Source organism: Cellulomonas sp. Root137, from assembly GCF_001426725.1.
GTDB lineage: Bacteria > Actinomycetota > Actinomycetes > Actinomycetales > Cellulomonadaceae > Cellulomonas.
The window spans coordinates 2,030,846-2,087,847 of the sequence record NZ_LMFG01000001.1 but is presented as its reverse complement, the minus strand read 5'-3'; the positions used below and the strand labels follow the sequence as shown (position 1 = coordinate 2,087,847).

Here is a 57,002-nt window from a genome sequence, read left to right as displayed (position 1 = left end):
CGGGGGTCCGCCACGTCGCCGCCTCCTCGTGCCGGGATCCTCGGCCCCGGGCGTGCGCCCGCGACGGTCCTGACCTGGATGCACCCTAGGGGTCACGGAGGTGCGCCCGCCGAGCCGAAGGTCCCGGTGGACGCTCGGCGGTGTGGCGTGGCAGTTGGTCGCCGACCTGGGGGCATGGGACCTTGGTCCCTCGCGCACCCGGTTCCGGTGCGCTTCGACTCCGGGAGGCCGTGCGTGAGCGTCGACGAGTCGAGCGGCCGCGCGCCGTCGCACAGCGAGGTCGCCCTCCTCGACGCCATCCTGGGCCTCGCGGCGGACCTGGACATCCAGAGCCTGCTCACGAGGTTCGTCGTGGCGAGCACGGAGCTCACCGGCGCTCGGTACGGCGCCATCAACATCGTCGACGAGAGCGGCACGTCGACCACGTTCGTGCAGAGCGGCGTGGACGAGGACACGGCCGCCTTCCTCGGTCACCCCCCGCACGCGTGGGGCGTGCTGGGCAGCATCCCCGACGAGGGCGTGCTGCGCCTGCACGACCTCTCGGCACACCCGGCGTTCCGGGGCCTGCCGCACGGTCACCCGCCGATGGGCTCGTTCCTGGGCGCGGCCGTCCGCGTCGGCGGGGCGAGGTTCGGGACGCTGTACCTCTCGGAGAAGACCGGCGGGTTCCACGAGCAGGACGAGTCGGTGGTCCTCGCCCTGGCCGCGGCGGCCGCCGTCGCGGTGCAGAACGCGCAGCTCTACGCCCTCGAGCGGCGCCGGCAGCAGTGGCTGACGGCCGCGCAGGTGATCACCACCATGCTGCTGGAGGACACCGGCGACGAGGACGTGCTCGTCCGCATCGCCTCGTCGGCCCGGGAGATCGACCAGGCAGACACCGCCGCACTCGTCCTTCCCGGTCGCCGCGGCGAGCTGGTGGTGGAGATCGTGTCCGGTGCCGGCGAGGACGAGCTCCTCGGTCTCGACCTGACGGACGACGAGCGCGTCCGCTCGGCGTTCGACGACGGCACCGGTCAGTTCGTCAGCAGGATGGAGGGCGCCGCCAGTCCGGCGCTCGCACGGTACGGGCCGGCCCTGTTCGCGCCGCTGCGCGCTGCCGGCCAGGGCGTCGGCGTCATGCTGCTGCTGCGGCGCGCGGGCGCGGAGCCCTTCACCGACAGCGACCTCGCGCTCTCCCGGACGTTCGCGTCGCAGGCCGCGCTGGCGTTCGTCCTCGCCGAGGCCCGACGGGCCCAGGGGCGGGCGGTGCTCGACGACGAACGCACCCGCATCGCCCGCGACCTGCACGACCTCGCCATCCAGCAGCTCTTCGCCGCAGGGATGCAGCTGGAGAGTGCCCGGACGAGCACCGACGAGCCCCTCCCGCCCGCGCTCGCCCGCACGCTGGACTCCGCGCTGGGCCTCGTCGACGCCGGGATCCAGCAGATCCGCGTGGTCGTGCGCACCCTGGACGACGGTGGGGTCGGCACCCCGTTGGTGGAGCGTGTCGCCGCGGAGGTGGAGCTCGCCCGGACCTCCCTGGGCTTTGCCCCGTCGCTGCTGATCAGCGTCGACGGCGACTCGCTGGCCGACGGCGCCCCGTGGTCGCCCGCGCCGTCCCTCCTCGACGACGTCGTGGCGCCCGGGCGGGCGAACAACGTCGTGGCGGTGGTCCGAGAGGCGCTGTCGAACACCGCGCGGCACGCCCACTCCAACTCGGTCGCGGTCCGCCTCATGCTCACGTCGCCGCCCCAGGGCTCCATCGTCGTGGAGGTCGAGGACGACGGCGTCGGCGTCCCGGCGGCGCCCACCCGCGCCTCCGGGACGAAGAACCTCGCGATCCGGGCCCGCCAGTCCGGCGGCACCTTCTCGCTGCAGAGGCCGCCGTCAGGCCGTGGAGCGCTGCTGCGCTGGACGGCGCCGCTGGACTGACCGGGGCGGGTGACGACTTCGGTCGATCCGCGCCTATCTGGTCCCCGTCGCCGGCCCAGGGCCGGGCTGGTCCTCGAGCGGCCGGTCGAGGCGCTGCACGGCTCCGGCGAACAGCTGCTCGGCCGCGGACCCGGTCGGGACCACCAGCCGCACCTCCGCGGCACCCGTGCTGACCCTCACGAGCGTGGCGCGCTCGTAGTCCGGGTGGGGTGCGACGGTGAGGTGCTCGGGCGCGCTCCACGGGATCACAGTGCGCGAAGCCGAGTGGACCGGGCTGCGGCCGCGCAGCACCCAGTCGTGACGCCCCAGCACCTCGAGGGCCGTCGCGTCACCCGCGAGGACCGCTCCGTGCAGCGTCGCCGGCGAGAGGGCGTTCCGCGCGCGGGCGAGCGCTCCGCCTCGCGTGGGTGTCAGGGCCGTCCTGCCGTGCAGGGTCCAGGCGGTCACGTCCGGGTGGCGGCGGAGGACCTCGCGCAGGTCGCTGACCAGGGCGAGGTCGTCCTTGCCGACGCCGTACGGCGGGACCGGGGCCGGGAGCGCCGTGGTCGCGTCCCTCAGCGCCGCTCCCACGGGGCTCGCCGGACGATCGGCTGCGGCGCCGCGCAGCTCACCGACCAGTCGTGCGACGGTCGCCCGGGCGGAGCCGTTGTAGCGGACCGACAGCAGGTCGCCGGCCGGGGTGCTCACCGTGAGCCGGCCGTCGAGCATCGTCACCACGTCCCGCACGGCGACGATCTGTCCCAGCGGCACGCGGACCCGGTCGTAGCCTCCGAGGGTGTCCGGCGATCCGCCCCGCCGGCTGAGCACGGTGAGCGCGTCCGCCTCGAGGACGAGCAGGTGGTCGTACAGGTCCATGTCCGGAGTCGCGTCGCGCCGGGCGATGTTGCGCGGGACCTTGAGGACCAGGCGCGCGCCGGCGACGTCGACGGGGTCGTCGCGGAACAGCCGAGGCACGTCGTCCCGCGTGCGCACCTCGTCGATCCACGGACCGAACCGGTCGTACTCGCTGGTCCCCGCGGTGGTCGCCGGCACGGCCCGTCCTCTCCTCAGTCGTCCTGGCTCAGGACGGACACGATCGCTGTCGCCTCGCGCAGGTCCACGCCCTGCAGCTTGTCGAAGACGCGCCGACGCGCGCTGGCCACCTGGGCCGGCTGGACGGCGTCCAACCGGCGACGACCCGACTCCGTCAGCACCGCCTCATGGCCGCGGCCGTCGGCGGGCGTTCGCCTGCGTTCCACGAGCCCCTTGCGTTCGAGCAGCTTGACCACTCGCGTGACCCCACCGAGGCTCAGCGCGCTCCGGGCGGCGAGATCGCCCATGCGCAGGCCACCGGACGGCGACTCCGACAGGTACATGAGCGCGAAGTACTCGCTCATCGACAACCCGTGCTCGCGGCCGAGGTCCGCCTCCAGGGCACGCGGCACGAACACGAGCGCCCGAGCGAGCGCGCGCAGGAACGCCAGCTCCTGCTCGCTCAGCGGCGCGCCGTCTCCCTCGAGGTCCACGCGGACTACTTTACAGGTGAAGCACCGGCGCCGGAGACGCGGCGCGGAGGGGTGGCCGGACGCAGGGGGGTACCGACAGGCCCTCCCGGCCGTCCGCGAAGCCAGGTTCCATGGGTTCCATGCGAGGAGCCATCATCTACGGACCGAACGACGTGCGCTTCGAGGAGCGCCCCGACCCGACCATCGTCGAGCCCACCGACGCGGTCATCCGCACGGTCGCCGCGTGCGTGTGCGGCTCGGACCTGTGGCGGTACCGCGGGCTGGCCGAGGTGGCCACGCCCGTGCCGATCGGTCACGAGTACGTCGGGATCGTCGAGCAGGTCGGCGACGCCGTCACCACCGTGAAGCCCGGCGACTTCGTCGTCGGCGGGTTCCTGCACAGTGACAACACCTGCCCCGTGTGCCGCAAGGGCATGCACTCCGCCTGCCAGCACGGCGGCGGGTTCGACGGCTGCCAGGCCGAGAAGATCCGCATCCCGAACGCCGACGGCACCCTGATCGCCACGCCCGGTCAGCCCGACGCCGACCTCGTCCCGAGCCTGCTGGCCCTGTCCGACGTGATGGCCACCGGCTGGCACGCCGCGGTGTCCGCCGGGGTGGGTCCGGGCACGAGCGTGGTGGTCGTCGGCGACGGCGCCGTCGGGCTGAGCGGCGTTCTGGCCGCAGCGCAGCTCGGGGCGACGACGATCATCGCGATGAGCCGGCACGCCGACCGCCAGAAGGTCGCCACCGAGTTCGGTGCCACGCACATCGTCGCCGAGCGCGGGGAGGACGGGCTCGCCCAGGTCCGCGCGCTGACCGAGGGCATCGGCGCGGACGCCGTGCTGGAGTGCGTCGGCACCGAGGAGGCACGCCTGCAGGCCGTCGAGTGCGCCCGACCCGGCGGCATGATCGGCCTGGTCGGTGTCCCGCACGGTGACCTGCCGACCGAGCAGATCTTCTGGTCCAACAAGGGCAGCCGGGGTGGCCCAGCGCCCGTCCGTGCGTACCTCCCCCACCTCATCGACCTGGTGTGGTCCCGGCAGATCGACCCCGGGAAGGTCTTCGACCTGACGCTCCCCCTGTCCGAGGTGGCCGAGGCCTACCGCGCGATGGACGAGCGACGAGCGATCAAGGTCCTGCTGCAGCCCTGAGGGCGCAGGGACGACGAACAGAGAATGAGGTCGACATGGAGCTCACTCCCCTGCCCCCGACGCAGAAGGGTCCCGACGCCTGGTTCACCGGTGACGTCTGGTTCGACGTCCTCGGGGCGCCGCCCGAGCCCGCCCGGCTGCGCGTGAACGCCGTGCGGTTCGCGCCCGGCGCGCACACGTTCTGGCACCGTCACGTGCGCGGCCAGACCTTGCACGTCACCGAGGGCATCGCCCGGGTGGGCACCCGGGACGGTCGCGTCATCGAGCTGCGACCGGGCCAGACGGCCTGGACACCACCGGGCGAGTGGCACTGGCACGGTGCCGCACCCGACCGCTTCATGACCCATCTGGCCATGTGGGAGATCGGCGACGGCTCGGCCGGCCCGGACACCGAGTGGGCCGACGAGGTCACCCCCGAACAGTACGAAGGGACGGGCGCATGAGCGGCTGGACAGCGGACGAGCTCAGCACGATCGCGAGGGTGGACGAGCTCGAGGTGGCCTCCCGACGCCCGGACGGGAGCCTGCGGCCGTTCGTGACGATCTGGTTCACCGTCTCCGGCGACGACCTCTACATCCGCTCGGCGCACGGACCGCAGAACGGCTGGTTCCGTCGGGCCACCGAGTCCGGGACCGGCCGGGTGCGCATCCGCTCCGTCGAGAAGGACGTCGTGTTCGAGGACGGAGCCGACGCGCCCCACGCCGCCCTCGACGCGGCGCTGCACGCCAAGTACGACCGCTACGGCCCCGGACCGGTCGGCGCGATCGTCGGCCCGGACGCCGCCGAGGTCACCCTGCGCGTGGTCCCGACCCACTGATCGCCCTAGCCGCGCGCACCCGCAGCGGTGCGGCCGCACGAGTGCTCGTGCGGCCGCACCGTCCTTCGGTCGGCCTCGTCAGGGCGCGGCCGGGACGGGCACCCAGCCCGACCAGGTCGTGCCGAGCACGTTGGTCGCACCCACCCGGACGGACCACGCCTGGATGGCCAGGTTCCCGGTGATGAACGCGGTCGCGTCCGCCGGCCGGTTCGTCGAGCCGGTCACCGTGGAGCCGTCGGAGCTCCACTGCACGGTGTACCCGGTCTCGCTCGCCACGTCGGTCCACGTCACCGTGATCCGCTCACGGGTGTTGCTGACGCGGGCCGCGCTCGCGGTCGGTGCCGGCGCAGCAGGCGCGCTGACCGTGACATCGAGCGTGGGGCTCAGGGCGGTACCCGCGATGTTCACGGCCCCCACCCGATAGGAGTACGCGGACCCGAGCGTCACCGCCGTGTCCGAGTAGCTCCTCGCACCCGCGGGGAGCGCCGCGATCTGCGACCAGGCTCCCCCGTTCGTCGACCGCTGCACGACGTACCCGGACTCGTTGGTCGCCGCGTCGCTCCACGCCAGCGCCACCCGCGGCCCGGCCTGGAGCGTCGCCGCGAACCCGGTCGGGGCCCTCGGTGCGTTCACGGCCGCCGACGCGGACGTGCTCTGCACGGTCAGGCTCGGGAACTGCCCGCCGTAGCCGACCGCGTTGCGGGCGACCACCCGGTACAGCGCAGGCGCTGTCGCCGACGACGTCGGATCGGTGGCCGTGCGCACGCCGTGGGTATTGCCCACGAGCGGCTGGGACACGGTGGTGACGGCCGTCCAGGTCGTCCCGTCCGTGCTGCGCTGGATCTGGAAGTCGGTCTCGGTGATCGAGTTGTCGGCCCAGGTCAGCACCAGCCGCCGGTTGCTCCCGTTGCCCGTGGTGGTGAACGTCGGCACGTCCGGTGCGATCGGTGGGAGCGCGAGGCTGACCGGTCGCATCATGTCCATCTCCTCGTGGCTGAGGATGTGGCAGTGGTAGACGTACTCCCACCCGAAGTTCACCAGCCTGTTCGCGATCGGCGTCGTCGGGTTGCCCTGGACGTCGACGTTGTTGAACATCGCGGTGGACCCTGTCGGCATCATCGGGTTGAGCGCCCGCACCGAGTTCGGCACCTCGAACGGCACCTTCGGGATGATCGGCCGCAGCGCGACGATCGTGTCCTCGAGCGGCGCGATCCGGACGGTGTCCTTCCACCCCAGCTCGTTCGGATCAGGCGGGATGATGATGTTGTCCCACGTCACCCTGTTGAGCACCTGCACGTCGTACAGGTGGAAGTGGATCGGGTGGGTGTCGACGCCGTTGTGCGTGAACCGCCAGATCTGCATCCCGTCCGACGTCGACGACACCGGTGTGACCTTCACGTCCGCGCTCGGGAGCGCGGTGCCGTCGATGATCTCGGTCGCCGGGTTGACGTACGGATACAGGGTGACGTTCTGCGCCCCCGGAGTCGGTGGCTGCGCCTCGACGCCGAGGTTGGCCTGCATGCGGCCGAACTCGTCGAACGTGGTCGCGTTCATCTCGTCGTGGATGGCCTTCGGCTGGAGCGTGACCGACGACTTCGTCGCCTGCGCGCGCAGCGTGTTGAACCCGAAGGTCGTCGTGTCGTTGATGCGGACCAGACCGTCGCACCTCTGCAGCGGCGAGCCCTTGGCGTTGCAGTTGCTGCTCGCGGCGAACGACGACCCGTACGCGCTGTTGTACGCGGCCTGGCCGACGATCACCGGGTGCTGGCCGGACTCGAACACGCCGGTGCCCTGGGCGTTGTGCTTAAACGCCGCCTGGAGCTTGGCGAGGTCGAAGGCCGGAGCGGGCGCGGTCGCAGCGATCTTCACCTGCATGACCGTGCGCGTGTTCGGCCCGTACCCGGGCAGGATCTCCGGAGCGCCGACCGGGCTGAGGTCCGGTGCTCCCGTGTAGTAGTCGTACGACGGGACACGTGCCGGGAAGGCGGCGGGAGCGTCGTTGTACAGGATGAGCGTCTGACCCGCGAACTTCGAGAAGTCCACGATCACGTCCGCCCGCTCGGCAGGTGCGAGGAGCAGCGAGTGCTTGTCCACGTTCCCGACGTCGAAGCGCGTGGGGTCGGTGATCCAGGTCGTCGGCTGCTGCCCGTCGATCACCGTCGGGGCCGGCAGGAAGCCGCCCTCGCTGGCGATCTGCACCCAGTCCGGCCCCGCGGCGCTGTTCCGGGCGTCCACGGGCGTCGGGAACACCGTCGGGTCCGTCTGCGCCGCCGCGAGCAGCGCCGGATCGAGGGCGACCTCGGTCGTCCCGTCACCCTGCCCCCCGTCGGCCCGGTACCACTGGAAGTTGAAGAACCGGTCGTTCGCCGCGTTGAGGACGCGCATCCGGTAAGTCTTCGGGTCCAGCGTGACCGTCGGGTACGCCACGCCGTTGACCAGCGGCGTGTCGTTGAACTGCTCCATGCCCACCGAGATGTTCGGCGTGCCGGGGATCAGCTCCGGCTCGCAGAACGGGTCCGTGTCGTACTGCCACGTCGACGGGACGTCCAGGTTGCACGTGGCGTCGTAGTACGGGTTCGCGATCGGTCCGTACGTCGTGTCCGCGGCCGGTGGCCAGAACCACGGGCCGTACATCCAGCGGCCGTAGGCGCTCATGCCCGACGGGTCGCCGGGGTTCTGCGCCGGCATGTAGACGTGGTGGTACCAGAAGCTGCCCTTGGTGCCCCACCGGTCGGTGTCCCACGTCGGATCCTGTGCCGCGAGCTGCTCGGCACCGGGTACGAACGTCTTGTCCTGGACGATGAGCGGGAGCGTGTCACCGGCACCGGGGATCGTCCCCGCGTCGACCAGCGCGCGCTCGGTCGGGTCGGTGATCATGTACCCCGCAGCCTCGCCGGCGTACACGTTGAGGCGGGTGATGCCCCACGCGTGGTCGTGGTAGAACATCAGCCGAGCACTCTGCTGGTTGGTGTAGTAGAAGGTCTGGCAGCCGTCGTCGGCGGCGGAGCAGCCGGCCCCGGCCATGTCGGGCACGTCGCTGACGCTCACTCCCTGCGGCCAGCCGGTCGACTCCTGCGCAGGAGTGATCCACTGGTGCGGGGTGCCGTCGCTGATCCACGGCGTGATGCCACCGTGCAGGTGCAGGGTGGCGCGGTTGTCGGCGAAGCAGCTGTCCGGCTTGGGGTACTGCGTGCACTCCGGATTGCGCACCGCGTCCACGACCGAGCCCTGGTCAGCCGGTGCCGCCATGGCCATCGGGCCCATGCCCGAGCCCATCAGGCTGCTGTCGGTCGGCAGGAACAGGTCACCGTCCGAGCCCGTGGGGAGCAGGTTGCGGAAGACGATCCGCACGGGACGGTCCTTGGTGGCCGCGATGATCGGGCCGAGGTACTGCGGGCTCGTCACGGCGAGGTACTGCTGGCCGTTGGCGTCGAGAGCCGGTGCGGACGTGCCGTCCAGCAGCTCGTTCGCCAGCGGGACGTGCTGGCTGACGGCGGCGTTGGCGGCCGTCTCGAGCTGCACGTAGCCGCGCACGAGCGTCGGAGGCAGGTCCGAGTTGAAGACCGTCCGGTACTGCACGAGTCCGATGACGTACTCGTCGGCCTCCTGGGCGCCGTAGGCCTTGGCCTCGGGGACCGCGACCGGCAGGAACTTGGCCGACGGGTCGGACGGGCACCCTGCACCGGCCGGGTCGCACGGGAGCGGCAGCGCATCCTGGAACTTGCGCATGCCGACCGTGAGAAAACCGGTGCCCGGCTGGGTCACCTCGATGCCGGTGACGGCACCGATCGACGTCCGTGCGCTCGCTGCTGCACCCGAGCCCGTGCCGACGGGGTCGCTCACCACCACGGTGGGCGCGCTGGTGTAGTCGGCGCCGAGCTGGTCCGGCGTCACCGCGACGAGGGCGAGCGTGGATCCGACCTGGGCGGGCGTCGCCCCGGCGATCGGGTCGAAGATCGTCCCGTTGTGGATCGCCACGCCGGGCGCGCTGGTGTAGCCCGAGCCCGCCTCGTCGACGACGACGGCGGTGATGGTTCCGGCGGCGTCCATGCCGTCGACCGTGTCGCCGTTGGCGACCATCGGGACGTGCCCCTTCGCCTGCGTGCCGTCCGGCAGCGCGGGCAGGTCGAACTCGACGGTCGGCATCGTGTATCCGGCGCCGCCGTCCGCGATGGTGACCGCGTCCACGCCGCCCGAGGCGGTCGCAGCGGCACCCGTGCCTCCGCCGTCCGAGACCGTCACGGCGAAGCCGGAGTAGCCCGCCCCGGGGTCGTCCACCGCAAAGCTGGTCACCGCGCCGGTGCTCGCGATCGTCGCCACCGCGGTCGCCGTGCCGTCGCCGCCGGAGATGGTGACCTGGGGCGCGACCGTGTACCCGCTGCCGGGAGCGGTCACCTCGACGGCGGAGATCCCGCCGGAGACCGGGTCGACCGAGGCCGTCGCCGCAGCACCCGTGCCGTCACCGGTGAGGGCAACGGTTGCCGCCGGGAGGGTGAAGGGGCTGTTGGCCCAGTTGGGCCACGGTCCGAAGTAGTGCGGGACCGTCGTGGAGTCCGTGGGGCCCGACGGTAGCGCGGCGGGAACGACGGGTGGTCCTCCGAGCGCTCCGCTCGGACCGGCCGGAAGGATCATGGCCGCGACGACGACGGAGAGCGAGAACGATGCGAGCACCGCACGACGGCGGCCGGGGCGTCGTCGCAGACTCCGACATCGGGGCTGCACGACCAGTTGCGTTGACATGAGATTCCTTCCACCCGCCGGACTCCCGGGGCCGTCTGGACTCCGGGCCGTTGCCCACGCCTAGGTGAGCTCAGTGATCGGCGGACGCCCGCACGCCCCCCGATGGACGCTCTCGACACGCTGTTCAGTTCTTGCGCCAGAAATACCGGGGTTGTCCTGTTCCGTGATACGGACGAAGGTCCCTACCGACATCCGACAGGGCGTCGGGCCCTGCCTCCGACGTGCATCGCGGGTCTCTCCGCCGAGTCGAGCTCGGCGGCGCTGCCGAACCCGACGGGAGCCACGTCCGAGCAGGTGGCGAGGGCGGAGAGCCCGCCCGACGTCGCGGCGAGGGTAGGCCCGCATGCCTGCGGCCGGACGCAGTGAGGCGAGGAGCGGCTGGGCGTCGGTCGAGGGATTTCACCCGCAGCCCAGCGCGCGGCCGGTCACCCTCGTCGTCCCAGCCGGCGCCTGACCCCCCGCGGCTCACGCCGTGCGGACGTCCACGGCGCCTACCGCCGCGTCACGGAGCGGACGGCCCCGTGGATGCGGTCGGGCTGCTGCTCGGCGTCGGCGTCGGGGTCGGGGTCGGCGTCGCACTGGGGGGCGCGGCAGGCGCTGCCGGAGCGACGCTGGGCTGCTCGACGACGGGCGGCGCGGGCGAGGTCACGGTCGGGGTGGTGGGCGCCGCGACGCCCGCGGTGATCGGCACCGACGTGCCGGTGCCGGCGTCGTCCGACGTGCCGAACTCCCAGTGCCATGGCTCGTGGGGTCCGCGGCCCCCCTCGTCCATGTAGGTCGGGTGGTGCCAGCCGTAGGTCATCGCGTGCGCCTTGAGCCAGGCGTACTGCGCGGACCGGTAGCCGTTGACCTGGTCGAGGTCGATCGCCAGGCCCCATCCGTGGTTGGACGTGCCGGGCACCGCGGCCATGGTCCCCTTGGCCGCCCGGGTGCTGATCTGCTCCTCGAGCGTGCGGTAGGAGCCCGTGATCCTCAGGTCGTGGCCGAAGTCCACCCGGTAGGCCGCGTTCATCCGCGCCAGTGCCTCCGCCGCGTCGCAGCGCAGGCGCTGGCTCGGTGCGAACGCGACGGCGCAGAGCACCTTGAGCGGGATGTTCCCGTTCGTGTACCCGTCGGTCGACCGGGCCTGCTCCTCCACCTTGGCGACCGCCGCCTTGGCGGCCTCGTCCCCGGTCACGGCGATCTGCTGCGCCGCGACGGTGATGCCGGCGGCGGCGTCCCGGGCCTGGACCGCAGAGGTGGCGGCCGCGACGACGTCCCGGACCTCGGCGGCGGCGTGGGTGGCCCCGACGGCCGCGTCGAGCAGCGCGACCTGCGGGTCGGCGGCGACCAGCAGGCGCGTCATCGCGGCGTTCTGCGCCGACTGGTCGCCGAGGTCGAGCGCGACCAGCAGGACGTCGGTCTCGACGCCCTCGACCACGCGCGTCGCGGCGGCGACATCGCCCGAGGCCACCTGCTGGCGGGCGCCCAGGACCCGGTCCGGGAGCTGGTCGGCGGTCAGTCCCGACATGACGGGCGCCGCCGTGTCGTCCACGAGGTCGGGACGGAACAGTGTCCGCGAGGCGGCCTCCGTCAGGTCGACGAGCGGACGGCCGACGAGCGTGACGGTCGCCGTCTCCACCGCCGCCACGCGGTCGTCGAGCCGCGTCAGCGCCTGCGTGTACGCCGGTCCGGTCGGCTGCTGCGCGACCAGCGCCTCGCCGCCGGACGCCGCCTGCGCGACGTCGACGGAGTGGGAGGGGTCGACGGGCGGCGCGGCCAGGACGGCCGTCAGGAACGCCATCGACGCGAGGATCACGACCGACTCCCACGGCCGCCGCCCCTGCCGCGGGCGCGCCGAATGACGACCCTGGGTCGTCCGTCGTGGTCCGAGCACTGGTTGTCCTCCGCGGTGCGTCGTCCGACGATCCCACTGCGACACCCCGTCCGTCGACCCGCCAGACGGGGGGCCTCGGGCTATCCGACCCGCTGTTCGTCGCGGTGCGGGAGCCGCCACCCCGGGCGCACGTAGTGGCACGTGTACCCGTGCGGGATCTTCTCCAGGTAGTCCTGGTGCTCCTCCTCGGCCTCCCAGAACTCACCGGCCGGCTCGACCTCGGTGACGACCTTGCCGGGCCAGAGCCCGGACGCGTCGACGTCGGCGATCGTGTCGAGCGCGACCCGCCGCTGCTCGTCGGAGGCGAAGAAGATCGCCGACCGGTAGCTGCGGCCGATGTCGTTGCCCTGCTGGTTCTTCGTCGACGGGTCGTGGATCTGGAAGAAGAACTCCAGCAGGTCCCGGTAGGAGATCTGCTCGGGATCGAAGACGATCTCCACGGCCTCGGCGTGGTCGCCGTGGTTGCGGTACGTGGCGTTCGGGGTGTCGTCCCCGGAGTACCCGACGCGCGTCGAGATCACTCCCGGGCGACGGCGCAGCAGCTGTTGCGCACCCCAGAAGCACCCTCCGGCGAGGATCGCCGTCTCCGTCGTGGACATCTGCAACCTCCTTCATGGGACGGCTGCAGCCGTCGGGCGATCTTGACCCCGCAGCTCGCCAGGGCGCAACCGATGCGGCCGTCCGAACCATGCACAGCACCGGCGGTGGCCCGCGAGGAGCCACCGCCGGCCGTGCCGCCCCGCGCGAGCGCTCAGGAGGGGGCGAGCGCCCGCCGGACGACGTCGACGATCGCGGTCACCGGACCGTGCTCCGCCGTGGTGCCGCTGACGACGACCTGTCCGGGGCTGGACGGGGCGCGGGCCGGGACCGCGATCCAGGTCACGGGCACCGCGTGGCGCGTGCCGTCGGAGTCGAGGACGTCGACGGTGGCCGGCAGCCTGAGCGGGCTCGAGGTGCGGACCGTCCGGTAGACCGTGTCCGCGACCACGAACTCGGCGTCGCTGGCCTCGTAGACCTCGACCGTCTCGTGGAACGTGAGCACGGGCCAGGCGCTGTTCGACCAGTCGATCATCTCCTGCCAGTTCGCGGGCTCCCAGACCAGGACGCCGGCGCCACGGTTGTCGGGCAGGTCGTTCGCGATCCGGAAGACCTCCTGGAGGAAGAGGCCGGCGCCCTCCGCGGTCTTGGGGTAGGGCGAGTTCGGGACCGGGAGGCCGTCCCAGTCGTTCGACTGGTGCGATGTCTCGGCGATCTCCATGGCGTAGCCCGGGTGCGCCGCGGCCACCTGGTGCAGGTTCGCCTCGTAGTGCTCGGGCGTCCCGTGCCAGTCGGGGTAGTAGGAGTGCGCGATCACGTCGATGTCCTGGCCCTTGGCGTTGAGTCGGGTGAGGAACTGGTCCCAGAACTCGAGCGTCTTGTCGACCCGACCGTTGTCGATGATCACGTGGGTCTCCACCGGGATGTCCTCGCCGCGGGCCGCCGCGACATCTCGCACGGCCTTGATGCCCGACGCCTGGAGGGTGGTGAACCGGTCCCAGGCGGCGTCGTAGGCGGCCTGCTCGGCCGGGTCGTCCGAGCCCCAGTAGTCCCAGAGCAGGGCGCCGCCGGGCTGCGAGACGAACGTCGGGTCCTGGTTGAAGAAGCACGTGCCGCACCACGCCGCGTCGTCGAACCACGGCAGCGGACGCTCGCTCCCCCACATGAACCCGTTGATGAGCTCGTTGCCCACCGCGACCTTCTCGGGAGTGGTGCCCTGGGCGACGAGCGCGTCCACCGTCGCGTAGGTGTAGTCGTAGACGGCCTGGGTCAGCTCGTCGAAGGGCAGCTCGCGCCACGCGGTGGGCTTCGCCTGCTTGCTCGGGTCCGCCCACGAGTCGGCGTAGTGCAGGTCAATGCCGAGGCCCATGCCCTGGTCGACGACCTTGCGCGCGACGTCGAGGGTGCGCTCCGGGCCCTGGTACGCAGGCTCGAGGTACTCCCCCGTCCGCTCGTCACGCGGGTCGTTGAAGACGCGCAGGCGGGTGTACTCCATGCCGGCGTCGGCCGCCGCCTCGAGGATCGGCACCGGCGCGGCGCCCTCGTCCACCACATAGGTCAGGCCCTGCGCGTCGTTCTGGTCCGCGTACGAGATGTCCGCGCCCAGCACGACGTCGTCGCGCAGGTAGTTCCACACGGACAGCTCGCTGATGCCGGCGACCGCGCCCGGGGACACGTCGGTGATCGTGACCCGCAGGAAGGCGATCCCGGCGCGTGCGACGAGGTGCTCCTCGCCGCGGCCCGGCCGGTCGTTCCTCTTGCGGTCCACGACCGTCTTCCACCGGTGACCGTCTGCAGACGCCTCGACCACGTACCGGTAGGTGCCGTGCGCGTCGGGGAAGACGAGACCGACCTTCCGGATGTTGTCGTACGCGCCGCCGAGGTCGAGGACGAGCGACTGCCGGCCCTTGCCGCGCGCCGTCCACGCGGTCGTCGGGTCGCCGTCGACGGCGAGTCCCGCACCGGCCTGCGCCGCGGTGGCGCTCACCGTGACCCAGGGCTTCGCGGCGAGGTTGCTGCGGACGGGTGCGAAGTGGACCGTGCCGTCAGGCTCCTCGGCCGGGGCGGGGCCTGCGCTGCCGAGGACGAGGGCGCCCGCCGCGAGGAGGGCGAGCGTGGAGGTTCGGCGTCGACTGATGGGCTGCATGGGACGTCCTTGTCTCATTGGAGTGTGCACGTGCACAGCACTCGGCCACGGTAAGAGCGCGCGAAAGCGCCCGTCAAGATGTCCGCGAATGTCGGGTCACCGTGGGAGCGTGCACAGGCCGGTTCCGAACTCGGGCATCGACTGCGGTGACCTTCGGCGGACACTGTCAGGCAGGCTCCCCTCGAGCGTGCACGACGGCAGGATCCCGCTCGTCAGGACGGGGTCGGCGCAACCCGTGCGGTGCTGGCGCGCACGACGAGCGAGGTCGGCAGCGTGACGGCGGCGGGCTCCCCGCCCTCGATCAGCTCGATCAGCAGGCGCACCATCTCGCCGGCGATACGTTCGAGCGGCTGCCGCATGGTGGTGAGCGGCGGGTCGAGCGTCGCCGCGAGCCCGGAGTCGTCGAAGCCTCCGACCGCGACGTCCTGCGGCACGCGTCTGCCGGCCTCGCGGAGCACCTGCAGGGCGCCCGCGGCCATGAGGTCGGAGCCGACGAAGACCGCGTCGATGTCGGGTCGGCGCTCGAGGAGCGTCCGCATCCCCGCCGCGCCACCGTCGCGCGAGTAGTCGCCGTGAGTCACGAGCGACTCGTCGTAGAGCGACCCGAGCTCGTCGCGGTAGCCCTCCAGCCGGAGCCTCCCCCCGGGGGTGTCCAGAGGTCCGGTGATCGTCGCGATCCGGGTGCGGCCGATGTCGAGCAGGTGCCGCGTCATCCGCCGCCCGCCGCCGAGGTCGTCGGCGGACACGTAGCCGACGCTGCCCTCGAAGCCGAGCGGGATGCCGCAGGAGATCATCGGGATGCCCTGCCGCACCAGCGCGTCGAGCAGGTGGTTGCCGCTGTGCGACGAGATCGCGAGGACGCCGTCGACGTGCCCGGCGCCGACGTAGGACGAGACCTGCTTCTGCTCCTCGGGGGTGCCCGCGACCATGAGCAGGAGCGGCATGCCGCGTGCGGCCAGCGCCCGGGCGGCTCCCCGCAGAAGGATCGAGAAGTTCGGGTCCTCGAACAGCAGGTGCTGGGGTTCGGTGAGCAGGAACGCCACCGAGTTCGACCGTCCGGTGACCAGGCTGCGCGCGTGCTGGTTGGCGGAGTAGCCGGTGGTCCGGATCGCCTCCTCGACGGCCGCGAGCGCGTCCGGGGACACCCAGTGCCCACCGTTGATGACGCGCGAGACCGTGCCCCGGGACACGCCCGCCGCAGCCGCGACGTCACGGATCGTCGGGCGCTTGCGCGGCGCGGGCGTCGGTCCCATCGCACGAGACTCTAGGGGAACGGGGGCACCGGCTCCGTGCAGCGCACGGGACATGGGCGCGTCCGTCGACGAGGCGCCTACCAGGTCCAGCGCACGCGCAGCTGCCCGTCCAGCAGCCGGCGCTGCGCTGCCCGGCCGGCGTCGCTGAGAAAGCGCATCATCCGCAGGTCGGTGCTGGGCTCGAGCTCGTCGTCCTCGAGGGTGCCGCCGGGGCAGGCGACCCACCCGAACCGGGCATAGAACGGCTCGTACTGCGGCTCGCAGAAGAGCGCCGCGACGTCGGCGTCACCCCCGTCGAGCACCTGGTTTGCGGCGTGCAGCACCGCGGAGGCGTGTCCCTCCCCGCGGTGCGGCGGGGAGGTGAGGACGGAGGCGACACCGGCGAGACGCAGTCCGGTGCGGTGGACGTCGTCGGGCACGCGCAGGACGATCGCGTGGGAGACCAGGACCCCGGCGTGGCGCACGACGAGATGCACGGGGTCCACGTCGTGGTCGAACGGGCGGTCGATCCACCGCAGGCCGCCGTCGAACAGCGACGGCCACTCGCAGCGCATGAGCGTCACCACCTGCCACGTGATCGAGGCAGGTACGTCGTGGGTGCCGAGCACCTCGACGCTCAGCGGAGCGGCGATGTCCATGCGCAGGACACTAGTAGCGGACGGCTCAGGCGATCCCGTCCCGCGAGCTCGTCGGCCCAGGCTGGGATCCGGCTCCCCCTGCAGCCGCATAATCCTCGGCGTGGCACTCACCGCCGCGATCGCGCAGCTCTCCTCAACAGCCTCCCTGCGTTCTTCCGCGAGCTGTTCGCGGCCGACCTCCCGAAGAGGAAGCAGACCGCCGTCATGGCGGCGCCGCAGCGCCCCGCCGCACTGTCAGCCCTGTTCACCCCGTCGGGCGAGCCAGCGTGGAAGACGATCCCGAGCTGGTACCTGGTCGCATCACAGGACCACACGATCCCGCCCGAGGCGGAACGGGCCATGGCCGAACGCGCGGGCGCGACCACTATCGAGATCAACAGCTCGCACGTCGCGATGATGAGCCACCCGCGCGACGTGGCCGCCCTGATCCTCGTCGCCGCGAAGTAGCGCTTGCGACGGGCCCCGCGCCGAGATTGTGGCACGTCGTCGCGGGTTGCTTGGAGCCGCGGACGGGCACGCGCGCGGGCACACCGTCCAGGCGGACATCGGACAGCAACCTCGGAATCAGGGCACAGCACGCTCGCGCTCGAGTAGGTCCACGACCATGTCGTTGATGTGGTCGCGCAGCGGGCGGATGCCGTCGACGTCCCAGGTGGCCGGGTCGGGCAGGGGCCAGACCACGATGCGTCCGTGGGTTGGCAGGTCGAGGCCGGGCTTGAGCGCGACGATCACGTCCGCCTGCACGGCGAGATCAGCGGTCAGGAGCCGCGGAACCTCACTGCTGCTGTCGATCCCGACCTCGGCCAGGGAGGCGAGCACGGTCGCGCTCACTGCGGCGTCGGGGTCGGTGCCGGCGGAGATCACGGTGACGTCGGAGCCGGCGCGCGCGGCCGCCAGACCGGCCGCGAGCTGGGACCGGCCGGCGTTGTGGACGCAGACGAACAGGATCGTGGTCATGCGGATGCTCCCGTGGATCGGTGACGACGGACCCAGTCCTGGGTGGCCATCTGAATGGCGTCCCACGGCGAGCCGAGGGGTGGCGTGTAGGACAGGTCGAGCTCGCTGACGGCCTCGACGCTCATCTCGTGGAAGAGCGCGGTGGCCAGGGTGTCGACGCGCTTGGTGGTCTGCGTGGTCAGCCCACCGACGAGCTGGGCGCCGAGCAGCCGACCGGTGGTGGCGTCGCCGGTGACGCGGACGGAGATCGGTTGCGCTCCGGGGTAGTACCGCTTGTGGTCGTCGGGGGTGGACTGCGTCGTCAAGGTCACATGACCGGCCTCGGCGGCGTCGCGGTCGCGCAGTCCGGTGCGGGCTGCAACGAGGTCGAACACCTTCACCACCTGGGTGCCCAGACTTCCGGCGTAGCGGGCGGACCGGCCGAGGGCGTTCTCCCCGGCGACCCGTCCCTGTTTGTGGGCGGTGGTCCCGAGAGGGAGGTACGTGCGGCCGAGGAGCCGGTGGTGGGTGATCACGCAGTCCCCCGCCGCCCACACGGCGTCGAGGTTCGTGCGCATGTCCGGTCCGACGTCGACCGTCCCCCCAGGCCCGGTGGAGGCGCCCGCCGCGACGAGGAGCTCCGCGTCGGGACGGACGCCCGCGACTCCCGACGAATCTATGAACTCTCCCGCGAGGTGGTCGACTTCCAGCGGGCAGTTCGCCCGCTCGGCGCGATGCTCGCCGCGCTCGACGCCGGCTCGTCCAAGTACGGCGTCGACGAGGAGCAGCAGCGCTACCTTCGGGACGTCGCTGACCACGTCACCGAGGTGGACGAGCGCATCGAGTCGTTCCGGATCGCGCTTCGCGACATCCTGACGGTCAACGCCACGCTCGTCGCGCAGCGGCAGAACGAGGAGATGAAGACCCTCTCCGAGGCGAGCAACGCCCAGAACGAGGAGGTCAAGAAGATCTCCGCATGGGCCGCGATCCTGTTCGCGCCGACCCTGATCGGCACCGTCTACGGGATGAACTTCGACCTGATGCCCGAGCTGCACCGGACGTGGGGATACCCGTTCGCCCTCGTCCTGATGGGCGCCGTGAGCGTCACGTTGTACCTGGTCTTCAGAGCGCGCCACTGGATCTAGGACGGGGAGTTGCACTCGAGCTGATCGTGGTCGTGCTCTTGATAGGCACCTACAGGCCGAGGTCGCGGCTGGTGGTGATGGTGAGGGCTTCCATGGGTCGGACGTAGTGCTCGATGAGGACCTTGAGGTGGCGGTGCCGGGTCTGGGCGGCGATCCGGTCCAGGGGGACGCCGGCGGCTGCGGCGGTGATGGCGTGCCCGGCGCGCAGGGATTGGCCGGTGATGTTCGGGGCGGGTAGCCCGGCGGCGCGGGCGCGCCGGGTGACGATCTTGGCGGTGGCGGAGATCGGGCCGCGGGCTTCCCACTCAATGTCCAGTGGCCACGTCAGGCTCCTGTGTTCAGGATCCCGGCGTGGCCTCTGACCAGCACTTTCGGTGGAGCTGAGGGGATTCGAACCCCTGACCCCCTGCATGCCATGCAGGTGCGCTACCAGCTGCGCCACAGCCCCGCGACCCCCCGAGGGGAGTCACTCACGCCCGTAGGCGCTCGGAGAGTTTAGAACGAACGCGGGCCCAAACGCTAATCGGGGTCCCGCGTCTCGGCGTCGGCGTCGGACTCGTGCGTGGTGTCGGGTCCGGCGTTCCAGTCGCTCGACGCGTCCGTGGGCCCCAGGTTGTAGCCGACCATCCGCCACGGAGGGGCGAAGTCACCGCGGGTGGCGACGAGCTCGGTCCAGTGGACGTTGAGCATGCCCGTGAAGCCGTGCCAGTCGGTCGGCATGCCGAGCAGGTCGCCGACCGCGCAGCTGATCGCGGAGCCGTGGGAGACGACGACGAGGGTGTCGTCCGCACCCAGCGCCTCGGCGTGCTCGAGGATCCCCTCCCGCACGCGGTGCGCGACCTCCGCGCGAGTCTCGGCGCCGACGCCCTCCGGCTGTCCGCCGGCTCGCCAGACGGCGAACTCGTCGGCCCAGTCCCGCCGCAGGTCGTCGCCCGTGAGGCCCTCCCACAGGCCGAACGCGCGCTCGCGCAGCCGGGCGTCGACGACGAGGTCGAGGCCCGTCGCGCGCGCGAGGAAGCTCGCCGTCTCGTGCGCGCGGCTGAGGTCCGACGTGACGATCACCGTCGGCTCGTGCCGGGTGAGCAGCCGGGCGGCAGCCGTACGCGCCTGCCAGCGGCCCACGGCGTCCAGCGGGATGTCGACCTGGCCCTGCAGCCGCGCCTCGGAGTTGTACGCGGTCCGGCCGTGCCGGACCAGGAGCAGCCGCCCCGCCGTCACGCGTCGGTGCCCTCGTCGGTCCCCCGCGCGTCAGCGGGGAGATCGATCACGGGGCAGTCCTTCCACAGCCGCTCGAGGGCGTAGTACACCCGGTCCTCCGCGTGCTGGACGTGCACCACGACGTCGCCGAAGTCGACGAGGACCCAGCGGCCGGCAGCCTTGCCCTCGCGCCGGATCGGCTTGGCGCCGAGCTTGAACAGCGACTCCTCGACGGCGTCGACGATGGCGCCGACCTGCCGCTCGTTGGTGCCGGACGCGATGAGGAAGACGTCGGTGAGCACGAGCTGCTCGCTGACGTCGAGCGCGATGATCTCCTCGGCCTTGATGTCGGACGCGGCACGAGCGGCCGCCACGGCCAGCTCGATCGCTCGTTCGGTCGCAGCCACAGGTCTCCTAGGTTCGGGTCAGGCAGGTCCGGCCGACAGGCCGGTCGTCGAGTGGGTGACGGGGGCCGCGGCGGTGGAGCCGGGGTCGTCCTCCGTGGTGTTGCTGAGCAGGAGCACGATGAGGAAGCCCAGCACGAACGCCACGAGCGCGAGCACGATGAGGTGCAGCCACGTGTACGGGTGCCGGGGGCGCTCCTCGTCGTCCTCGTCGTCGTAGTCGTCGTCGTCCTCGTCCCGCGCGGCGCCGGAACGCACCGGGTCCGGGGGGCCGCCCAGGGGCGCGCCGAACACCGGAGCCGCGGGCTCGCCGCCTGCGCGGGGAGCGGGGACCGTGCCGGACGACAGGCCCGTGGGGGCCCAGGCGCCGGGTGCCGCGTCGGGCGCCGGCGCGGTGGGGGCGGAGGCAGCGGACCAGGTGGGCTGGCCCGTCGGCTGACCGGGACGGCTCGTCGCCGGGGCGGCGGGCGTCCGCGCGGACGCGGGCGTCGGCTGCCACGCAGCGGGTTGCGCCGCCGGCGGCTGCGTCGAGGGCTGCTGCCAGGAGGCGGGCGGGGCCGTCGGCGTGGGGGTCGCCGCCGGTTGGGTGCCCCAGGAACCCGCGGACGCGGGCGTGCCACCGGCCCAGCTCGGCCCGTCTCGTCGGGGCGCCGGCGCGGGGGCCGACTGCGGGGTGGGCGTCGGCCGGTCCGGCGGGGTCGGGCGGCTCGCCGGCGGGGTCGGAGCCCAGCCGCCGGTGGAGCCCGGTGCGCCCGGGCCGGTGGGCTCGGGGGCGCGCTGGCCCCACTGGCCCGGCGCGGGCGACGCCGCAGCGGGGCGCGAGATGGCGGGGTTCCCGGGGGCGGCGGCCGGGGGGCGCGCGGCGACGGGGCCTGCTGCGGGGGGCCGCGAGGCGACCGGCAGTGCCGGCGTGGGTGCGCCGGGGCGCTGCCCGGGGGTCGCGGCGGGCGCGGGCGCTGCGGTGGCGGGACGCTGCGCCGCGGCGGGCCGTGCGGGAGCGGCGGCGGGGGGAGCCTGCCGCGGCCCGGCTGCAGGTGCGGGCGCAGCGTTCGTCGCGGGGGCCGACCAGGTGGGGGTGCCGGATCCGGCGGTGCTGGGCCGAGCGCTTGTCGGGTCGAGCGCGGTGTCGCGGATGGAGCGACGGGAGCGGCTGGAGTCGGTCGCCGGTGACGGCGCGGCGGGAGCCGTCCCGCGGGGAGGTGTGTCGTCGCCGCCCTGACCACGCATCGCGCGGCGGGACACCTGACCGGCGCTCGCACCACCCGGGGACGCCGGACCGGCCGCGGACCCGGCGTCGGGTGCGGCACCCGCGACGTCGCCCGTCTCGGGGTTGCGATGGAGCTCGCGGCGACGCCGCCGCTCTCCCGGTTCACTCATGACTGACCTCGATACAACCTGTGCTTGGCGATGTACTGGACGACCCCGTCGGGGACGAGGTACCAGACCGGCTGCCCGGCGCGCTCACGTGCGCGGACATCGGTCGAGGAGATCGCCAGGGCGGGGACCTCCAAGACGTGGACACGATCGGCGGGAAGACCGTCGACCGACAACGCGTGCCCGGGACGGGTGACCGCCACGAACTGCGCCATCGAGAAGAGCTCCTCGGCATCCTTCCACGTCACGATCTGCGCGATGGCGTCCGCACCTGTGATGAAGAAGAGTTCGGCGTCCGGGCGGGCCGCCTTGAGGTCGCGCAGCGTATCCACGGTGTACGTCACACCGGACCTGTCCACATCGACCCGACTCACGGTGAATCGCGGGTTCGACGCCGTCGCGATGACGGTCATGAGGTACCGGTGCTCCGGGACGGTGACGTCCTGGTGCAGCTTGAACGTCGGGCGCCCCGTGGGGACGAAGACGACCTCGTCGAGATCGAACCGTGCGGCCACCTCGCTCGCGGCCACCAGGTGACCGTGATGGATGGGGTCGAACGTGCCGCCCATGACGCCCAGGCGTGTGCTGCGCGGCGGCTCCGTCATCGGTCCGGTCCCTCTCGGTACGTCGGTCAGTGGCGCGTCCCGACGCTACGGAAGGCGAACGTGATGAGCAGCATGGCGACGAGACCGACGAACGCTCCGATGCCGAACACCACGGGCGGGAACGGCAGCTCGTTGGTGTGCTCGGCGGCCTCAGCCGCGGCGATCAGGGCAGCATGCACGACATTCCTCCAGGGGTAGGCGGGAGCCAACAGTGTCGCACGCGGGACTGTGGCTTCAGGGTCGGACGTGCCCGTCGCCGTGCACGATCCACTTGGTCGTCGTCAGCTCGCCCAGGCCCATCGGCCCGCGGGCGTGGAGCTTCTGGGTGGAGATGCCGATCTCCGCGCCGAGGCCCAGCTGACCGCCGTCGGTGAACCGCGTCGAGGCGTTCACCATGACCGCGGCGGAGTCCACCTCGGCGACGAACCGCTCCGAGGCGGCGAGGTCCTGCGTGATGATCGCCTCGGTGTGACCCGAGCTCCACTCGCGGATGTGCTCGAGGGCCTCGTCGAGCGAGTCGACCACCCGGACGGCGAGGTCGAGCGACAGGTACTCGGTGGCCCAGTCCTCGTCCGTGGCCGGCACGCAGTCGGCCTCCTCGGGGGCGAGCGCGAGCGTCGTCTCGTCGCCGTGGATGGTGACGCCCGCGTCGGCCAGCATGGCGAGGGCCACCGGGAGGAACTCGTCCGCGACCGCCTGGTGCACCAGCAGCGTCTCGGCGGCGTTGCAGACGCCGACACGCTGGGTCTTGGAGTTGAGCAGGATCGGGATGGCGACAGCGAGGTCCGCGGTCTCGTCGACGTAGACGTGCACGTTCCCCACACCGGTCTCGACGACGGGCACCGTGGACTCGCGCACGACGGTCTGGATGAGGTCCGCTCCCCCGCGGGGAACCAGCAGGTCGACCAGCCCGCGCGCGTGCATGAGCGCGACCGCGCCCTCGCGTCCCCAGGTGTCGATCGACTGCACCAGCGCGCCGGGGAGCCGCTGTGCGACGAGCGCCCTCGACAGGACGTCGACGATGACCTCGTTGCTCGCAGCCGCGGCCGAGCCACCCCGCAGGATGACCGCGTTGCCGCTCTTGAGCGCCAGTCCCGCGGCGTCGACCGTCACGTTCGGACGCGCCTCGTAGATCATGCCGACGACACCCATCGGGACGCGCACCTGCCGCATGCGCAGGCCGTTGGGCAGCGTGGAGCCGCGGACCACCTCACCCACCGGGTCGGGCAGGGCGGCGAGCTCGCGCAGCGCGTCGGCGATGCTCACGATGCGCTCCGGCGTCAGCGCGAGCCGGTCCAGCAGGCCGGCGGAGGTCCCGTTGCTCCGGCCGCGCTCGAGGTCGACCGCGTTGGCCGCGACGATCTCGGGGGTGGCCGCCACGAGGGCGTCCGCCATGCCGCGCAGCGCAGCGTCCTTGGTGGCCCGGGTGGCAGTGGCGAGCGCACGGGACGCGACCTTGGCCCGTTCCGCGACCGCGCGCACCTGTGCGACGACGTCCGGCGTCTCGACGGCGTCCTGCACCGGCTGCTCGAGCGAGGTGGTCATCTGGTCAGGGTAGTCCCGCCTCCGACGCCGACGAGAGACGCGTCCGCCGCCGCGAGCCCGCGGGCGCGCCCCGGGTCGTCCGGGCCCCACAGCGTGGTCGACACCTCGGCACGGACCAGTGGCACGACCTCCTCGGCGAACCGCCGCAGGACGTCCTGCTGCTGCTCGTACGGCAGGACGGGGTTGAGCGAGACGGACTGCAGGTCGTGGCCGTAGGAGCGGTGGTAGTCGAGGATCTTCTCGGCGACCCGCTCCGGCGAGCCGACGAGGGCCGGGCCGCGCTCGACCGCGTCCTCGATGTGCGTGAACGACGACACCTTGCCGGGACGCGTCTCGCCCACGTGCCGGGCGGCCATCCGCGCCGCGAAGCCCTCGTACACCGCGCGGTACTCCTCGGTGGCCTGCTCGGTGGTGTCCGCCAGGAACAGGCCGCCGGAGCCGGAGCCGACGTAGCCGACGGCCGGGTCGAACCCGTTGGCCTCCAGCTGCTCGCGATAGCGGTCGATGAGCACCTGGTAGTTCTCGCGCGGCTGGAGTGCGTTCGCGGAGACGATGGGATCGCCGTGGCGCGCGGCCAGGTCCACGGAGATCGTGCTGGTGGCCGAGCCGTGCCAGATGCGGAACGGGCCGTCGTACGGGCGGGGCAGGGTGGTCGCGTCGGTGAGCGGCGCGTGGAACCGGCCCTCCCAGTCCACGTGCTCCTCGCTCAGCAGGCGCCGGAGCAGCCCGTAGTTCTCCTCGAGGTAGTCGTACTGGTGCGCCAGCTCCAGCCCGAACAGCGGGAAGTGCTTGTCCTCGTTCCCCTTGCCGATGACGATCTCCAGCCGCCCGCGGGAGAGCACGTCGATCGTGGCGTAGTCCTCGGCCACCCGGACCGGGTCGAGCAGGCTCAGCACGGTGACACCGGTGCTCAGCAGGATGCGGTCGGTGGCCTGCGCGAGCGCGCCGAGCAGCACGGTGGGCGACGACGACAGGAAGTCGCCCGCGTGCCGCTCCCCCACGGCGAACGCGTCGAGCCCGAGCTCCTCGGCCAGCACGGCCGTCTCGACGACGCGCTCGAGGCGGGTGGACGGGTCGAGCAGCTCGCCGGTCACCGGGTGGGGGCCGTGCGGGACGATGTCGAGGACCTGGAACTTCACGAGCGTGCTCCTTGCGTCTGGGGTGCGAGGTCGTAGCCGAAGGCCAGCAGGGTGCCGCCGTGCACGACGCGGGTCTCGCGGTCGGGCAGACGGACGAAGCCGAGCTGCTGGTAGAGCGCGTGGGCGCCGGTCATCTGCGGGCCGGAGTTCATGACCACGCGGTCGAGGCCGCGCTGCCGGGCGAGCGCGACGACGTGCTCGGTGAGCAGCACCCCGATCCCCCGCCGGCGGGCGGCAGGGTCGACCGCGAGCAGCCGGAAGTCCAGCTCCCCGTCGCGGCCCAGCTCGGAGATGTGCTCGCCGGGCCGCGGGGTGGCGACCGTGCCGAGCAGCTCGCCGGTCCGGAGGTCCTCGGCCACCCACACCTGGTGCTCGGCGGCCCGCGTGGGGACGTCGGCGAGCGAGGCGCGGTAGTCGTCGGGCAGGTCGTAGTCGTGGCCGTAGGCGTCGACGGTCAGCCGCGCGACGCGGTCGTGCTCGTCGGGCCGCACCAGGCGGATCCGCACGCCGCTCACGAGAAGTACCCCTCGACGTCCAGCACGCCCCCGGCGTCCTCGAAGTCCTGCCGCACGGCTGCGCGCAGCGCCGGGTCCGCCAGGTAGTCCAGCGCCGTGAGCGCGAGCCCGACGGCACCGTCGACCGCGGCCGCGTCCCCGCGCGGGCCGCCGGCGACCTCCGCGAACTCACGCGTGTGCAGCGCGACGTCCGGGTCGCTCACCGCGATCATCGGGTGGATGCCGGGCAGCCGGACGCTCACGTTCCCGAAGTCGGTGGACGCCGCGAGGATCTCCGGCACGACGCCACCTGCCAGGACCGTCCGCCCCTGACCGGCCTGGTGCACCGCCCAGCGCTCGGCGAGCGGCGAGTTGGTGCGCACCGGGAGCGTGAACGGCGCGGCGTCCCACACCAGCTCGGCAGTGGTGCCGGTGGCCAGCGCGGCCCCCTGGGCGATGTCGGCCAGGCGTTCGGACAGGTCCTTGAGCGTGGCGGGGCTCGCGGAACGCACGTAGTACTCGACGGTCGCGCGTTCGGGCACGACGCTCGGCCGCGCACCGCCCTCCAGCACCACGCCGTGCACGCGGTCGCTGGGCGGGATGTGCTGGCGGAGCATCGCGACAGCCTGGTAGTTGAGCGCCACCGCGTCGAGCGCGTTGCGGCCCATGAACGGGCTGGCGGACGCGTGCGCCGCGACCCCGTGATAGGTCACGCGCAGCTGCCGACGGCCCAGGAACGGGTGGTCGACCACGTCGAACCCGAACGGGTGGACCATGATCGCGGCGTCGACACCGTCGAAGAACCCGTTGCGCGCCAGGATCTCCTTGCCGGAGCTCCCCTCCTCGGCCGGGGTGCCCAGCAGCAGCACGCGGCCGGGTAGCTCGAGCCCGTCGGCGACCGCCCGGTGCAGCGCGAGGAACGCCCCCGTGGCCGCGCCCGCGATCAGGTGGTGGCCGCACGCGTGGCCGACGCCCGGCAGCGCGTCGTACTCGGCGAGGATCGCGATCGTGGGTCCGGCATCGGTGCGGACGTCACCGTCGTCGGGACCGGCCGCGGTCAGACCGGCGCGCAGGGCGGTCGACAGCCCGTGCGTGCCCACCGAGGCTGGCACCCCGTGCGCTCGCAGCAGGTCGGCGACCGCGGCCACCGAACGGACCTCGCGGAACGCCTCCTCCGGGTGCGCGTGGATCGCGTGAGCGACACGAAGGACGTCTCCCTCGCCCGCCTTGGCCGCCGCCTGCACGAGGGCTCGCGAGGGCTCGTCGGCACCCGAGAACGACGACGTCAGCGGCACGAACGCGGCACGTCGACGCTCGGTGAGCGCGTGGAGCTCGTCGAGGAACGCGGTGGACGGGGTGCTCATCCGGCGGGCGCCTCGGCGGGCAGACCCGCGTCCTTCCAGGCCGGGAACCCGCCGTCGACGTGCACGACGTTGCTGAACCCCTTCGCCCGCAGCTCGGCCGCGACCGGTCCGGACCCCCGCACCGAGCCGCAGACGACGACGATCGGCGTGTCCAGGGAGACGACCGGCGCGTGCCGCGTGGCGGCGGTCAGGTCGAACTCCTCGTCGATCGCGTAGCGGTCGCCGACGGTCGCGCCGGGGATGGCGCCGGTGCGGGACCGGCCGGCCTCGCTGCGGACGTCGACGAGGAACGCACCCTCGGCGACGCGCTCGGCGGCCTCGGCGGGGCTGACGAGGGGTGCGAGCGCCGCGGCCTCCTCGAGGCTCAGGTGCTCGGCCGGGGCGCCGGGGCGGGAGGCGGTGTCAGTCATGGTGTTCTCCTTCTCGGGGCCACGGATGGCAGGGCTCCTGACCTGCGCAGGAGGCTCGGCTCCGGGCGCGACGATGTCAACGATCGGGACGGCCTTCTCACATCGCGGGATGTTCCCTGACGGCCCCGGGTCTGCTGAGAAGACGCCTCCTCGGATCCGCGGATCTCGTCTCTGAGGCGGTCGGACGAACAGGACCTTTGACCCCTGCCTCGGCCGGAAGCCCGCCCTACGTTGTTCCATGTACCGGAACTGAGTTCCATCCAGACCAGCATTCCGGCATCGCGCAGCACCAGTGCCCGAGCCTCCATCGAGGATCCCCCCGGGAACGCGCTCACCTCGTGAGCCGAACAAGGAGTGCCAGCTACACGCGAGACAAGGCTGTCTCGATCTGCGCGACCGCGGGCACCTTGCTCGCGCCCCGAGTCTCCAGCCCGGCCGATGACGGCAGGGCGTGCGAGCTCCCATGAGACAGGTGTCCTGTGACCGGAAACATCGTCCTGCCACCGCCCGCGACAGCGGACGGCGTCCTCCCCCCCGTCGACCAGAGGAACCTGCGCCGAGCAGCCTGGGCCGGCGGCATCGGAACCGCGCTCGAGAACTTCGACTTCACGATCTTCGGCACCGCGTCGGCGATCATCTTCAGCAAGATCTTCTTCTCCGACATGGACCCGATCTCCGGGATGCTCGCGTCGTTCGGCGTGCTGTTCGTCGGCTTCGGCGCCCGCCCGCTCGGCGGGATGTTCTTCTCCAAGTACGGCGACCGGCTCGGCCGCAAGTTCGTCATGGTGGCCACGCTGTTCCTCATGGGCACCGCGACATTCGTGATCGGTCTGCTGCCCACCTATGCCATGGTCGGCATCTGGGCGCCGATCCTGCTGCTGATGGCCCGCTTCCTGCAGGGCTTCGGCGCGGGTGCCGAGCAGGCCAGCGGCATCGTGCTGCTGACCGAGACCGCCCCGAAGGGCAAGCGCGGACGCTTCTCGTCGCTGGTGTTCGTCGGTGCTGCCGCGGGTGCCGCGATGGGCGCCGTCGTGTGGATCCTCGTGCAGATGATGCCGGACGAGGCCCTGCTGTCCTACGGCTGGCGCCTGGTCTTCTTCAGCTCGATCTTCGTCACCATCGCGGCCTGGGTCATCCGTCGCAAGGTCAAGGAGTCCCCGGTCTTCGAGGAGCTCAAGGCCGAGGGCGCCATCGAGGCCACGAAGGTCTCACCGGTCGCCGACGTGTGGAAGCACGGCAAGAAGCACCTCGCCCGCGTGTTCTTCATGAACATCGGCGCGAACTCGCACTCGTACATCTACCAGGTCTTCATCGGCGCCTACCTGATCAACTACCTCGACGTCGACTCCAAGCTCATCCCGAAGTTCCTGCTCATCGGCGCCCTGTGCGCCTGCGTGTCCGCCGTCCTGTTCGGCATCCTGTCCGACAAGTTCGGCCGCAAGCGGATGTACCTGATCGTCACGGGGTTCCTCATGCTCTTCGCGGTCCCGGCGTTCCTCATCCTCAACACCGGCAACCTCGTCCTGATCTGCCTGGTCATCGTGGTCGGCTTCATGATCGCCTCGCAGGGCACCGTCGGGGTCCAGGCCGCGTACTTCCCTGAGCTCTTCGGGTCGCGCTACCGCTACGCCGGTGTCGCCCTCGGGCGCGAGTTCTCCTCCGTCTTCGGCGGCGGTCTTGCACCGTTCATCTGCGCCGCACTCATCACCTGGGCCACCGGCTCCTGGTGGCCCGTCGCGGTCTACATGGTCGTGATCATGGGCATCACCTTCGTCACCACCCTGTTCGCCCCCGAGACGGTCGACCGCGACCTGCTGCTCGAAGAGGACGCCTAGCCCCACCGGTCGGTGCCGGGTGCAGGTCGACGATCCGCATCCGGCACGGCCCCCGACTCCCGATCAACCCCTGAGAGGCCTTCCATGGACCAGCGATACGCCACGAGCCCGGAGCACGTGCCCGGGATGGACACCGCCGAGCTCCGCCGGCGCTACCTGGTCCAGGACCTGTTCGTCCCGGGTGAGGTGAAGGCCGTCTACACCCACCACGACCGGATCGTGCTCGCGGGCATCAGCCCCGTCGGCACCCCGCTGGAGCTGGGCTCCTTCCCGGAGATCCGCTCCGACCACTTCTTCGACCACCGCGAGGCCGGCATCGTCAACGTCGGCGGCACCGGGACCGTCTCGGTGGACGGCACGAAGCACGAGCTGACCACGGGCTCCTGCCTGTACGTCGGCCGCGGTGCGCAGGTCGTGTCGTTCGAGGCGACGGACATCGACGGGGACCAGGGGGCGGCGGCGTTCTACCTGATCTCGGCACCCGCCCACACCGCGTACCCGACCACGCTCGTCGAGGCCGGCGAGGGCACCCAGCGCGAGCTCGGCGACCCGCTCACCTCGAACCGCCGCACGCTGAACCAGTACATCCACGAGAACGGCGTCCGCAGCTGCCAGGTGGTCATGGGCGTCACGCGGCTGCACCCCGGCAGCATGTGGAACACCATGCCGGCGCACACGCACGACCGCCGGACCGAGTGCTACCTGTACTTCGACCTCCCGTCCGACGCGCGCGTCATCCACCTCATGGGCGAGCCGACCGAGAGCCGGCACGTCGTGGTCGGCGACCGCGAGGCCGTGATCTCCCCCAGCTGGTCCGTGCACTCGGGCGTCGGCTCCGCGAGCTACTCGTTCGTCTGGGCCATGGCCGGCGAGAACCAGTCGTTCGACGACATGGACGGCTTCCCCATCACCGACCTGCGCTGACCCCACGCACGACGACCCGACGACGAAGGAGAGACGGAACGTGACGACGACGACCGGGACCAGGACGAGCGCGACGGCGAGCGCGAGCGAGAAGACGCTGCTCGTGCTCGAGGCGGCGCTCACGCACTCGCGATTCACCGAGGTGGTGCAGGCCACCGGGCTGGCGAAGGCGACGACGCACCGGATCCTCAGCACGCTCGCGGACCGGCAGTTCATCGCCGTCGCGTCGGACGGCAGCTACCTGCCCGGCCCGAAGATCCTGTCGCTCGCCGGCGTGGCGCTCTCCCGCATCGACATCTCCGCGATCGCCCGCCCCTTCGTCGACGACCTGGTCGCCGCGACGCAGTGCACCGTGCACCTCGGTGCGGTCAACGGCGACGAGATCGTCTACCTGATCCGCGCCGACCCCGACAAGCCGTACGTGATGCCCTCGCGGGTGGGTCTCGCCGTCCCGATGCACTCGACCGGCGTCGGCAAGGTCGTGCTCGCCGACCGGTCCGACGAGGAGCTCGCCCGGTTCGCCGCCCGGGCCGGCCTGCCCGCCCGCACCCCCCACACGATCACCACGCTCGACGCCCTGCAGACCGAGATCGACGCGGTCCGCCGCGCCGGCTACGCCCTCGACCGCGAGGAGAACGTCCCGGGTCTCGGCTGCGTCGCGGCACCCGTGCGCGACCACACCGGGCGCGTCGGGTACGGCGTGAGCATCTCGACCCTGCTGCTCGAGCACACGCTCGAGCAGATCGAGGACATGGCAGCGATGGCCACCGACACGGCCGCGAAGATCTCCGCGGCACTCGGCCACCAGTCCGTCCCGCACATCCCCCCACACCAAGGAGCACGACCGCTATGACGATCGCCAGCTACACGGAGAGCCTGTTCAGCCTCGAGGGGAAGCTCGCGGTCGTCACGGGCGGCAGCCAGGGCATCGGGCTCGCGATCGTCGAGACGCTGGCGCGAGCGGGCGCCGACATCGTCGCGGTCAGCTACGACCTCCCCGAGGGCGCTAGTGCGGCCCGCACCGTGGTGGAGGGCCTCGGCCGCACGTTCACCCCGCTGAAGGCCGACTTCTCGGTGCGCGAGCAGGTCACCGCGCTCGCCGCCGACCTGGCCGGCCGGGACGTCGACGTCCTGGTCAACAACGGCGGCACCATCCGCCGCGCCCCGGCCGCGGAGCACACGGACGAGGACTTCGACTACGTGGTCGACGTGAACCTGCGCTCGACGTTCATCCTGTCCCGCGAGGTCGGTCGGTCGATGATCGCGCGCGGCGGCGGCAAGATCGTCAACACCGCGTCCCTGCTGAGCTTCCAGGGCGGCGTCAACGTGCCCGGGTACACGTCCTCCAAGTCGGCGGTCGCCGGCCTGACCAAGGCCCTCGCCAACGAGTGGGCGCCCCTGGGCATCAACGTCAACGCCGTCGCCCCCGGGTACGTCGCCACGGCCAACACCACGGACCTGCGCGCGGACGCCGAGCGCAGCAAGGCGATCCTCGACCGCATCCCGGCCGGGCGCTGGGCCGACGCGGCCGACATCGCCGGGGCGGTCCTGTTCCTGTGCTCGCACGCCGCGGACTACGTCCACGGCATCACGCTCCCCGTCGACGGTGGATGGCTCGCCCGATGACGGTCTCCGACGTCCGCATCGTCATCACCGAGTGCGACCACGACTCGTTCGCGGCCGAGCACGAGATCGCCGATGCGGCCGGTGCCGAGCTGGTGCTCACGCAGTCGCGGACGTCCGCCGAGCTGGTGGCGCACGCGATCGACGCCGACGCGATCCTCGTCCAGTACGCCCCGATCACCGCGGAGGTGATGGACGCCCTGCCCCGGCTGCGCGTGGTGGGTCGCTACGGCGTCGGGGTCGACTCGGTCGACGTCGCCGCCGCCACCGCGCGCGGGATCGCCGTGTGCAACGTGCCCGACTACGGCACCGAGTCGGTCTCCGACCACGCGATCGGCCTGGCACTCGCGGCCGCTCGCGGTATCCCTCGGCTGGACCGCGGGCTGCGTGCCGGCTCGTTCGACCTGCCGGCGGTCCGACCTCTCTTCCAGACCCGCGGGCGCGTGTTCGGGGTCATCGGGATGGGTCTGATCGGCACGGCCACGGCGCGCAAGGCGGCCGGTCTCGGCTACGAGGTGATCGGCTACGACACCGCCGCCGCACCGGGCGCCCGGTCGTTCCACGGGTTCCCGTCCGTCAGCCTGGACGAGCTGCTCGCCCGTGCGCAGGTCATCTCGTTGCACACCCCGCTCACGGACGTCACCCGCCACCTGATCGGTGCCGCGCAGCTGGCGCGGATGCGGTCGGACGCGATCCTGGTCAACACGAGCCGCGGGGGCGTCGTCGACGTCGACGCGCTGGTGGAGGCCCTGCGCACGGGATCGATCCTCGGGGCGGCGATCGACGTGCACGAGACCGAGCCGCTCCCGCCCGGGCACCCGCTCACCACGTTCGACTCGGTCGTGCTCACCCCGCACCTGGCCTGGTACACGGAGGAGTCGTACGACGAGCTCAAGCGCCGGACGATCGCCAACGCGCTCGACGTCTGCGCCGGCCGCGCACCGCGCGACATCGTCAACCCCGAGGTCCTCGGCGCCCCCGGCCGCAACAACGCGTGCGGGGTGGCGGCATGATCCCGACGACGATGACCGCGGCCTGGTGGCTCGCGGCCGACACGGTCGAGGTCACGCAGGTGCCGGTCCCCGAGGTGCCCGAGGGCTGGGCGCTGGTGAGGATCGCCTACGACGGCGTCTGCGGGACGGACCTGTCCATCCTGCACGGCATGCACCCGCGGGCGGCCGCCCCGCTGATCCTGGGCCACGAGATGTCGGGCTGGGTCGAGACAGCGGGATCCACCGGTCCGCCGGCGGGCACCCTCGTCGTCGTCGAGCCGCTGATCAGCTGCGGCGAGTGCAAGGCGTGCCGGGACGGGCTGACGCACGTGTGCAACCGGCTCGGCCTGTACGGCATCGACGCACCCGGCGCGATGGCGCAGCTCGTCGCGCTCCCGCCCGAGGTGCTGCACGCGGTGCCCGACGGCGTCGACCCGCGCACGGCGACGCTCGCCGAGCCGCTCGCGGTCGCGGTGCACGCCGTCGACCTCTCCGGCATGCAGGCCGGCGACACCGTCGCGGTCTACGGCGCGGGCCCGATCGGCGTTCTCACCGCGCTCGTCGCACGCCACGCCGGAGCGGCGCACGTAGTCGTCACCGAGCCGAGCGCGTGGCGCCGCGAGGTCGCCGCCGGGCTCGGGTTCACCGTCGTCGCGCCGGACTCGACGATGGCGGGGACGCTCGCCCCCCTCACCGGGGGCGAGGGCGCGGACACCACGTTCGACTCCGCCGCTCATCCCACGGTGGCCGCCGAGCTCGCGTCCACCACCCGTGTGCGGGGTCGCATCGTCATCGTCGGCGTCTACAAGCAGCCGACCCCGATCGACCTGCAGGCCATCTGCTTCAAGGAGCAGTCGGTCGTCGGGGTACGCGTCTACACCTCGGCGGACGTCACGCGCGCGATCGAGCTGATCGCCGACGGGCTGCTCGAGGGCTTCCCCACCCGGGCGTTCGCGCTCGACGACGTCGCCGCAGCGTTCGACGCCGCGGCGTCCGGCCAGGACTGCCTCAAGGTCCTGGTCACCCCCCTGCCAGGAAAGGCCGACTCATGAGCACGCCGTTCGATCTGCACGGCCGGACCGCCGCCGTCACCGGGGGCGGGCGCGGCCTCGGCCTCGGCATCTCGACCGCCCTCCTGGAGGCCGGCGCCGACGTCATCGTCTTCGGGCGCAGCGGGCTGCCCGGGGGGCTGGTCGAGCACGCCGCGGCACTCGGGCGCCAGGTCCACCACGCCCCGCTCGACCTCGCCGACCGGGACTTTGTCGCGGAGACGGCAGCGCGGGTGCTCGCCGAGCACCGGGTGGACATCCTGGTCAACAACGCCGGCACGCAGGACCGCCACCCCGCGGTCGACTTCCCCCTCGACGCCTGGGACCGCGTCCTCGACGTGAACCTGCGGGCGGTGTTCCAGCTCTGCCAGCTGTTCGGCCGGCCGATGCTCGAGCGCGGCGAGGGGAAGATCGTCAACCTCGCCTCGCTGCTGAGCTTCCAGGGCGGCCTGACCGTGGCCGCCTACGCCGCGAGCAAGGGCGCTGTCGCACAGCTCACGAAGGCGCTGTGCAACGAGTGGTCCGGCCAGGGCGTGAACGTCAACGCGGTCGCGCCCGGGTACATGGCCACCGAGATGAACGCCGCGCTGCTCGCCGACCCCGCGCGCCTGGAGCAGCTCTCGGCCCGCATCCCCGCCGGACGCTGGGGTCAGCCGGAGGACATCGGCAACGTCGTCGTCTTCCTGGCCTCCGCGGCGTCCTCCTACGTGCACGGACAGGTCCTCGCCGTCGACGGCGGCTGGATGGCCCGCTGAGCTCCCGCACTCCCCCGCAGCACCCCTCCCGATGAAACGAGTCTCGCCATGGACGTCCTGACTGCCCTACGAACCGCGCGCCTGGTGCCGGTGGTCGTGCTCGACGACGCAGCCGACGCCGACGCGCTCGCCGGCGCCCTGGTCGCCGGCGGCCTGCCCGTCGCCGAGGTCACCTTCCGCACCGCCGCTGCCGAGGAGTCGATCCGGGTGATGGCGGGCCGCGGGGACATCCTCGTCGGCGCCGGCACGGTCCTGACGGCCGCCCAGGTCGACCTGGCCGTCGCGGCCGGTGCCCGGTACGTCGTCTCGCCGGGCCTGAGCCGCGCGGTCGTCGAGCGCTGCCAGGAGCTCGGCGTGCTGGCCCTCCCCGGCGCGGTCACCGCGACCGAGGTGCAGGCCGCGCTCGAGCTGGGCCTGACCACCATCAAGTTCTTCCCGGCCGGAACCTCCGGCGGCGCCAAGGCGATCGCTGCCCTCGCCGCCCCGTTCGGTCACGTCGGGGTCGTGCCGACCGGTGGCGTGGGACCGGCGAACCTCGCCGAGTACCTCGCTCTGCCGAGCGTCGTCGCGGTCGGCGGCTCGTGGATGTGCCCGCGCAGCCTCGTCGCGGCCCGCGACGTCGCCGCCATCACCGCGCTCACCGCCGACGCGGTCGCCCTCGCCGGGGCGCAGACCAGGGAGCCCAGCCATGTCTGACCTGACCCTCCGCCCCGCCTCCGAGTGCCGCTACGACGCGGTCTCGCTCGGCGAGGTCATGCTCCGTCTCGATCCCGGTGAGGGTCGCATCCGCACGTCGAGGTCGTTCCAGGTGTGGGAGGGCGGCGGGGAGTACAACGTCGCCCGCGGCCTGCGACGGGCGTTCGGGCTGCGCACCGCGATCGTCACCGCGCTCGCCGACAACGAGGTCGGGCGCCTGGTGGAGGACCTCGTCCTCACCGGCGGCCTGGACACCTCGTTCATCCAGTGGGTGCCCTACGACGGCATCGGCCGCGAGGTCCGCAACGGCCTCAACTTCACCGAGCGCGGCTTCGGGGTGCGCGGCGCCGTCGGCGTCTCCGACCGCGGCCACACCGCGGTCTCGCAGATGAAGCCCGGCGACGTCGACTGGGACCACCTCTTCGGCGAGCTCGGCGTGCGCTGGCTGCACACCGGCGGCATCTTCGCCGCACTCAGCGACTCCGCCGCGCAGACCGTCATCGAGGCGGTCACCGCGGCGAAGAGGCACGGGACCGTCGTGTCGTACGACCTCAACTACCGGCCGAGCCTGTGGAAGGCGATCGGCGGGCAGGCCAAGGCCCAGGAGGTCAACCGGGAGATCGCGCCGTACATCGACGTGATGATCGGCAACGAGGAGGACTTCACCGCCTCGCTCGGCTTCGAGGTCGAGGGCGGGGACGCCACCCTCTCCGAGCTCGAGGTGGACAAGTTCGCCGCCATGATCACCACGGCCGCGGCCGCGTACCCGAACTTCGCGGTCATCGGCACGACGATGCGCACCGTCCGGTCGGCGTCCGTCAACGACTGGGGGGCCCTCGCCTGGTCCCCGTCCACCGGTGTCGTGCAGGCCACGCACCGCGAGCGGCTCGAGATCCTCGACCGCGTGGGCGGCGGTGACTCCTTCGCGTCCGGCCTCATCTACGGCCTGCTCGACGGACAGCCGCTGCAGACCGCCGTCGAGTACGGGGCCGCGCACGGCGCACTGGCCATGACCACCCCGGGCGACACGACGATGGTCACCACGGCCGACGTGCTCAAGCTCGCCGGCGGCGGTGGCGCGCGGGTCGACCGCTAGACCGCCCGCGCGACGGGGATCGCGTCGAGGAGCGCGCGCGTGTGCTCCGCCTGCGGACGGTCGAACAGGTCGGCGGTCGGCCCGGCCTCGACCAGCCTGCCCTGGTGCAGGACCGCCACCGTGTCGCTGATCTGCCGGACGACCGCGAGGTCGTGCGAGATGAGCAGGTAGCTCAGGCCCAGCTCGGCCTGCAGGTCCACCAGGAGCTGGAGGATCTGGCGCTGGACCGAGACGTCCAGCGCCGAGACGGGCTCGTCCAGCACCAGCAGCTCCGGCCGCAGGGCGAGCGCGCGGGCGATGGCGACGCGTTGGCGCTGGCCGCCGGACAGCTCGGCGGCGCCCCGGTCGGCGACCGTCCGCGGCAGCGCCACCTGGTCGAGCAGCTCGAGGGCGCGCCGCGTGCGCTCGGCCCGGTCACCGATCCCGAACGCGTGCAGGGGCTCGGTGATGATCCGCTCCACCGACAACCGGGGGTCCAGCGACGCGTACGGGTTCTGGTAGACGAGCTGGACGCGCCGCCGCAGGGCTCGCAACCGTGCGCCGCTGGTGTGCGTGACGTCCTCGCCGTCGATCCGCACGGTGCCGCTCGTCGGCTCGACCAGCCGCAGCGCGATCCGGGCCAGGGTCGACTTGCCCGACCCCGACTCCCCCACGACGCCGAGCGTGGTCCCCCGGGCCAGCCCGAGCGTGACGTCGTCGACCGCGCGGAACGGCGCCCGCCCCACGCGAAACTCCTTGGTCACGTGCTCGAGGCGCAGCACGTCCCCCGGCGGACCGGCGGGTGCCACGACCGGGCGGCGGGGCGCCAGGCGCGCGCCGTGCAGCGACGGGGCGGCCTCGAGCAGCTGTCGGGTATACGCGTGCGTGGGCGCGTGGAGGACCCGGGCCGTCGGCCCCTCCTCGACCACCAGTCCGTGCTGCATGACGACGATCCGGTCCGCGCGCTCGGCGGCCACCCCCAGGTCGTGCGTGATGAACAGGACGGACGTGCCGTGCTCGGCGGTGACCTCGGCCAGGTGGTCCAGCACGGTGCGCTGCACGGTCACGTCGAGGGCCGACGTCGGCTCGTCGGCGATCACCAGGTGCGGGCTGCACGCGAACGCGATGCCGATGAGGACACGCTGGCGCATGCCGCCCGACAGCTCGTGCGGGTACTGCCGGGCGCGCAGCTCCGGGTCGGTGATCCCGGACCGGGCGAGGATCTGGACCGCCTGCGCCGCGGCGGACCGCCGGTCGGCGAGCCCGTGCGTGCGCAGCACCTCGGCGATCTGCTCGCCGATCCGCTTGACGGGGTTGAGCGACACGGTCGGGTCCTGCGGCACCAGCCCGACGGACCGGCCGCGGACACGCTGCAGCTGCTTCTCGGACCAGCCGGCCAGGTCCTCACCGCCCAGGAGCACGCGCCCGCCGGTGATCGACCCCCCACGGGGCAGCAGCCCGATCACCGCGTGCGCCAGCGTGCTCTTGCCGGAGCCGGACTCGCCGACCACGGCGACGACCTCCCCGGCGTCGATGCGCAGGTCGACGCCCCGCACGGCGGGCACGTCCTCGTGGCGGGTGCGGTAGGTGACCTGGAGGCCCTCGACCTGCAGGACGGGGGCGGTCATCGGGTCCGCCCGTCGCGGTCCAGCGCGCGGCTCAGCCGGTTCGCCGCCAGCACCACGGCGATCACCACCAGGCCCGGCATCGTGGTGAGCCACCAGGCGGTGGCCAGGAAGTTGCGGCCGTCGGAGATCAGGGAGCCCCACTCGGGCGCGGGGGGCGGGGCGCCGTAGCCCAGGAAGCTCAGCGCGGACACCGCGAGGACCGCGCTGCCCAGCTCGAGCGCGGCGAGCACGAGCACCGGCCCGAGCGAGTTGGGCAGGACGTGCCGGTGCAGCGTGGTCCACCAGCGCACGCCGCTCACCCGCGCGGCCTCGACATAGGCCGAGCCGCGCACCCGCACCACGTCGGCGCGGATCAGGCGGGCGAACGCGGCGACCGCGGAGATCCCGACCGCGAGCGCGACCTTGAGCGTGCCGAAGCCGAGCGCCGTGACGATCGCCATCGCGAGGAGCAGCCCGGGGATGGCCAGCAGGACGTCGACCAGCCGCATGACGACGTCGTCGAACCGTCCCCCGACGAACCCGGAGAGCAGCCCGACCAGGGAGCCCACGACGAGCCCGATCAGCACGGCCAGCGCGGTGGCGGACAGCGAGATCGCCGCACCGTGAACCACGCGGGTGTAGATGTCGCGGCCCAGCTGGTCGGTGCCGAAGACGTGCCCGGGCCCGGGCGCCAGCAGCCGGTCCGCGGCGATCACCTGCGTCGGGTCCGCCGGCGCGAAGGCCGACGGCAGCACCGCCCAGCCGAGGACGAGCCCCAGCACCAGGAGCGCGAGGACGAGTCCCGGGGCGATCCGTCGTCGACGGCGGCGGGCGGGCGCGGGTGCCGCCGCGACGACGGGTTCGGTCGCCGGCGGGGCCAGCAGTGCGAGGTCGGTCACGGAGCGCTCCTCAGGCCGTCGCCGGCACCCGCGCGATGCGGGGGTCGACGACGGGGTAGACCAGGTCGGCGGCGAGGTTGACGACGACGAAGACGACCGCCGAGAGCACGACGACGCCCTGCACGAGCGGGATGTCCTGGGACATGACCGCGGACTGCGTCAGTCGTCCGACGCCGACGCGGGAGAAGACGGTCTCGGTCACCACGGCCCCCGCGAGGGTGTTGCCGATGATGATCGCGACCATGGTGAGCGTGGGGATGGCCCCGTTGCGGACCACGTGCCGCAGGTGGACGGTCGAGCGCGGCAGACCCTTGGCCCGGGCGGTCTCGACGAACGGCTGTTCCCACGTCGACCCGAGGCTCTTGGCCAGCACCTGGGTCAGCACCGCCGCGGTCGGCACCGCGAGCGTGACCGCCGGCAGGACGAGCGACTGCCAGCCGGTGTTGCCCGTGGCCGGGAACCAGCCGAGCCGGAACGAGAACACCTGCAGCAGCACCAGCCCCAGCCAGAAGCTCGGGATCGCCGCGCCCAGCGGGGGCAGCGACAGCAGCGCGTGCCGGAGCCCCCGGGAGCCGGTGAGCACCGCGGCCGAGGCGAGCAGCGAGCTCACCACCACCGCGATGGCCAGCGCCGTCGCCGCCAGCACAGCCGTCTGCGGCAGGGCGTCGACGATCGTCGTCACCACCGGCTGCCCGTTCTGCATGGACCGGCCGAGGTCGCCCTGCAGCGCCGCACCCAGCCGGGTGAGGTACTGCACGATCACGGGCTTGTCGAAGCCGTACTCGGCGCGGAGCGCCGCCGCCGCGGCCGGGTCGACGTTGGCGCCCTCACCGCCCCGGTTGAGCATGGTCAGGATGGGGTCGGACGGCAGCAGGTAGAGGATGACGAACGTGGTGGTGAAGGCCGCCCAGACGACGAAGACCGCCAGCCCGAGCCGCCTCACCACGTAGCCGACCAGGCTCACTGCTGCACCCAGGCGTCGTAGAACACGAGCTTGGTCTCACCGTCGAGGCGCAGACCGTGCGACGACGGGCCGATGCCGTAGGTCCACGCCCGGTCGACGATCGGGATGTTCCACGCGTTGTCGACGACGTACTTCTGCACGGCAGCCGCGGCCGCCGCGCGCTCGGTGGGATCGACCGTCGACTCCTGAGTGGCCAGCAGGGCGTCGAGCTCGGACGGGTTGGCCTTGGCGTACCCCAGCGAGGTCCACTCCGAGGAGTACAGCGCGTTCAGCACGGTCGGGTCGGCACGCGTCATGGTCCACGCGTAGATGTCGTAGTCCCCTGCCGCCACGGCCTTGCTGGACGCCGCGGCGTCGAGCTGGCGGATCGGGTAGTCGATGCCGACGTCCTTGAGCTGCTGCTGGATGATCTCGAGGTCCGTGTAGGACGCGATGACGTTGATCGTCAGGCGCTTGCCGTCCTTCTCGCGGATGCCGTCGGCCCCGACCGTCCAGCCGTCGTCCTCCAGCAGCTCGCGTGCCTTGTCCGGGTCGAACGCGAGCTCGTCGCTGAGGTCCGTGTAGCCGGGCGTCGAGGAGTTCAGCGGAGCGGTGCGGCTCGCGTACGTCGGCCCGTAGACGGTGTCGACGATCTCCTGGCTGTTGATCGCGTACCTGATCGCCTGCCGCACGGGCTCGTCGTCGGCCAGCCAGGACTGCTGGTTCGGGATCCAGCTCTCGGTCAGGCCCGGCTGGTGCGCGGTCAGCAGCGTGCTGCCGGCGGCGGTGAGCGTCGCCTCGTCCTGCCACGTCACGAGCGACACCGACTGCACCTGGTTGCTGGTCACCGAGCCCGACCGGACGCTGGCCTCGGGCACGAACGTGAAGCGCAGGGTGTCGAGGTACGCCTCGCCCTCGTGCGCGGCCAGGCTCGAGGGCCAGTCGTAGCCGACGCGCTTGGCGAGCACGGCGTCCTGGTCCTTGGTGTAGCTGGTCAGGGTGAACGGGCCGGAGCCGGCGTACGTCCCGGTGCAGAGCTCCTCGGGGGTCTTGCCCGTGTCGGCGGGCGAGATGAGACCGAACCACGATCCGGACAGCGCCTGGAGGAACTGCACGTTGGGGCGGTCGAACTCGACCGTCACGGTCTGCGGGTCGACGACGGTGGTGCCCACGTACCCCTGGATCCACGGGCCGGCGCCGATCGCCTTCGGGCCGAGCGCGACGATCCGGTCGAGGTTGGCCTTGACGGCCGCGGCGTCGATCGGCAGGTCGTCGGCGAACGTCGCGCCCTCGACCAGGTGGAACGTGAAGGTCGTGGCGTCCTCGCTGATCTCCCAGCTCTCCGCGAGCCACGGGACGATCTCGCCGGTCTCCGGGTCCTGGTCCACCAGCGAGTCGGCCAGCTGGCGCGTGATGTTCAGGGCCACGTGGAACCGCTGCTGGGGCGCGTCGAGGCAGCCGAGCGGATCGGCCTCGAGGGCGTGGACGTAGGTGCCGCCGGCGACGGGCTCGGCCTCGGCCGACGTCGACCCGGTGGCGCCGGGTGCGGCGGTGCCGCTCGAGCAGGCGGTGAGCAGCAGACCGAGGAGGGCGGTGGACGCGAGCGCGACGGACCGTCGGCGTCGCAGGCGATGGGTGGACATGGGAGTGCTCCTGGGGAAGGTGAAGGACACGGGGACGACCGGGGAGGTGCGTGCGGGGGCGCAGGGACGCGCGGCTCAGCGCGGACAGCGTCGCGGCGCGGTCGACGAGGCGGTCGTGCGGGTTCCCAGCTGTGCGCTGCTGACCATGACCACCTCCGTCGCCGACCGGGCAGTGCGCCTCGATCGGGCGCCGACTGCTGAACGGCTCGGAAACTAGATATCCCGACCGATCGAGTCAACGATTCCTCGGTTCGTCTCGCGGGCTGGACCACTGGGCGAGACGCCACGTCCGATCAGTGAGACGGATCGGAACGACCGTTGACCGCCCCCGTGCGCCTCCCTACGTTCCGGCCGGTCCGAGCACCGCGGTCGGGCCCCTCCCGGAAGGCAGAACCGATGACCACGACACCAGACCTCCTCGCGCCGCTGGCCCGCTTCACCACGCTCGCGGGCGCGCTCAGCGAGCCCAAGGGATTCGGCGACGCGAGCCTGCGCCGCCGCCGCGACGGCGACATCGAGCTGCTCGGCGGGATCCCCGACGACACGGCGCTGCCGGTGCACGAGCTGCTGGCCGCCACCGAGCGGGTGCTCACCGGTGCGCGGTCCGGGCCCGCGGCGTTCCAGTACTCCCAGTCGGCCGGTCTCGACGAGCTGCGGTCGTGGATCGCCGCGCGCGAGGGCGTCCCGGCGTCGCGGGTCATCATCACGAACGGTGGGTTCCACGGGCTGTCGCTCGCCGTGCTCTCGCTCGTGGAGCGCGGCGGCCTCGTCGCCGTCGACAACCCGATCTTCCCGCTGTTCCTGCGGGCGCTCGAGCTCTCCGACGGGCGCACCCTGCCCGTGCGCGTCGGCCCGGCCGGGCTCGACGTCGACGAGCTCGAGGAGAAGCTGCGCGCCGGTGCCCGCCCGACGGCGCTCTACACGGTGCCCGACTTCCACAACCCCTCGCAGGGCACCCTCTCCACCGCGGACCGGGTGCGGCTGGTGGAGCTGGCTGAGCGGTACGGCTTCGTCATCTTCGCGGACAACCCGTACCGCGAGCTGCGGTTCCGTGGCGACGCCGTCGACGCCGGGGTGTTCAGCACCTCCGACCAGGTGGTGCACGTCAACACGTTCTCCAAGACGCTCGGCCCGGGTCTGCGGCTCGGCTGGGTGGTGGCGTCCGAGCGGATCGCGAAGCAGCTGGTCACGCTCCGCAACCGGCAGGACTCGCACACCTCCACGCTCGAGCAGCGGATCGTCATCGACCTGCTCACCCATGACCCACAGTGGTTCGACCGCACGCTCGCCCGCGCCCGTGACCTGTACCGCGAGCGCGCGGACGTCGTGGTGGACGCGCTCGACGAGCGGCTCGGCGGGCTGATCGAGTCGGTGCGCCCCGAGGGCGGGTTCTTCCTCTGGCCCCGGATCACCGACCCGTCGATCGACCCTGTCGCCCTGTACGCCGCGGCCGCGGAGCGGGGTGCCACCTACCAGCAGGGCGAGTTCTTCGCGTCGAGCGGCCGACGCGAGTTCGCCGACCACCTGCGGCTCGCCTACGGCAACCACACGCCCGAGACCCTGCGCGAGTTCGTCGACCGCCTCGGCTCCGCCGTGGACTCGGTGCGCTGACGTGGCCCTGCACCTCGCGCTCGAGATCGACGGCGCCGGCTCGCACCCCGGCGCAGCGCTCGCCACGTCGATCCTCACCGACCGCCTGCTGTCCGCCGACCACCTGCGCCGCACGGTGGCCATCGCCGAGAACGCGGGTGTCACGTTGGTGACGCTCGACGACTCGCTGGTCGGACCGGCACGCATCGACGCGGTCACGCGGGCGGCCTTCGTCGCGCCCCTGACCTCGCGCATCGGGCTCGTCCCGCTCGCTCACCCCGCGGTCACCGAGCCGTTCCACCTGGCCAGCCAGGTGGCGGCCCTCGACCACGCCGCGACCGGCCGCTCGGGCTGGCTCGTCGGCTCCGGTCCCGTCCCCGGCGCTCGCGCCGCGCTCGACCGGCCCGTGGCCGAGGGGCAGGACCTGCTCGACGAGACCCGGGACGTCGTCCGCGTGGTCCGCGACCTGTGGGACTCGTGGGAGGACGACGCCGTCATCCGGGACACCGCGACCGGCCGGTACATCGACCGCGACCGGCTGCACCACGTCGACTTCACCAGCGGCGGGACCGGGCCGTTCGCCGGGCCGGGCCTGCGCGACGCCCCCGACGGTGGCCGCGCACCGTTCACGGTGAAGGGTCCGCTCATCGTGCCGCGGGGGCCGCAGGGCCAGCCCGTCGTCGTCGCGCGTGCGGGGACCGTGCCGGTGGACCTCGTCGACATCGTGCTGGTGGACTCCCCGGAGACGTCGGGAGCGCCGCTGACGTTCCTCGACCTGCACGTCACGCTCGACACCGACCGCGCGACCGCCGTCGACCGGCTCGCGGCGCTGGACGACCTGGTCCCCTCGACCGACGTCCTGCGGTGGACGGGCTCCCCCGACGGGCTGGTCGAGCTCCTGCTGTCGCTGCGCGGTGCAGTCGACGGAGTGCGACTGCTGCCGACCCTGCTCGAGGAGGACCTCCCGCAGATCGTCCGGTGGGTGCTGCCCGCGCTGCGGGTCGCGCGCGCGACCCCGACGCCGCGCCCCGGAGCCACCCTGCGCGAGACCCTCGGGCTGCCGCGCCCCACCAACCGCCACGCCACGCTCCAGGAGACCTCGTGACCGACCTGCCCCGCCCGCACGCCCACGTGCACCTCGGCGTCTTCTTCCAGGGCGTCAACCACTCGACCATCTGGTCCGACCCCGCCAGCGGCTCGCAGACCGACTTCGAGTCCTTCCGGCAGATCGTGCAGACCGCCGAGCGAGGGCTCTTCGACGCGTTCTTCCTCGGCGAGGGCCTGCGCCTGCGGGAGCAGAACGGACTGCTGCACGACCTCGACGTGGTCGGCCGTCCCGACGCGATCACCCAGCTCGCCGCGCTGGCGGCGGTCACCACCCACATCGGCCTGGTGGCCACCCAGAACGTCACCTACAACGACCCGGCCGACCTCGCGCGTCGGCTGGCCAGCCTCGACCTGCTCTCCGGCGGTCGCGCCGCCTGGAACATCGTCACCACCGACAACGCGTGGACCGGCGAGAACTTCCGTCGGGGCGGCTGGCTCGACCACAGCCTCCGGTACGTCCGCGCCGGCGAGTTCGTGCGGGCGGCCCAGGCGATCTGGGACGGCTCCCCCGGGGAGTCGGTCCGGCACACGGGTCGGACTCTCGACATCACCGTCACCCCCACCGTGCCGCGCAGCCCGCAGGGCCACCCCGTGCTGTTCCAGGCGGGAGACTCCCCCGACGGGCGCGACTTCGCCGCCTCGCACGCCGAGGTCATCTTCTCCGCGCACGGCACCGACTACGACGACGCCCTCGCGTTCGCCCAGGACGTGCGCGCCCGGACGGTGGCCGCCGGCAGGCCCGAGGACGACCTCAAGATCCTGCCCGGGACGCAGTTCGTCCTCGCCGCCACCGACGAGGAGGCGCGGGAGAAGGCGCGCTGGGTCAAGGAGCAGCAGGTGACCCCCGCGACCGCCCTGTCGCTGCTGGGCCAGGTGTGGGGCGAGGACCTGTCCCGGTACGACCCCGACGGTCCCGTGCCCAGCCACGACCCGGTCATCACGGAGATCGCCCAGACGCGCGGGACCGTCCGCCACGGACCGGACCCGCGTGCGATCGCCCAGGCCCGGCGTGCCCGCGCGGAGGCGGAGCACCTGTCCATCCGCCGGCTCGTGATCGCCCAGGAGCGTCAGCGGGGCTTCGTCGGCTCCCCCGCCACCATCGCCGACCAGCTCATCCGCTGGGTCCGCACGGGCGCCTCGGACGGGTTCAACGTCACGCCCTGGATCGTGCCGGGCGGCCTGGACGACGTCGTCGACACCCTGGTGCCCGAGCTGCAGGAGCGGGGCGCCTACCGGACGGAGTACTCCGGGACGACCCTCCGCGAGCACCTGGGCCTGCGGGACCCACTGACCCGCCGCGCGCCCGCACCGGTCGGCGCGACGGTCTGAGCCACAACGTCCGAGCAAGTGAGCGCTGCAGCGACCAGATGCTCGGACGTCGTGGTGGAGACACCGGGACGTCCGAGCATCTGAGCGCCACAGCGGCCGGATGCTCGGACGGTGCGGACGGGGTCAGCGGCGTTTGCGGACCAGGACCAGGTCGTCGCGGTGGACCAGCTCGCGGTCGTAGCCCGGGCCCAGCGAGCTGCGCAGCTCGGAGGTCGAGCGACCGAGCAGCGGCGGTACCTCGTCGGCGTCGTAGGACACCAGCCCCCGCGCCACCAGGTGACCGTCCGGGCCGACGAGCTCGACGGGGTCTCCCGCCTCGAACGTGCCCTCGACGCCGGTTACCCCGGCAGGCAGCAGCGACGTCCCCCGCTCGAGGACCGCACGGACCGCGCCCGCGTCGAGCACCAGCCGTCCGCGCGTGTTCGCGGCGTGCGCGAGCCACAGCCGACGGATCGAGGTGCGGCGACCGGTGGCGGTGAACCAGGTGCCGACGTCCTCCCCGGCCAGAGCCTGCGCGGCCTGGGCCGCCGAGGTGAGCACCACGGGCACGCCGGACTGGGTGGCGATCGCCACCGACTCCAGCTTGGTCACCATGCCGCCCGTGCCGATCGCACTCCCCCGCGAGGCCACGTCGATGCCCTCGAGGTCCTCGGCGTGCACCACGGACGCGATGCGCCGGGAGCCGTCGCGCGAGGGCGGTCCGGTGTAGAGGGAGTCGACATCGCTGAGCAGGACGAGCGCGTCGGCGTGCACCAGGTGGGAGACCAGCGCCGCGAGCCGGTCGTTGTCCCCGAAGCGGATCTCGTCGGTGGCCACGGCGTCGTTCTCGTTGATGACGGGCACGATGCCGAGGTCCAGCAGCCGGGTGAGTGCGCGGTGCGCGTTGCGGTAGTGCACGCGTCGCACGGTGTCGTCGGCGGTCAGCAGCACCTGCCCGACCTGCAGCCCGTGCCGGGCGAACGCGGACGTGTAGTGCGCGACGAGGAGTCCCTGCCCGACCGAGGCGGCGGCCTGCTGGGTCGCCAGGTCTCGCGGACGGGCGGCCAGACCGAGCGGCCCGATCCCGGCGGCGATCGCACCGGAGGAGACGAGCACCACCTGCCCGCCGGCCGCGCGGCGTGCCGCGAGCACGTCGACCAGCGCGTTCAGCCGCTCGGGTGCGAGCCGGCCGTCGGGCGTGGTCAGCGACGACGAGCCGATCTTGACGACCACGCGGGACGCCGAGACCAGCTGCTGGCGGTCCTGCAGGGCGTCGACGGTCACGAGCCGCATTCTGCCGCGCGACGGCGGCCCGTCACGCCGATATCCGACGCGCGGACAGCGGTCAGCCCTCCGCCGCGTCGGTCCAGACGCCGGCCTCGCGCTCGGTCCACAGCTCCTCGCGCGCCTCGGTCTTGGCGTCCATGCGCTCCTTGTACTCCTGGCGCTTCTCGCCACGGGTCGGCCGGGACCGGTCCTCGATCCGCAGGTCGACCCCGCGCGGACCGCCGAGGAACTCGGACCCGGTCATGAGGGTGGGCTCCCAGTCGAAGATGACCGCGTTGTGCTCGGGGCCGATGCGCACCTCGTCGCCGGCGACGGCACCCGCGGCGAACAGCTTCTCCTCGACGCCCAGGCGTGCGAGCCTGTCCGCCAGGTACCCGACGGCCTCGTCGTTGGTGAAGTCGGTCTGACGCACCCAGCGCTCGGGCTTCTCGCCCCGCACCCAGAAGTACACGCCCTGGCCCTCGACCTCGCGGCGCGTCACCGTGAACCCGGCGTCGTCCACGGCCTTCGGGCGCAGGACGACGCGGGTGTTCTCCGGCGCCGGCGCGTCACGACGGGCCTTGTCGACGATCTCCCCCAGGGCGTACGTCAACAGACGCAGGCCCTCGTGGCTGGCGGTCGACACCTCGAACACGCGGAACCCGCGGGCCTCGAGGTCGGGCTTGACCAGCTCGGCCAGCTCGCGCGCCTCGGGGACGTCGATCTTGTTGAGCACCACGATCTGGGGGCGCTCCAGGAGCGGCACCCGACCGCCCTCGATGGTCAGGTCGCCCGCGTACGTCCGCAGCTCGGCCTCGATGTCCTCGAGGTCCGACAGGGGGTCACGGTCCGGCTCCAGGGTCGCGCAGTCGAGCACGTGCACGATGACCGCGCAGCGCTCGATGTGCCGCAGGAACTCCAGCCCCAGCCCGCGCCCCTCGGACGCGCCCGGGATCAGTCCGGGGACGTCGGCCACGGTGTACCGCGCGCCGCCGGCCTGCACCACGCCGAGGTTGGGCACCAGGGTGGTGAACGGGTAGTCGGCGATCTTGGGCCGCGCCGCCGAGATGGCGGCGACGAGGCTGGACTTGCCGGCGCTCGGGTAGCCCACGAGCGCGACGTCGGCGATCGTCTTCAGCTCGAGGACGATGTCCTGCTCGGTGCCCGGCTCGCCCAGCAGAGCGAAGCCCGGAGCCTTGCGGCGCTGCGAGGCGAGGGCGGCGTTGCCGAGGCCTCCGCGGCCACCCGACGCGGCGACGTACTGGGCGCCGACGCCGACGAGGTCGGCGAGGACCGTGCCGTCGGGCGACTTGACCACGGTGCCGTCGGGGACGCCGAGCACCAGGTCGGTGCCGGTCGAGCCCGAGCGGTGGTCTCCCATGCCCTGCGTGCCGGACGGCGCGTGCCGGTGCGGCGAGTGGTGGTAGTCGAGCAGCGTGGTGACCTGCGGGTCCACCTCGATGATCACCGAGCCGCCGTTGCCACCGTTGCCCCCGTCGGGGCCGGCGAGCGGCTTGAACTTCTCCCGGTGGATGGACGCACACCCGTGCCCACCGTCACCGCCGGTCGCGTGCAGCACGACCCGGTCGACGAATGTCACCACGGCTGAACCTCCCTTGCCATTGCTACTTCTCGATACTCACACGCAGAAGGGGCGCACCGCACCGGTGCGCCCCTCCCACGAATGACCCGCCGCGAACCGTTGTCGCGGCGTCATGAAACTCAGACCTCGGCCGCCACGACGATGTCGATGACCTTGCGGCCACGGCGCGTCCCGAAGGTCACGGCGCCCGGGGCGAGGGCGAACAGCGTGTCGTCGCCGCCACGGCCGACGTTCACGCCGGGGTGGAAGTGCGTGCCGCGCTGGCGGACGATGATCTCGCCGGCCTTGACGACCTGGCCACCGAAGCGCTTGACGCCCAGACGCTGGGCGTTCGAGTCGCGACCGTTGCGCGAGGAGCTCGCGCCCTTCTTGTGTGCCATGACGTGCCTGCTTTCGTGCTCAGAGTGTGGGGGGCTGCGCGTGCCTGCGGCCAACCGGCCGACGGCGCGAGATCAGGAGATGCCGGTGACCTTGAGGCGGGTCAGCTTCTGGCGGTGACCCTGGCGCTTGCGGTAGCCGGTCTTGTTCTTGTACTTGAGGATGTCGATCTTGGGACCCTTCTCGTCCCGCACGACCTCCGCCGTCACCTTCACCTTGGCCAGGGCCTTGGCGTCGGTGGTGACCTTCTCGCCGTCGACGAGCAGCAGGGCGGTCAGCTCGATGGTCGACCCGGCCTGCGCGCCGAGGCGGTCGACGACGACGACGTCGCCCACAGCGACCTTCTCCTGGCGGCCGCCAGCCTTCACGATCGCGTACACCACGTTGCTGCTCATCTCTGCTCGTCGAACTGCTTGTCACATGCTCAGTCGAAATGCTTGGTGCCCTGCCTGCGCCCGCGCACATCCCGCTGCCACCGGTCTTCACCGGTTCCCGTGGGGGTTCGCGTCGGCGCCGCGACGGCGGCACACATGACCAGCGCGTACACGACGCGCCGACGTTCTAGGGTACGGACCGCACGGCGCAGGGTCAAACCTGACGGACCTCCCCACGTGCGACGTGACCGAACGCACGTCGCTGCGGGGTGCTCGTGCCGGCGTCACCCGGCACGAGCGCCCTCGTCAGTGCTCCTCGAGACCGTCGCCGTCCCCGGGCTCGGACGCCTCGGCGTCGTCGCTCTCGGACTCGTCGTCGGACTCGAACACGTCGGCCGGGACCGCCGTCAGCTCGAGGGCCGCACCGGAGACCGGCTCGGGCGCCTCCTCGGCCTGCGCGACCGCGAACTCGGCGAAGACGTCGAGGCCGGGAGCGCTGGGCGCCTCGGGCTGCTCGACGGCAGGTGCCTCGTCGTGGTCGTGATCGTGCTCGTGGGCGTGCGCAGCCGCTGCGGCGATCGTCGCGAGCGTGGCCTTGACCGCCTCACGGGCCTCGGGCAGCACGGGTACGCCCGCGTGCGGCACGTGCGCGACCGGCTCCTTGCTGGTGCCACCCCGCTTGCGACGCGACCGCTTGGCCTCCGCGTCGGCGGCGGCCGCGGGCTGCTGCTGCGCACCGGCGTCGGGACGCTGGTTGTTCTTCTCGATCGGCTCCTCGTGCACGATGAAGCCGCGCCCGTGGCAGTGCTCGCAGGTCTCGCTGAACGCCTCGACCAGGCCCTGGCCGACGCGCTTGCGGGTCATCTGGACCAGGCCGAGCGAGGTGACCTCGGCGACCTGGTGCTTGGTCCGGTCGCGGCCGAGGCACTCCACCAGGCGGCGGAGCACGAGGTCGCGGTTGGACTCGAGCACCATGTCGATGAAGTCGATGACGATGATGCCGCCGATGTCGCGCAGCCGGAGCTGGCGGACGATCTCCTCGGCGGCCTCGAGGTTGTTGCGGGTGACCGTCTCCTCGAGCGTGCCGCCCGAGCCGGTGAACTTGCCGGTGTTGACGTCGACGACCGTCATGGCCTCGGTGCGGTCGATCACCAGCGAGCCGCCCGAGGGCAGCCAGACCTTGCGGTCCATGCCCTTGGCCAGCTGCTCGTCGATGCGGTGCTCGGCGAACACGTCGGCGTCGGACTCCCAGCGGGTGACCTTCTGCGCCAGGTCCGGAGCGAGCTCGTCGATGTAGGACGAGATCGTCGACCAGGCCTCGGCGCCCTCGACCACGAGGGAGGAGAAGTCGTCGTTGAAGATGTCGCGGACCACGCGGATGGCCATGTCCGGCTCGCCCTGGAGCAGCGCCGGTGCCGAGGCGGTCTTCGACTTCTTCTCGATGGCCTCCCACTGGCTCTGCAGGCGGGCGATGTCGGCGCGCAGCTCGTCCTCGCTGGCCCCCTCGGCCGCCGTGCGCACGATGACGCCCGCGGAGTCCGGGACGATCTCGCGCAGGATCTTCTTGAGGCGGTTGCGCTCGGTGTCGGGGAGCTTGCGGCTGATGCCGGTCATGCCGCCGCCGGGCACGTAGACGAGGTAGCGGCCGGCGAGCGTGACCTGCGAGGTCAGGCGGGCGCCCTTGTGGCCGATCGGGTCCTTGGTGACCTGCACCAGCACCGGGTCACCGGACTTGAGGGCCTGCTCGATGCGGCGCGCCGAGCCCCCCTCGAGCCCTGCGGCGTCCCAGTTGACCTCGCCGGCGTACAGCACGGCGTTGCGGCCCTTGCCGACGTCGACGAACGCGGCCTCCATGCTCGGCAGCACGTTCTGCACGCGACCGAGGTAGACGTTGCCGACCATCGAGGCCTGCGCCTGGTTGGACACGTAGTGCTCCACCAGGACGCCGTCCTCGAGCACCGCGATCTGGGTGCGGGCGTTCTTCTCGCGCACGATCATCGAGCGGTCCACGGACTCGCGGCGGGCCAGGAACTCCGACTCGGTGATGATCTGGCGGCGGCGGCCGGCGTCGCGACCGTCCCGGCGGCGCTGGCGCTTGGCCTCGAGCCGCGTGGAGCCGCGCAGGGCGGTGACCTCGTCGCTGGGCACGCGCGTGCGGGCGGCGCGGGGCTCGTTCTGCTCGCCGGGCTCGCCGCGGGACGACCCACGACGACGGCGACGGCGACGACGGCTCGAGCCGCCGTCCTCGTCGGTGGCGTCGTCGGCGTCGGGCTCGGCGTCGGTCGAGGCGGCCTCGTCGGTGTCCTCGTCCGCGTCCTCGGACTCGTCCGCCGACCCGGCGGAGTCGGGTCGGCTGCGCCGGCCACGGCCACCGCGACGGCGACGGCGGCGCGGGGCGCCGGACTCGGCGGTCTCCGCCTCGTCCTCGTCCTCGAGCTCGGCCTGGTCGTCGTTGACGTCCTCGGCGGACTCGTCGTCGGCCACGACCTCGTCGGCGACGGCCTCGACGACGTCCTCGACGACCTCGTCCTCGGTCCGTGCGGCGTCCGCGCCGCGTCCACGGCGGCCGCGGCGGCGTGAGCCGCGCGACGGGCCCGCGTCCTGCTCGACGGTCTCGGCCTCGGTCACCTCGACGGGCTCGGCGGTCGCCTCGGCGGCCTCGGCCTCGGCGCGGCGTGCGGCCTCGGAGATCTCCTCCGGCGAGCCGGTGCCGGCCTGCGCACGACGACGACGCGGGCGAGCCGCGGCCGGGTCCGGCGCCTGGAACAGCAGGGCGGTCGTCGCGAAGCGGCGGCCGGTGGAGGTGGAGCTGGTGGTGGCGTTGGCCGGCTCCGTCGACGACTCGGTCGACGGCGCGGTCGCAGCCAGCTCGGCGAGCACGTCGAGGGTCGGCGCCTGCTCGGCGTCCTCCTCCTCGGTCTCGGCCGGCTCGATCTCGGCGGGCACGGGCTCCGGGGCAGGCTCGGGCGCGGCGGCGGCGCGGGTGCCGGACCGGCGGCGGCGCGGGGCCGCCTTGGGGGCGGGCTCCTCGGCCACCGGGGCGGTGTCCTGGGCGGTCTCCGGCTCGGCGACGGGCTCGGGCGCCTCGACGACGGGGGCCGGGGCGTCCTCGACGGGCGTCGCGACGACGGTGCGGGTGACCCGGCGCGACTTCTTCGCGGGGGCTGCACCGGCGACCGGCTCGGCGGGGGCCGCCGGCTCGTCGGCGGGTGCCGGCGGGGCGGGCTGCTCGGCGACGACCGGGACCGTGACGACTGCGTCGGCCGGGGCGTCGGTGCTCGGGGCGGCGGTCACGCGGGTGGCTCGGCGTCGTCGCGGTGCTGCGGGCGGTGCCTCACCCCCGGCGGTCGTCGTCGCGTCTGCGGTGGGGGTGTTCTCGTCGGTCACGCGAAGTGCTCCTGGATACCGAGCAACGCCACCCACACTCGCGGCGGCACTCGGTCGGTCGGTCGTCGCACGCGTGCTGCGCGGCGACGGAAAGTCGGCGGTCGTGGCTGCTGCACCCGGTCGGCGCCATCGCCTGCGACGCCGGAGCCGTCGGTCCCGATCGGGGACCAGCGGGCGGCAGAGCGGCGGCTGGCACGCACGACATGCTGGTGCTGCGAGCTCAAGGGTCCCGGGGCGGTGTGGTCGTCCAAGGAGCCGTGGTCAGTATCGCACAGGGCATCTCGCCCGGCGTCCCCTCGCCGCCCGGCGCGCCTCCCGGTCTTTCTGACGACCTGCCGTCTTCCGGGACCTTGGTCCCAGGGGCAGACTGGTCGTGGTCCTAGCGTTTCCCCAGGTCCGCACGTCAGGCCCGGTCGACCCACGGGCCGGTGGGCACAACCTCGGACCCGACCCGCCGTACCGCCTCGCACCCCCGGAGGGGCCCGTGGACACGCTCGACGTCGCTCGATGGCAGTTCGGCATCACGACCGTCTACCACTTCATCTTCGTCCCGCTCACGATCGGCCTCGCGCCGCTGGTCGCGATCATGCAGACCGCGTGGGTGCGGACCGGCAACGAGCGCTGGCTGCGGCTGACCAAGTTCTTCGGCAAGCTCCTGCTCATCAACTTCGCGATCGGTGTGGCCACCGGGATCGTGCAGGAGTTCCAGTTCGGGATGGCGTGGAGCGAGTACTCCCGCTTCGTCGGCGACGTGTTCGGCGCCCCGCTGGCCATGGAGGCGCTTGCCGCGTTCTTCGTCGAGTCGACGTTCCTCGGCCTGTGGATCTTCGGCTGGGACAAGCTGCCCAAGAAGATCCACCTCGCGTGCATCTGGGCCGTGGCGATCGCCACCAACCTCTCCGCCTTCTTCATCCTGGCGGCCAACTCGTGGATGCAGCACCCCGTCGGCTCGATCTACAACGAGACCACGGGCCGCGCCGAGATGGTCGACATCGGCGCCGTCCTGTCCAACCCCACGGTGCTCGCCGCGTTCCCGCACACCATCGCCGCGGCGTTCCTCACCGCCGGCACCTTCGTCGCGGGCATCGCCGCCTGGTGGATGGTCCGGCTGGTGCGTGCGGGACAGGCCGACAAGGCGCGCGACGTGTACCGGCCGGCGGTCGTCCTGGGCGTGGTCGTCATGCTCGTGTCGGGGGTTGGCGTCGCGCTCTCGGGCGACTGGCAGGCCAAGCTCATGTTCGACCAGCAGCCGATGAAGATGTCGTCGGCCGAGGCGCTGTGCCAGACGACCGAGGGCGGCGCGCCGTTCTCCATCCTGGCCATCGGCGACCTGAGCAACTCCTGCGAGGGCGTGAACCACGTCATCGAGATCCCCGGCCTCACGTCCTTCATGGCCACCGGCGACTTCAACGCTCCCCTGCCCGGCGTCGAGAACCTCCAGGCGGAGTACGAGGAGAAGTACGGGTTCACGGACGACGAGGGCAACCCGATCTCGTACCAGCCGAACCTGCTCGTCACCTACTGGTCGTTCCGGCTCATGATCGGCTTCGGCCTCGGGTCGGCCGCGCTCGCCCTGGTCGCCCTCTGGGTCACCCGCAAGGGCCGGGTCAACGGGAACGTGTGGTTCGGCCGGCTCGGCATCGTCGCGCTGGTCACCCCGTTCCTGGCGTCGTCGTTCGGCTGGATCTTCACCGAGATGGGCCGCCAGCCGTGGGTCGTCGCCCCCAACCCGAACCCGAGCGGCGTGGACGGCGTGTGGCTGCTCACGGCGCGCGGGGTGTCGACGGTGACGAGCACGGGGACGATCCTCACCAGCCTGATCGCGTTCACCCTGCTCTACGGGGTCCTTGCCGTGTTCTGGTACCGCCTGATGCACCGCTACACCATCGAGGGCGTCGCCGACACCGAGCACGACCCCAGCCCGGACAACCCCGACAACGACCCGGACGCAGCCGACCGTCCGCTGTCGTTCGCGTACTGAGCGGAGCCGACGACCATGGAGCTCACGACCGTCTGGTTCATCCTCATCGCCGTCCTGTGGACCGGCTACCTCGTGCTCGAGGGGTTCGACTTCGGTGTCGGCATGCTGCTCGGCCTGCTGTCCCGCGGTGACCGCGCCGCCAAGGACCGCGACCGCCGGGTCATGATCAACACCATCGGCCCGGTCTGGGACGGCAACGAGGTGTGGCTGCTCACGGCCGGCGGCGCGACGTTCGCGGCGTTCCCGGAGTGGTACGCCACGATGTTCTCCGGCTTCTACCTGCCGCTCCTGCTCATCCTGCTCGCGCTGATCGTGCGCGTGGTGTCGTTCGAGTGGCGCGGCAAGATCGACGACGACCGCTGGCGGTCGCTCGCCGACCGGTCGCTGATCGTCGGCTCGTGGGTGCCCGCGGTGCTCTGGGGCGTGGCGTTCGCCAACCTGGTCCGCGGGGTGGAGCTCGACGCCGACCACCAGTACGTGGGCGGGTTCTGGGCTCTGCTCAACCCGTTCGCCCTGCTCGGCGGCGCGACGACGGCCCTAATCTTCCTCACGCACGGTGCGGTGTTCCTCGCGCTGAAGTCGGACGGTGACGTCCGAGCACGCGCCGGGGCGTTCGCCGCGTGGTCGTCGGTGCTGACGCTCGTCGTCGCGGGCGCCTGGGCCGTGTGGGCGCAGCTGGCGTACTCGGTGCCGTGGACGTGGGCCGCGGTCGTGGTCGCCGCCGGGGCGCTCGTCGTCCTGGTCGTCGCCACGCAGCGCCGCAAGGAGGGCCTGGCGTTCAGCGCCTCGGCCGTCGCTATCGTCGCCGCGGTGGTCCTGATCTTCGGCTCGATGTACCCCGACGTGATGCCCGCGTTCGACCCCGCCAACTCGCTGACGGTCACCAACGCGTCGTCGACGAGCTACACGCTCACCGTCATGACGTGGGTGGCCGCGCTGCTCACCCCACTCGTCCTGCTCTACCAGGGCTGGACGTACTGGGTGTTCCGCAAGCGAATCTCCTCGCACCAGATCCCCGCCCACACCGGCCTCACGTTCGAGAAGGTCCCCGCGCTGAACAAGCCGTCCTCCGACCAGTGAGACCGCTCGACCCGCGATTGCTGCGGCACGCCCGCGCGGCCCGGGGGTACGTCGCCCTGACCGCCGCCCTCGGCGTGCTCACGGCGGCGCTGGTGGTCGCGCAGGCGCTGCTGCTGGCGCACACCCTCGGGAACGCGGTGACGGACGGCGCGACCCTGGCGGTGCTGGGTCCGACGATCGCCTGGCTGGCGGCCGTGGTGGTGGTCCGCGCCCTGGTCACCGCGCTGCAGGAGCGCTTCGCGCACCGGGCTGCCACCCGGACCGTCGGCGAGCTGCGCGAGCAGGTGGTGGCGCACGCGGTCGCCCTCGGTCCGCGCTGGCTCGCGACCGGCGAGGGTCCGTCGGTGGTCACGCTGGCCACCCGCGGGCTCGACGCGCTCGAGCCCTACTTCGTGCGGTACCTGCCCCAGCTGGTCCTGGCCGCGACCGTGACGCCCGGGGTCCTGCTCGTCGTGCTCGGGCTGGACTGGGTCTCCGCGGCGATCCTCGTCGTGGTGCTGCCGCTGGTCCCGCTCTTCATGGTGCTCGTCGGCCGGCTGACCCAGGGGCGCTCCGAGCAGGGCCTGGCCAGCATGCAGCGGCTCGGCGCACAGGTGCTCGACCTGCTCGCAGGCCTGCCGACGCTGCGGGCGCACGGACGCGAGCACGGCCCCGGCGCCCGCGTGCGCAGCCTCGGCGACGCGCACCGCCAGGCCACGATGGGGACCCTGCGCATCGCGTTCCTGTCCGGGATGGTCCTCGAGCTGCTCACCACGCTGTCCGTGGCGCTGGTCGCGGTCGGCATCGGGCTGCGGCTGGTGGAGGGCGACCTCGACCTGGTCACCGGCATCGCGGTGCTGGTCCTCGCGCCCGAGGTCTTCCTGCCGCTGCGCCAGGTCGGCATCCAGTTCCACGCGGCGGCCGACGGGGTCGCGGCCGCGGGGCGGGCGTTCGAGGTGCTGGAGACGCCGGTCCCGCCGGCCGGGACGCGGACCGCCCCCGACCTGCGCACCGCGACGCTGCGGCTCGACGGCGTCGGCGTCGCCGGCACGCCAGTCGACCTCGACCTGGTGCTGCGGCCGGGCACCGTCGTGGCGCTGACGGGACCGAGCGGCGTCGGCAAGACGACCGCGCTGGAGGTCGCCCTCGGGCTGCTGCGCCCCGACACCGGCCGCGCGTCGATCGACGGCATCGACCTGGAAGACGTCGACCCGGCCTCGCTGTGGGCGCAGGTCACGTGGCTCCCCCAGCGCCCGGTGCTCGAGCCCGGGACGATCGCGCAGCTGGTCGGGGGCGACGAGGCCTCGCGTGCGACCGCGGCCGGGCTCACCGGCCTCGACGCCGTGCTCGTGGACCTCCCGCTCGGCTGGGAGACGCCGCTCGGTCGCGGTGGTGAGGGCCTCAGCCTCGGCCAGCGCCAGCGCGTCGCTCTCACCCGCACGCTGCTGTCTCCGACCCCGCTCGTCGTCCTCGACGAGCCGACGGCCCACCTGGACGCGGCCGGCGAGCAGGTCGTGCTCGACACCGTGCGGGCGCTGCGGGACGCGGGCCGGACCGTGCTGCTCGTGGCCCACCGGCACTCGCTCGTCGCGGCCGCCGACGACGTCGTACGGGTGCGCTCCGCCGCGGAGGTGCTCGCGTGACGCGCGGGACGCTCCGGCGCGCGATCCGGCTCCTGGACATCGATCCGCGACGCCTCGCGCTCGCGCTGCTGCTCGGGACGCTCGCGCTCGGCTGCG

Annotated in this window: 52 protein-coding genes and 1 tRNA gene (2 of these 53 running past the window's edge); 22 read left to right on the top strand and 31 right to left on the bottom strand. The window is 72.6% G+C overall.

The features are described from left to right. Window positions 1–14: the start of a glutamate synthase subunit beta gene (locus ASD18_RS09935; protein ID WP_056090021.1), read on the bottom strand. Its footprint begins 1,459 nt before the window's first position; the window shows 14 of its 1,473 coding nt (coding positions 1–14); its start codon is at window positions 12–14; the stop codon falls past the left edge of the window. A 220-nt stretch (window positions 15–234) separates the two neighbouring features. Between ASD18_RS09935 and ASD18_RS09930 the strand changes: the two genes are divergently transcribed. Continuing rightward, on the top strand, window positions 235–1,911 hold the full coding sequence (locus ASD18_RS09930; RefSeq protein WP_056090018.1) for a GAF domain-containing sensor histidine kinase: 1,677 nt from the start codon (window positions 235–237) through the stop codon (window positions 1,909–1,911). Between the two features lie 33 nt (window positions 1,912–1,944). On the opposite strand, the gene ASD18_RS09925 is transcribed toward ASD18_RS09930, so the two are convergent. Then, window positions 1,945–2,943 carry a hypothetical protein gene (locus tag ASD18_RS09925; protein ID WP_056090014.1) on the bottom strand — a complete coding sequence of 333 codons (999 nt, stop codon included), beginning with the start codon at window positions 2,941–2,943 and terminating at the stop codon, window positions 1,945–1,947. 14 nt (window positions 2,944–2,957) lie between these two features. Continuing rightward, complete coding sequence (locus ASD18_RS09920; RefSeq protein ID WP_056090012.1) at window positions 2,958–3,416, bottom strand: MarR family winged helix-turn-helix transcriptional regulator; 459 nt, start codon at window positions 3,414–3,416, stop codon at window positions 2,958–2,960. A 119-nt stretch (window positions 3,417–3,535) separates the two neighbouring features. On the opposite strand from ASD18_RS09920, the gene ASD18_RS09915 reads away from it, so the two are divergent. The 3 genes from ASD18_RS09915 to ASD18_RS09905 are packed head-to-tail and all read left to right on the top strand — an operon-like array spanning window position 3,536 to window position 5,366. Then, window positions 3,536–4,549: a zinc-dependent alcohol dehydrogenase family protein gene (locus tag ASD18_RS09915; protein ID WP_056090007.1), complete on the top strand. Its 1,014-nt coding sequence runs from the start codon at window positions 3,536–3,538 to the stop codon at window positions 4,547–4,549. Window positions 4,550–4,584: 35 nt separating this feature from the next. Further along, the gene (locus ASD18_RS09910) at window positions 4,585–4,992 is read left to right on the top strand and encodes a cupin domain-containing protein (protein ID WP_056090004.1); all 408 of its coding nucleotides are present in this window, start codon (window positions 4,585–4,587) and stop codon (window positions 4,990–4,992) included. Then, the gene (locus ASD18_RS09905) at window positions 4,989–5,366 is read left to right on the top strand and encodes a DUF2255 family protein (RefSeq protein WP_056090001.1); all 378 of its coding nucleotides are present in this window, start codon (window positions 4,989–4,991) and stop codon (window positions 5,364–5,366) included. The genes ASD18_RS09910 and ASD18_RS09905 overlap by 4 nt, the downstream gene beginning before the upstream one ends. 78 nt (window positions 5,367–5,444) lie before the next feature. Here the strand turns inward: ASD18_RS09905 and ASD18_RS09900 are convergent, their stop codons facing one another. The 6 genes from ASD18_RS09900 to ASD18_RS09875 all read right to left on the bottom strand — a co-directional run bounded on the left by ASD18_RS09900 (window position 5,445) and on the right by ASD18_RS09875 (window position 16,556). Further along, a complete protein-coding gene (locus ASD18_RS09900; RefSeq protein ID WP_235522314.1) occupies window positions 5,445–10,037 on the bottom strand; it encodes a multicopper oxidase domain-containing protein in 4,593 nt (1,530 codons plus the stop codon). 571 nt (window positions 10,038–10,608) lie between these two features. Then, window positions 10,609–11,889, bottom strand: coding sequence for a M15 family metallopeptidase (locus ASD18_RS09895; RefSeq protein ID WP_156387929.1), 1,281 nt, complete (start codon window positions 11,887–11,889; stop codon window positions 10,609–10,611). A 173-nt stretch (window positions 11,890–12,062) separates the two neighbouring features. Continuing rightward, window positions 12,063–12,581 carry a peptide-methionine (S)-S-oxide reductase MsrA gene (msrA, locus tag ASD18_RS09890; protein ID WP_056089994.1) on the bottom strand — a complete coding sequence of 173 codons (519 nt, stop codon included), beginning with the start codon at window positions 12,579–12,581 and terminating at the stop codon, window positions 12,063–12,065. A gap of 152 nt (window positions 12,582–12,733) precedes the next feature. Further along, window positions 12,734–14,665 carry a glycosyl hydrolase 53 family protein gene (locus ASD18_RS09885; RefSeq protein WP_056089991.1) on the bottom strand — a complete coding sequence of 644 codons (1,932 nt, stop codon included), beginning with the start codon at window positions 14,663–14,665 and terminating at the stop codon, window positions 12,734–12,736. Between the two features lie 212 nt (window positions 14,666–14,877). Then, window positions 14,878–15,918 (bottom strand): LacI family DNA-binding transcriptional regulator, encoded by a 1,041-nt coding sequence (locus tag ASD18_RS09880; protein WP_056089988.1) that lies wholly within the window; start codon window positions 15,916–15,918, stop codon window positions 14,878–14,880. Between the two features lie 77 nt (window positions 15,919–15,995). Continuing rightward, complete coding sequence (locus ASD18_RS09875; RefSeq protein WP_056089985.1) at window positions 15,996–16,556, bottom strand: GNAT family N-acetyltransferase; 561 nt, start codon at window positions 16,554–16,556, stop codon at window positions 15,996–15,998. Here ASD18_RS09875 and ASD18_RS21525 point away from each other — a divergent pair. After that, entirely contained in the window at window positions 16,512–17,003 is a 492-nt protein-coding gene (locus ASD18_RS21525) for an alpha/beta fold hydrolase (protein ID WP_235522313.1), read from the top strand. The two genes, ASD18_RS09875 and ASD18_RS21525, sit on opposite strands and share 45 nt — an antisense overlap. A 117-nt stretch (window positions 17,004–17,120) precedes the next feature. On the opposite strand, the gene ASD18_RS09865 is transcribed toward ASD18_RS21525, so the two are convergent. Together ASD18_RS09865 and ASD18_RS21520 are read right to left on the bottom strand one after the other, a co-directional pair. Then, window positions 17,121–17,513: a low molecular weight phosphatase family protein gene (locus tag ASD18_RS09865; protein ID WP_056089980.1), complete on the bottom strand. Its 393-nt coding sequence runs from the start codon at window positions 17,511–17,513 to the stop codon at window positions 17,121–17,123. Further along, the gene (locus ASD18_RS21520; protein ID WP_235522380.1) at window positions 17,510–18,172 is read right to left on the bottom strand and encodes an FAD-dependent oxidoreductase; all 663 of its coding nucleotides are present in this window, start codon (window positions 18,170–18,172) and stop codon (window positions 17,510–17,512) included. Before ASD18_RS21520 ends, ASD18_RS09865 begins: the two co-directional genes overlap by 4 nt. Here ASD18_RS21520 and ASD18_RS21515 point away from each other — a divergent pair. Further along, window positions 18,167–18,637 (top strand): CorA family divalent cation transporter, encoded by a 471-nt coding sequence (locus ASD18_RS21515; protein WP_369817282.1) that lies wholly within the window; start codon window positions 18,167–18,169, stop codon window positions 18,635–18,637. The two genes, ASD18_RS21520 and ASD18_RS21515, sit on opposite strands and share 6 nt — an antisense overlap. Window positions 18,638–19,012: 375 nt before the next feature. On the opposite strand, the gene ASD18_RS09850 is transcribed toward ASD18_RS21515, so the two are convergent. The 11 genes from ASD18_RS09850 to ASD18_RS09805 all read right to left on the bottom strand — a co-directional run bounded on the left by ASD18_RS09850 (window position 19,013) and on the right by ASD18_RS09805 (window position 27,169). Continuing rightward, window positions 19,013–19,085, bottom strand: a tRNA-Ala gene (locus tag ASD18_RS09850). A gap of 71 nt (window positions 19,086–19,156) precedes the next feature. Then, the gene (locus tag ASD18_RS09845; RefSeq protein ID WP_056089976.1) at window positions 19,157–19,855 is read right to left on the bottom strand and encodes a histidine phosphatase family protein; all 699 of its coding nucleotides are present in this window, start codon (window positions 19,853–19,855) and stop codon (window positions 19,157–19,159) included. Further along, window positions 19,852–20,241 (bottom strand): ribosome silencing factor, encoded by a 390-nt coding sequence (rsfS, locus tag ASD18_RS09840; RefSeq protein ID WP_056089975.1) that lies wholly within the window; start codon window positions 20,239–20,241, stop codon window positions 19,852–19,854. Before rsfS ends, ASD18_RS09845 begins: the two co-directional genes overlap by 4 nt. 18 nt (window positions 20,242–20,259) lie before the next feature. After that, window positions 20,260–21,615 (bottom strand): hypothetical protein, encoded by a 1,356-nt coding sequence (locus tag ASD18_RS21025; RefSeq protein WP_156387926.1) that lies wholly within the window; start codon window positions 21,613–21,615, stop codon window positions 20,260–20,262. Next, window positions 21,612–22,217, bottom strand: a complete 606-nt coding sequence (gene nadD / locus ASD18_RS09830; RefSeq protein WP_082573727.1) for a nicotinate-nucleotide adenylyltransferase — start codon at window positions 22,215–22,217, stop codon at window positions 21,612–21,614. The genes ASD18_RS21025 and nadD overlap by 4 nt, the downstream gene beginning before the upstream one ends. 26 nt (window positions 22,218–22,243) lie before the next feature. Then, entirely contained in the window at window positions 22,244–22,396 is a 153-nt protein-coding gene (locus ASD18_RS21325; protein WP_186814759.1) for a hypothetical protein, read from the bottom strand. Between the two features lie 55 nt (window positions 22,397–22,451). After that, window positions 22,452–23,762, bottom strand: a complete 1,311-nt coding sequence (locus tag ASD18_RS09825) for a glutamate-5-semialdehyde dehydrogenase (protein WP_056089967.1) — start codon at window positions 23,760–23,762, stop codon at window positions 22,452–22,454. After that, complete coding sequence (locus ASD18_RS09820) at window positions 23,759–24,901, bottom strand: LLM class flavin-dependent oxidoreductase (protein ID WP_056089965.1); 1,143 nt, start codon at window positions 24,899–24,901, stop codon at window positions 23,759–23,761. The genes ASD18_RS09825 and ASD18_RS09820 overlap by 4 nt, the downstream gene beginning before the upstream one ends. Further along, window positions 24,898–25,416, bottom strand: coding sequence for a GNAT family N-acetyltransferase (locus ASD18_RS09815; protein ID WP_056089962.1), 519 nt, complete (start codon window positions 25,414–25,416; stop codon window positions 24,898–24,900). Before ASD18_RS09815 ends, ASD18_RS09820 begins: the two co-directional genes overlap by 4 nt. Then, window positions 25,413–26,759, bottom strand: coding sequence for a M20 family metallopeptidase (locus ASD18_RS09810; RefSeq protein WP_056089957.1), 1,347 nt, complete (start codon window positions 26,757–26,759; stop codon window positions 25,413–25,415). Before ASD18_RS09810 ends, ASD18_RS09815 begins: the two co-directional genes overlap by 4 nt. After that, a complete protein-coding gene (locus ASD18_RS09805; protein WP_056089955.1) occupies window positions 26,756–27,169 on the bottom strand; it encodes a rhodanese-like domain-containing protein in 414 nt (137 codons plus the stop codon). Before ASD18_RS09805 ends, ASD18_RS09810 begins: the two co-directional genes overlap by 4 nt. Window positions 27,170–27,648: 479 nt before the next feature. On the opposite strand from ASD18_RS09805, the gene ASD18_RS09800 reads away from it, so the two are divergent. From ASD18_RS09800 to ASD18_RS09760, 9 genes are all read left to right on the top strand, one after another. After that, the gene (locus ASD18_RS09800; RefSeq protein ID WP_200938509.1) at window positions 27,649–29,004 is read left to right on the top strand and encodes an MFS transporter; all 1,356 of its coding nucleotides are present in this window, start codon (window positions 27,649–27,651) and stop codon (window positions 29,002–29,004) included. An 84-nt stretch (window positions 29,005–29,088) separates the two neighbouring features. Further along, window positions 29,089–29,928: a 5-dehydro-4-deoxy-D-glucuronate isomerase gene (gene kduI, locus ASD18_RS09795; protein ID WP_056089953.1), complete on the top strand. Its 840-nt coding sequence runs from the start codon at window positions 29,089–29,091 to the stop codon at window positions 29,926–29,928. A 40-nt stretch (window positions 29,929–29,968) separates the two neighbouring features. Continuing rightward, window positions 29,969–30,781, top strand: coding sequence for an IclR family transcriptional regulator (locus ASD18_RS09790; RefSeq protein WP_056089950.1), 813 nt, complete (start codon window positions 29,969–29,971; stop codon window positions 30,779–30,781). After that, on the top strand, window positions 30,778–31,554 hold the full coding sequence (locus ASD18_RS09785) for an SDR family oxidoreductase (protein WP_056089947.1): 777 nt from the start codon (window positions 30,778–30,780) through the stop codon (window positions 31,552–31,554). Before ASD18_RS09790 ends, ASD18_RS09785 begins: the two co-directional genes overlap by 4 nt. Further along, entirely contained in the window at window positions 31,551–32,564 is a 1,014-nt protein-coding gene (locus tag ASD18_RS09780) for a C-terminal binding protein (protein ID WP_056091984.1), read from the top strand. Before ASD18_RS09785 ends, ASD18_RS09780 begins: the two co-directional genes overlap by 4 nt. Further along, the gene (locus ASD18_RS09775; protein ID WP_162251735.1) at window positions 32,561–33,595 is read left to right on the top strand and encodes a zinc-binding dehydrogenase; all 1,035 of its coding nucleotides are present in this window, start codon (window positions 32,561–32,563) and stop codon (window positions 33,593–33,595) included. Before ASD18_RS09780 ends, ASD18_RS09775 begins: the two co-directional genes overlap by 4 nt. Next, window positions 33,592–34,347, top strand: coding sequence for an SDR family oxidoreductase (locus ASD18_RS09770; protein WP_056089941.1), 756 nt, complete (start codon window positions 33,592–33,594; stop codon window positions 34,345–34,347). The genes ASD18_RS09775 and ASD18_RS09770 overlap by 4 nt, the downstream gene beginning before the upstream one ends. 48 nt (window positions 34,348–34,395) lie before the next feature. Continuing rightward, window positions 34,396–35,043 carry a bifunctional 4-hydroxy-2-oxoglutarate aldolase/2-dehydro-3-deoxy-phosphogluconate aldolase gene (gene eda, locus ASD18_RS09765; protein ID WP_056089938.1) on the top strand — a complete coding sequence of 216 codons (648 nt, stop codon included), beginning with the start codon at window positions 34,396–34,398 and terminating at the stop codon, window positions 35,041–35,043. After that, complete coding sequence (locus ASD18_RS09760; RefSeq protein WP_056089935.1) at window positions 35,036–36,139, top strand: sugar kinase; 1,104 nt, start codon at window positions 35,036–35,038, stop codon at window positions 36,137–36,139. The genes eda and ASD18_RS09760 overlap by 8 nt, the downstream gene beginning before the upstream one ends. On the opposite strand, the gene ASD18_RS09755 is transcribed toward ASD18_RS09760, so the two are convergent. From ASD18_RS09755 to ASD18_RS09740, 4 genes are read right to left on the bottom strand one after another with little or no spacing between them, the layout of a single operon-like run. Then, window positions 36,136–37,746 carry an ABC transporter ATP-binding protein gene (locus ASD18_RS09755; protein WP_056089931.1) on the bottom strand — a complete coding sequence of 537 codons (1,611 nt, stop codon included), beginning with the start codon at window positions 37,744–37,746 and terminating at the stop codon, window positions 36,136–36,138. The genes ASD18_RS09760 and ASD18_RS09755 overlap by 4 nt on opposite strands. Then, on the bottom strand, window positions 37,743–38,624 hold the full coding sequence (locus tag ASD18_RS09750) for an ABC transporter permease (RefSeq protein WP_056089927.1): 882 nt from the start codon (window positions 38,622–38,624) through the stop codon (window positions 37,743–37,745). The genes ASD18_RS09755 and ASD18_RS09750 overlap by 4 nt, the downstream gene beginning before the upstream one ends. Window positions 38,625–38,634: 10 nt before the next feature. Continuing rightward, entirely contained in the window at window positions 38,635–39,588 is a 954-nt protein-coding gene (locus ASD18_RS09745; protein WP_235522312.1) for an ABC transporter permease, read from the bottom strand. Beyond that, window positions 39,585–41,210 (bottom strand): ABC transporter substrate-binding protein, encoded by a 1,626-nt coding sequence (locus ASD18_RS09740; protein WP_056089924.1) that lies wholly within the window; start codon window positions 41,208–41,210, stop codon window positions 39,585–39,587. The genes ASD18_RS09745 and ASD18_RS09740 overlap by 4 nt, the downstream gene beginning before the upstream one ends. Before the next feature lie 396 nt (window positions 41,211–41,606). On the opposite strand from ASD18_RS09740, the gene ASD18_RS09730 reads away from it, so the two are divergent. From ASD18_RS09730 to ASD18_RS09720, 3 genes are read left to right on the top strand one after another with little or no spacing between them, the layout of a single operon-like run. Continuing rightward, window positions 41,607–42,821 carry a PLP-dependent aminotransferase family protein gene (locus ASD18_RS09730; protein ID WP_056089918.1) on the top strand — a complete coding sequence of 405 codons (1,215 nt, stop codon included), beginning with the start codon at window positions 41,607–41,609 and terminating at the stop codon, window positions 42,819–42,821. 1 nt (window position 42,822) lies between these two features. Beyond that, window positions 42,823–43,905 carry an LLM class flavin-dependent oxidoreductase gene (locus tag ASD18_RS09725; protein ID WP_056089914.1) on the top strand — a complete coding sequence of 361 codons (1,083 nt, stop codon included), beginning with the start codon at window positions 42,823–42,825 and terminating at the stop codon, window positions 43,903–43,905. Beyond that, window positions 43,902–45,236 (top strand): LLM class flavin-dependent oxidoreductase, encoded by a 1,335-nt coding sequence (locus ASD18_RS09720; RefSeq protein WP_056089910.1) that lies wholly within the window; start codon window positions 43,902–43,904, stop codon window positions 45,234–45,236. The genes ASD18_RS09725 and ASD18_RS09720 overlap by 4 nt, the downstream gene beginning before the upstream one ends. A 123-nt stretch (window positions 45,237–45,359) precedes the next feature. Here ASD18_RS09720 and proB read toward each other — a convergent pair whose 3' ends face one another. The 5 genes from proB to ASD18_RS09695 form a co-directional block, all read right to left on the bottom strand. Further along, complete coding sequence (gene proB / locus ASD18_RS09715; RefSeq protein WP_056089906.1) at window positions 45,360–46,508, bottom strand: glutamate 5-kinase; 1,149 nt, start codon at window positions 46,506–46,508, stop codon at window positions 45,360–45,362. Window positions 46,509–46,560: 52 nt separating this feature from the next. Continuing rightward, window positions 46,561–48,084, bottom strand: a complete 1,524-nt coding sequence (obgE, locus tag ASD18_RS09710) for a GTPase ObgE (RefSeq protein ID WP_056089904.1) — start codon at window positions 48,082–48,084, stop codon at window positions 46,561–46,563. Window positions 48,085–48,203: 119 nt separating this feature from the next. Continuing rightward, window positions 48,204–48,464, bottom strand: a complete 261-nt coding sequence (rpmA, locus tag ASD18_RS09705; protein WP_055913072.1) for a 50S ribosomal protein L27 — start codon at window positions 48,462–48,464, stop codon at window positions 48,204–48,206. A 72-nt stretch (window positions 48,465–48,536) separates the two neighbouring features. Next, window positions 48,537–48,845, bottom strand: coding sequence for a 50S ribosomal protein L21 (rplU, locus tag ASD18_RS09700; RefSeq protein WP_200938597.1), 309 nt, complete (start codon window positions 48,843–48,845; stop codon window positions 48,537–48,539). Between the two features lie 297 nt (window positions 48,846–49,142). Next, complete coding sequence (locus ASD18_RS09695) at window positions 49,143–52,223, bottom strand: Rne/Rng family ribonuclease (RefSeq protein WP_056089900.1); 3,081 nt, start codon at window positions 52,221–52,223, stop codon at window positions 49,143–49,145. A 484-nt stretch (window positions 52,224–52,707) separates the two neighbouring features. Between ASD18_RS09695 and ASD18_RS09690 the strand changes: the two genes are divergently transcribed. The 4 genes in view from ASD18_RS09690 to cydC are tightly spaced (at most 15 nt apart) and all read left to right on the top strand, a layout consistent with a single transcriptional unit that may run on beyond the window. Next, a complete protein-coding gene (locus ASD18_RS09690; protein ID WP_056089897.1) occupies window positions 52,708–54,204 on the top strand; it encodes a cytochrome ubiquinol oxidase subunit I in 1,497 nt (498 codons plus the stop codon). Between the two features lie 15 nt (window positions 54,205–54,219). Next, the gene (gene cydB / locus ASD18_RS09685) at window positions 54,220–55,284 is read left to right on the top strand and encodes a cytochrome d ubiquinol oxidase subunit II (RefSeq protein ID WP_056089893.1); all 1,065 of its coding nucleotides are present in this window, start codon (window positions 54,220–54,222) and stop codon (window positions 55,282–55,284) included. Further along, window positions 55,281–56,906 (top strand): thiol reductant ABC exporter subunit CydD, encoded by a 1,626-nt coding sequence (gene cydD, locus ASD18_RS09680; protein WP_056089891.1) that lies wholly within the window; start codon window positions 55,281–55,283, stop codon window positions 56,904–56,906. The genes cydB and cydD overlap by 4 nt, the downstream gene beginning before the upstream one ends. Continuing rightward, window positions 56,903–57,002, top strand: partial view of a thiol reductant ABC exporter subunit CydC gene (cydC, locus tag ASD18_RS09675; protein WP_056089888.1) — the start only. The gene runs 1,640 nt beyond the window's last position; the window shows 100 of its 1,740 coding nt (coding positions 1–100); its start codon is at window positions 56,903–56,905; its stop codon lies off the right edge, out of view. Before cydD ends, cydC begins: the two co-directional genes overlap by 4 nt.

What these genes read in the sequence shown, in the direction of transcription:
- ASD18_RS09885 (WP_056089991.1), bottom strand. Translation starts at nt 14,665, where the DNA reads ATGCAGCCCATCAGTCGACGCCGAACCTCCACGCTCGCCCTCCTCGCG.
- ASD18_RS09825 (WP_056089967.1), bottom strand. Translation starts at nt 23,762, where the DNA reads ATGACCACCTCGCTCGAGCAGCCGGTGCAGGACGCCGTCGAGACGCCG.
- ASD18_RS09910 (WP_056090004.1), top strand. Translation starts at nt 4,585, where the DNA reads ATGGAGCTCACTCCCCTGCCCCCGACGCAGAAGGGTCCCGACGCCTGG.
- ASD18_RS09740 (WP_056089924.1), bottom strand. Translation starts at nt 41,210, where the DNA reads ATGTCCACCCATCGCCTGCGACGCCGACGGTCCGTCGCGCTCGCGTCC.
- ASD18_RS09895 (WP_156387929.1), bottom strand. Translation starts at nt 11,889, where the DNA reads ATGGCGTTCCTGACGGCCGTCCTGGCCGCGCCGCCCGTCGACCCCTCC.
- ASD18_RS09880 (WP_056089988.1), bottom strand. Translation starts at nt 15,918, where the DNA reads ATGGGACCGACGCCCGCGCCGCGCAAGCGCCCGACGATCCGTGACGTC.
- ASD18_RS09775 (WP_162251735.1), top strand. Translation starts at nt 32,561, where the DNA reads ATGATCCCGACGACGATGACCGCGGCCTGGTGGCTCGCGGCCGACACG.
- ASD18_RS21025 (WP_156387926.1), bottom strand. Translation starts at nt 21,615, where the DNA reads ATGAGTGAACCGGGAGAGCGGCGGCGTCGCCGCGAGCTCCATCGCAAC.
- kduI (WP_056089953.1), top strand. Translation starts at nt 29,089, where the DNA reads ATGGACCAGCGATACGCCACGAGCCCGGAGCACGTGCCCGGGATGGAC.
- eda (WP_056089938.1), top strand. Translation starts at nt 34,396, where the DNA reads ATGGACGTCCTGACTGCCCTACGAACCGCGCGCCTGGTGCCGGTGGTC.
- ASD18_RS09875 (WP_056089985.1), bottom strand. Translation starts at nt 16,556, where the DNA reads ATGGACATCGCCGCTCCGCTGAGCGTCGAGGTGCTCGGCACCCACGAC.
- proB (WP_056089906.1), bottom strand. Translation starts at nt 46,508, where the DNA reads ATGCGGCTCGTGACCGTCGACGCCCTGCAGGACCGCCAGCAGCTGGTC.
- ASD18_RS09805 (WP_056089955.1), bottom strand. Translation starts at nt 27,169, where the DNA reads ATGACTGACACCGCCTCCCGCCCCGGCGCCCCGGCCGAGCACCTGAGC.
- ASD18_RS09810 (WP_056089957.1), bottom strand. Translation starts at nt 26,759, where the DNA reads ATGAGCACCCCGTCCACCGCGTTCCTCGACGAGCTCCACGCGCTCACC.
- ASD18_RS09730 (WP_056089918.1), top strand. Translation starts at nt 41,607, where the DNA reads ATGACCACGACACCAGACCTCCTCGCGCCGCTGGCCCGCTTCACCACG.
- ASD18_RS09865 (WP_056089980.1), bottom strand. Translation starts at nt 17,513, where the DNA reads ATGACCACGATCCTGTTCGTCTGCGTCCACAACGCCGGCCGGTCCCAG.
- ASD18_RS09770 (WP_056089941.1), top strand. Translation starts at nt 33,592, where the DNA reads ATGAGCACGCCGTTCGATCTGCACGGCCGGACCGCCGCCGTCACCGGG.
- ASD18_RS09915 (WP_056090007.1), top strand. Translation starts at nt 3,536, where the DNA reads ATGCGAGGAGCCATCATCTACGGACCGAACGACGTGCGCTTCGAGGAG.
- ASD18_RS09755 (WP_056089931.1), bottom strand. Translation starts at nt 37,746, where the DNA reads ATGACCGCCCCCGTCCTGCAGGTCGAGGGCCTCCAGGTCACCTACCGC.
- rpmA (WP_055913072.1), bottom strand. Translation starts at nt 48,464, where the DNA reads ATGGCACACAAGAAGGGCGCGAGCTCCTCGCGCAACGGTCGCGACTCG.
- ASD18_RS09760 (WP_056089935.1), top strand. Translation starts at nt 35,036, where the DNA reads ATGTCTGACCTGACCCTCCGCCCCGCCTCCGAGTGCCGCTACGACGCG.
- cydB (WP_056089893.1), top strand. Translation starts at nt 54,220, where the DNA reads ATGGAGCTCACGACCGTCTGGTTCATCCTCATCGCCGTCCTGTGGACC.
- msrA (WP_056089994.1), bottom strand. Translation starts at nt 12,581, where the DNA reads ATGTCCACGACGGAGACGGCGATCCTCGCCGGAGGGTGCTTCTGGGGT.
- ASD18_RS09785 (WP_056089947.1), top strand. Translation starts at nt 30,778, where the DNA reads ATGACGATCGCCAGCTACACGGAGAGCCTGTTCAGCCTCGAGGGGAAG.
- ASD18_RS09780 (WP_056091984.1), top strand. Translation starts at nt 31,551, where the DNA reads ATGACGGTCTCCGACGTCCGCATCGTCATCACCGAGTGCGACCACGAC.
- ASD18_RS09905 (WP_056090001.1), top strand. Translation starts at nt 4,989, where the DNA reads ATGAGCGGCTGGACAGCGGACGAGCTCAGCACGATCGCGAGGGTGGAC.
- nadD (WP_082573727.1), bottom strand. Translation starts at nt 22,217, where the DNA reads ATGACGGAGCCGCCGCGCAGCACACGCCTGGGCGTCATGGGCGGCACG.